Genomic DNA, 57,671 nt, shown 5'->3' with positions numbered 1-57,671 from the left:
GGTCGCCAATCTTGATCTTCTTCACGCGCTCGATGGCACGCTCGATGAACTTGTCCGCGATGGACTCGTGGACGAGCGCGCGCGACGGGCAGGTGCAGACCTCGCCCTGATTGAGGGCGAACATCACGAAGCCTTCGACGCACTTCTCGAGGTAGGTGTCATCCTCGTCCATGATGTCCGGGAAGAAGATGGACGGGGACTTGCCGCCCAGCTCAAGGGTGACCGGAATGAGCTTGTCGGCAGCAGCCTTGTTGATGATCTTGCCCACCGGGGTCGAGCCTGTGAAGGCGATCTTTGTGATGCGGTCCGAGGTGGACAGCGCCACACCGGCTTCCTCGCCGATGCCGTTGACGATGTTGACGACGCCCGCAGGGAGCAGGTCGCCGATGAGCTCCATGACGAAGAGGACGGAGGCCGGGGTCTGCTCGGCCGGCTTCAGGACGACCGTGTTGCCTGCGGCGAGCGCCGGCGCCAGCTTCCATGCCGCCATGAGGAGCGGGAAGTTCCACGGGATGATCTGGCCCACGACGCCGAGCGGCTCGTAGAAGTGGTAAGCGACGGTGTCCTTGTCGATCTGCGACAGGCGGCCTTCCTGGGAGCGCAGGGCGCTCGCAAAGTAACGGAAGTGGTCGACCATGAGCGGGATATCTGCGGCGAGCGTCTCGCGCACGGCTTTGCCGTTGTCCCATGTCTCCGCGACGGCAATCTTCTCGAGGTTCTCCTCGATCCGATCCGCGATCTTGAGCAGGATGTTGGCGCGCTCGGCGGGCGAGGTGTGGCCCCAGGTCTCAAAGGCCTTCTCTGCCGCATCGATGGCGAGGTTGATGTCTGCTTCCTTGCCACGCGCAACCTGGCAGAAGACCTCACCGGTGATCGGCGTGATGTTGTCCATGTACTCACCGTCGGCCGGGGCAACCCACTCGCCACCGATGTAGTTGTCGTAGCGGTCGCGGTAGGTGACGATGGAGCCTTCAGTGCCGGGATCTGCGTAGCGGGTCATGGTGGTGTCCTTTCGAAGCGGAGGCGTCGCCACAATTCTTTTCTGTAGTGAGCTACGCCATATCGGATTGAGTTACCCAACAGTAACTGAAATGACTTAACTACCGCCACAACTCCGGCACTACTACTTTGCGAAACTTTGCAAGGATCCCCCACCCATGAATATTCACGCTGTTCACACGACATCCAACCCCAACTCAACGGGGGTATTCCAATCGGCTGGCAGGAATCAAAAACACCCGAGCGCCCCTCCTGTTGGCTCAACAGAAAGGGCGCTCGAGTGTGCTGACGTGGCGTACTGCGCTAGTGGCTGCGCTTGCGGCGCGGGGTCCACATGACCACAGAGGTCGACCGCGGAACGTGGACGAGTTCGCGACCCGTCGAAGTGCCCACTCCCCTTGAGCACCTGCGAATCCGGACGAGCCACCTGGAAGATCGTTGTGGCAGCCTTGACACGATTCCTGCCCCTAGAGACCGGCATGAGACTGCCTAGATTGAGGGCAACCATTCAGCTCGACTTAACCCCTGTTAAAAGTGGGCCGGGACTCTCATGTGGAGACACCAGCTTCGACACGTAAGGTTGACCAAGCAGCCACGTTGACGTACCGTAAGAAGCGATAGATCCTCGGTCAGGCCTCTAATCCCGCAAGGGACAATGCACAAATGACCGGGGCCTTTCACATTCTAGGAAGCTCATGGTCAAACACTGGCTCAGTTACGACGAACAAATCACACTGCTTCAAGAACGCGGTTTGAACGTCGCTGACACCGCATCAGCAGCCAAATTCCTATCTCGTGTAAACTACTACCGTCTTTCGGGATATTTCCGTTATTGGCAAGTTGACCCAATGACAGGCAACAATCGCTTCCTCGACGGTTCCTCCTTTGAAGATATTCAGAGGCTCTACGAAGCCGAGCAAGACTTGGTTGCAGTATGCGACGAAGTTCTCCACCCGATCGAGGTTCTTCTGAGAATCCGGTTCGCCTACTATTACGCACAGCGTGTCGGAGCGATCGGAACGTTCGCCCGTGGCGACGGGTTCACGCAATCGCCCGGTCCTAATGACGAACGTGTCGAAGAACATGCGCTGGCGAATCTAGATCGCAGCAAAGAGACCTTTGTGTCTCACTACCGTGATGAGCTCAAAACGGGCAACGCTTACAGCATCGATGCCTATGCGCGCATGCCCATCTGGGTAGCGGTTGAGGCCTTCTCGTTTGGCAGTCTATCCAGGCTTATTGAAGCTTCAAGCAAGTCGGGAGTGCTGCACGACATGGCAGCGTCGATGAACGTTTCTCCAACTACGCTGCCAAGCCAAGTCCGGTCATTCGTCTACTTGCGCAACCGCAACGCCCACTGTGCGAAGCTGTGGAACCATGCTGTCCTCGACCGTCCAGGACTCCTGCCTAACATCGTACGACGAGTCAAACGAAACCACCGTCAGTTCAGTGATCACTCGATCTACAAGATCTTCGTAGCGCTTGACCAGGTCGCCACCAAGACCGGTCTCCAGCATGATTGGCTCGCCAACCGCGTCGAGCCAATCCTTGCCACGCATCCCCTTCTTGCCGCAGGCATCGCAACCCCAGCCCGCTACGGAGAAATGTCGACGCAACTACTCACCACAGACCACTAGCACCACACCGTCCCGCCTACGACATCCCACTCAAAATAGACGATGAAACCACAAGCACCCGAGTGCCCTCCTGTTGAGCCAACAGGGAGGACCCTCGGGTGCAGCGAGCTGGCGTGCGACACTAGCGGCCGCGCTTGCGGCGCGGGGTCCACATGACCACGGAGGTCGACCGCGGAACGTGGACGAGCTCGCGGCCCGTCGACGCAGACGAGGAGCGGGCACGCAGCTCGCGGACTTCCTCAAGAAGCGCGTCGCGCTCGGCGAGAAGCTGGTCGCGTTCCTCGGTGAGCTCGATAATCGACTTAATGCCGGCGAGGTTGACGCCTTGCTCCTGGGACAGCTCCTGGATGTGGCGCAGCAGCTCGATGTCTCGGTCAGAGTAGCGGCGTCCGCCGCCGCGCGTGCGGGCCGGGGACACCAGACCCATCCGGTCGTACGTGCGCAGGGTCTGCGCATGCATTCCGGAAAGCTCCGCAGCGACGGAGATAACGTACATCTTCTTCGGTGCCTCGCGCGGACCGTCGGTGGAATTAGCCATCACTGCTCACCTGCCTTACTTGTTGCCCGCCCAGTCGGCGCGCGGGTTAAAGCCGGAGTCGCGCTCAGCCTGTGCGTAGGTGCGCAGAGCCGAGGTGGCTGCGGCATCGAGCGTCGAAGGGACCTTGACCTGGACCGTCACCATGAGGTCACCCGGTGTACCGGAACGGCGCGTGATGCCACGGCCACGCACGCGCAGCGTGCGGCCATCCGGAGTACCGGCGGCAATCTTCACGCGCACCGGCTGGTCGAGCGTGGGCACCGTGATGGTGTCACCGAGGGCCAGCTCCGCAAAGGACACGGGGACCGTGATGTGCAGGTCGTCGCCGTCACGAGTGAAGACCTTGTCCGGCTTCACGGACACGCTCACAAAGAGGTCGCCCGCGGGAGTGCCGTTGGGGCCTGCCTCGCCTTGGCCGGCCAGGCGCACCTTTTGACCGTCGATGACGCCGGCGGGGATGCGCACGGTGATCGAGCGGGTGCGGCGCACCGTTCCGCTGCCGTTGCAGTCCGGGCAAGGATCCGTGATCTTCTGGCCGGTGCCGCCGCAGTCGGTGCACGGCTGGGAAAACCCGAAGGTGCCGCGCTGCTCCGAGGTAAACCCGGTGCCGTCACAGCGTGAGCACTTCTGCTTCTTGCCGGAGCGGGAGCCAGAGCCATGGCACGTGGTACACGGCGCGTCGCCCGTTAGTTGGAGCGGAAGCGTCGTCCCTTTCGCCGCTTCTCGGAATTCAAGGGTGACGTGCGTTTCGACGTCCGCCCCCCGCGACGGGCGAGCTGTTCGGCCAGCACCACCGCCGCGGTTGAAAACGCCACCGAAGATATCCCCAAGACCACCGCCGCGAGGCGCTCCTCCAGCGTGTCCGAAGATGTCCGAGAGGTCGAAGTCCGCTTCGAAGCCTTGCCCCGGCGCCGTGCGAAACCCGCCGGGAAAGCCGGCGCCTCCCGTCCCAAAGCCGCCGCCGCGTGCGACCATAGCTTTGAAGTCGTCGTATTCCTTGCGGGTCGCGGCATCAGCGAGGACCTCGTGGGCCTCGGCGACGGCCTTGAAGCGTTCGAGCGCCTCCGGATTATCGGGATTAGCGTCCGGGTGGTTCTCGCGGGCCAGCTTGCGGTAGGCGCGCTTGATCTCCTCCGGGGTTGCGGATGAGGAGACCCCCAGATCCGCGTAATAATCTTTTTCTGCCCATTCAGGTTTCACGCTCACTGGGCATCTCCTCCTTTCGTGTTGGTCGCCGGCCCACACCGGCGTGGTGTCATTGTCAACGTGTGTTCTAAAGCTCTAACTAAAAATCTAAAAGGTGCGGATACACCGCGGGCGCCGGATAACCATTGGTGTGGCCCCGGCGCCCCAGCGTTCTACTCCGCGTCAGTCGCTGACTCAGCCGACTCGGCCGGGTCCGCGATAATCACCATGGCGGTGCGGATGAGCTTCTCGCCCACCCGGTAGCCCTGGCGCAGGACGGTCCCGATGACCTGCTCGGAACCGGAGGAGAGATCCTGGACTGCCTCGTGAATCTCCGGGTCGAATGCGTCGCCCTCCACGCCGAAGGCTTCCACCTTCTGAGCGGTGAGCACGCCCACGAGCTTGTCTGAGATGGACTTGAGCGGGCCATCCTCCAAGTCGCCGTGCTGGCGAGCCAGCGCAAGGTCATCGAGGATGGGCAGGAACTGCCCCAGCACCTGCGCCTTAGCGGTCTCAATGACCTGGGAGCGCTCGCGCTCCGTGCGGCGGCGGTAGTTGGTGTACTCCGCGTTGAGACGCTGCAGGTCCTCGGTGCGCTCGGCGAGCTGCTCCTCGACCGTCGGCTCAGCAGAAGCCTCGGCGCCGGAGGCGGCATCGGCAGCCGCGGCCTCAGCCTCTGCGCCGTCCTCGGTGGCGTCGAGGTCAGCCTCGACGTCGGCGAGGGCCTCTTCGAGGTCGGACTCGAGCGTGGGGTCAAGCTCCTCAGCGGAACCGCTAGCCTGGGCGGCGCGAGCCTCCTCGGCAGCGGACTCGGCGCGGTCGGCCGAGGTAGCCTCGGGGTCGGTGTGCTCCGGGTCGCCGGGGTTGTCCGGCATTCCGTTGTGGTCAGCCATTACTTGTTGTCCTTACCTTCGGTGTCCTCGTCGACAACCTCAGCGTCGACGACGTTGGGGTCTTCGTCAGCTCCTGCCGACGCGCCAGCGTCGGCAGCGGCGGCCTCGGCAGCCTGAGCCTCGTAGATCTGCTTACCCATCTCCTGGGACTCGGTGTTGAGCTTCTCCACGGCGGACTTGATGGCCTCGATGTCCTCGCCCTTGAGGGCCTCGTCGACGGCGTCGGCAGCCTCGGTGACCTTGGTCTTGACGTCCTCAGAAACCTTGTCTGCGTTCTCGTCAAGGAACTTGCGAGTCTGGTAGGAAGCACCCTCAGCCTGGTTGCGGACCTCCTGCTCCTCGCGGCGCTTCTTGTCCTCCTCAGCGTGCTGCTCGGCATCCTTGATCATGCGGTCGATCTCCTCCTGGGAGAGGCCGGAACCATCCTGGATCTTGATGGTGTTTTCCTTGCCAGTGCCCTTGTCCTTCGCGGACACGGAGACGATGCCGTTGGCGTCGATGTCGAAGGTGACCTCAATCTGCGGCACACCGCGCGGGGCCGGAGCGATGCCGCCCAGCTCGAAGGAGCCCAGCAGCTTGTTGGCCGAAGCCATCTCGCGCTCGCCCTGGAAGACCTGGATCTGGACCGACGGCTGGTTGTCCTCAGCCGTGGTGAAGGTCTCGGACTTCTTGGTCGGGATGGTGGTGTTGCGCTCGATGAGCTTGGTCATCACGCCACCCTTGGTCTCGATACCGAGGGACAGCGGGGTGACGTCGAGGAGCAGCACGTCCTTGACCTCGCCGCGCAGAACGCCAGCCTGCAGGGCAGCGCCGACGGCAACGACCTCGTCCGGGTTCACGCCCTTGTTCGGCTCGCGGCCAGTCATCTCCTTGACCAGCTCAGAGACGGCCGGCATACGGGTGGAACCACCCACGAGGACGACGTGGTTGATGTCCGACAGGGACAGGCCAGCGTCCTTGATGACCTGGTTGAACGGCGCCTTAGTGCGGTCGAGCAGGTCCTGGGTGATCTTCTGGAACTCGGTGCGGGACAGGGTCTCGTCGAGGAAGAGCGGGTTCTTGTCCGAGTCGACCGTGATGTACGGCAGGTTGATGGTGGCGGACTGGGAGGAAGACAGCTCAATCTTGGCCTTCTCCGCGGCCTCGCGCAGACGCTGCAGGGCCATCTTGTCCTTGGTCAGGTCAATGCCGTTGGCGTTCTTGAATTTCTCCACCAGCCAGTCGACGATGCGCTGATCCCAGTCGTCACCACCGAGCTGGTTGTCACCGGCGGTAGCCATAACCTCAACAACGCCGTCACCAATCTCCAGCAGGGAGACGTCGAAGGTACCGCCACCAAGGTCGAAGACCAGAATGGTCTGCTCCTGCTCGCCCTTCTCCAGGCCGTAGGCCAGAGCAGCGGCGGTCGGCTCGTTGACGATACGCAGGACGTTGAGGCCCGCAATCTGGCCGGCTTCCTTGGTGGCCTGGCGCTGGGAGTCCTCGAAGTACGCCGGGACGGTAATGACGGCGTCCGTGACGTCCTCACCGAGGTACGCCTCCGCGTCGCGCTTCAACTTCATGAGCGTACGAGCGGAAATCTCCTGCGGGGTGTACTTCTTGCCGTCGATATCCACAGTCCAGTCGGTGCCGATGTGGCGCTTGACGGAGCGGATGGTGCGGTCAACGTTGGTCACAGCCTGGTTCTTGGCAGACTGGCCAACGAGGATTTCGCCGCCGTTCTTCGCGAATGCGACGACGGACGGGGTGGTGCGAGCACCTTCAGAGTTAGCGATAACAGTCGGCTCGCCGCCTTCCAGAACGGAAACGACCGAGTTCGTGGTGCCGAGGTCAATACCTACTGCGCGTCCCATAATGATGTTCTCCTTCTACAGGTTTGTTGTGTATTCATCGTTTCGGGCTGCCCCTTAAGCCTTAAGGGTTGACCCGGCGTGACTCAACTTCGCTGGAGTCCTTGCGCCACTCTAACAGAAGTCCGCGACTCGAAGGTAGAACCTTGAGCGCCCGTCACTCAACCTACACAACGGTACGACTTCCGAAGTTGTTCCCATATGACTCAACTTTCTTTCAAATTTCCCCAAACCCGCAGGTAAAAAGCAAAAAATATTTTTCCACTTGCGCCAAAGAACCCGGTTACCCCCGCCCGCGTGAATGGGTTGACGACGCCCAACGCGAGCGCTATTTTTTCTCATCAAGCGAGATAGATCACGGAACGCACCCAGGTTAGAGGAGCGTCACATGACAGCTCGCGCGGTGCCCGGCATAAAGCCCACGTTGAAACCCCAGGCATAAGGACCCGGTTAAAGCCCGGCTTCAGGCCCCGGCACCTCGTACCTACAAGGGCGCACGCACCCGTGAGGCCCCCTCAAGTGCACCACCACATATTTTCTTCTTCGGACCCGACTCGCCCCGGGCCACGGCACACCAGCCGCGAGCCAGAGGCAGGGACGTGTCTGAGCACCGTGTGTCGTGCTTTCGAGGGTTCGGCCACGGTGAGCATGACTGAGAGGTACTGTCACTATGACCAGCCAGAATTCTTCTGCCCCTGCCTACACCCGCCTGCCGGAATCCGATGATGTCGACGCCGTCGTCGAGGCCGCCGTCACCCGCGCCCACGAATTCCTCAACGCCAGCGCGGACGAGCAAGACAAGGGAACCGAGCAGCTCGCCAGCCTGCTGCGGGATTCCGATGGCGTGAACTTCACCATGGACTTCGTCGACCGCGTCATGCGCCCGGAGGACAACGCCGTGGCCGCCGACGCCCTCAAGGACGTCACTAGCCGCTATGACGCGCGCTTCCTGGGTCTTATCAACGGCACGCTCGTGGGCCTGGGTGGCTTCTTCGGTCCGATCCTCCCGAGCCTCGTCATGCCGCTCGCGCGCCTGCGCATGCGTCAGATGGTGGGCCACCTGGTCCTCGACGCGGAGTCGGACGCCCTGGACAAGATGCTCGACAAGGCCGCGGCGTCCGGCGAGCACTTGAACCTCAACCTGCTCGGCGAAGCCGTCCTCGGCGAGGACGAGGCTCGTTCCCGCGCGGCACGTACCCTGGCGCTCATCCAGAACCCCAAGGTCACGTACGTCTCCGTCAAGGCATCGTCCATGGTGGCGCAGCTCAATCCTTGGGATATCGATGGCTCGGTCGAGCGCTTGAAGGAGCGCCTGCGTCCGCTCTACGAGGCCGCGGTGGCACGCAGCCCGCACGTCTTTATCAACCTGGACATGGAGGAATACCACGACCTCCACCTCACCATTCGCCTCTTCAAGGAACTGCTCAGCGAGCCGGAGTTCCACAACCTCGAGGCCGGCATCGTGCTCCAGGCCTACCTGCCGGATACGTTTGAGGCTCTGGAGGAGCTCGCGGAGTTCGGCGTCGAGCGCGTCGCCAAGGGTGGCGCACCCATCAAGATTCGCATCGTCAAGGGCGCGAACCTCTCCATGGAGCACGTCCAGGGCGAGATCCACGGGTGGAAGGTCGCCACCTACGAGGACAAGGCCCAGGTCGACGCGAACTACTACCGCCTGCTTGACTACATCGTGCGCCCGCAGTTCGCGGACGCCGTGCGCATCGGCATCGCCACGCACAACCTGTTCACCGCGGGCATGGCCTACGAGCTCGCCACCAAGCGCGGCGTGCTGCGCATGCTCGACTCGGAGATGCTCCAAGGCATGTCCCCGGCACAGCAAGAAGCGGTCCGCACCCGCTTCGAGGGCCGCCAGATTCTCTACACCCCGGTCGTCCACGCCGAGGACTTCGACGTCGCCGTGTCCTACCTCGTGCGCCGCCTCGAGGAAAACTCCGCGTCCCAGAACTTCCTCTACGCGCTCTTCGCGCCGGACCAGAAGCAGGCCCTCGCCGATCAGGAGCAGCATTTCCGGACCGCCGTCGCCGAGCGCTGGGAGACTTTTGCTGGCCCGAAGCGCACCCAAGATCGTGTCGATGAATCGACGAACAAACAAGGACGCCAGGCCCCACGCACCGGCCGTTTTACCAACGAGCCGGACACGGATCCGGCCCTGCATGCCAACCGCCAGTGGGCACAGGAAGCGCTCACCACCAACCCAGGCGAGCACGGCATCGAAGAGGTCACCGATCCCCAGCAGGCTGTCGCCGCCATCGCGACGGCCAAGGCGCTGGCGCCCGAGTGGGGTGCGAAGACCGGCCACGAGCGCGCGGAGGTCCTCGACACCATCGCGGACAAACTGGCGGACCACCGCGGGGACTTCATCTCCGTCGCCGCGTGGGAGGCTAACAAGACGGTGACGCAGACGGACCCGGAGGTCTCCGAGGCCATCGACTTCGCCACCTACTACGCGCAGTCCGCACGCTTGCTTGACGATGCCCGCTCGATCTTTACCCCGAACCAGGTCACCGTCGTCACCCCGCCGTGGAACTTCCCGGTGGCCATTCCGGTGGGCGGCATACTCTCCGCGCTCGCGGCGGGCTCGGCCGTCATCATCAAGCCGGCGCCGCAGGTCGTCCACTGCGCCAAGGTCGCGGTCAGCGCCATCCACGAAGGCCTGCGCGAGCACGGCCTCGATACCAGCCTGGTCCAGCTTGTCCTCACCGACGAAGGCGAGGCCGGCAAGGCACTCATCTCCCACGAGGACGTCGACGCCGTCATCCTCACCGGCGCCTCGGACACCGGCGCGCTTTTCCGCTCCTGGCGCCCGGAGATGAACCTCATGGCGGAGACCTCCGGCAAGAATGCGCTCATCATCACCCCGGCCGCGGACCCGGACCTGGCCATCGCGGATCTCTACAACTCGGCGTTCGGCCACTCCGGTCAGAAGTGCTCCGCCGCCTCCCTCGTCATCTTCGTCGGCGCCGCAGGCACCTCGCAGCGCCTGCGCACGCAGCTTATCGATGCCGCCAAGACCCTTAAGGTCGGCCCCGGCCACGACATCACCACGACGATGAACGGTCTCGCCGAAGCTCCCGGTGAGAAGCTCCTGCGCGGCCTCACCCAGCTGGAGCCGGGCGAGACGTGGCTGCTCAAGCCAGAAAAGCTCAACGAGGAGGGCACCCTGTGGTCCCCGGGCATTCGCGATAACGTGCAGCCAGGTTCCTGGTACCACCTGAACGAGTGCTTCGGTCCAGTGCTCGGCATCATGCATGCAGACACCCTCGAGCAGGCCATCGCGTGGCAGAACGCCACTGGTTACGGGCTCACCGGCGGCATCCACTCGCTCGACGACAAGGAGATCGAGTACTGGATGGACCACGTCGAGGTGGGCAACGCCTACGTCAACCGCGGGATTACCGGCGCCATCGTCCAGCGCCAGTCCTTCGGCGGTTGGAAGAAGTCCGTCATGGGTCCGGGTGCCAAGGCCGGCGGCCCCAACTACGTCCCGCAGATGGGCACGTGGTCCGACGGCGAGCTCCGCGTCCACGACGTCGACATTCAGGCCCCGGTCAAGGCCCTGCTCGCCCAGCTTCCCGATGCCCTCAGTGAGGAGGACATCGCCTGGCTGTGGCGTGCCGCCGAACTCGACCAGCTCGCGTGGCAGGAGGAATTCGGCCGCGAACACGACCGCGCAGGTCTCGTCTCCGAAGCCAATATCTTCCGCTACCGCCCAGTGCTCGAGCCGCTGCGCATCCGCATCGGCTCCGGCTACGCGTTGCGTGACGTCGTCCGCCATGCCCTCGCCGGCGCCCTCCTCCGAGCCGAGTTCGACGGAGTCCACTTCGGCAACGTGGAGCCGCGTTTCTCCGCGACGCCGGAGATTGCAGCCGAGCTGGCGGAGCGGGGCATCGGCAAGCTGGGCGTCACGGTCGCTGCACAATCGGACGAGGACTTCGCCCGCGAGCTGGCCCACACGCCGTCTGCACGCGTGCGTGCCCTCGGCGCCGTCGCGGACGATGCCCGCACGGCCGCGGTGGAGTCCAATTCGGTCATCCTCGACCAGCCGGTGCTTGCCGATGGCCGCCGGGAGCTCCTGCCCTACCTCCTGGAGCAGGCAGTTTCGGTGACCATGCACCGCTTCGGTATCATCCGCTCGGTCGCTGGCATCGCGCGTTAAGCGCGCCTGCGGCGTGCCATAGACGCACGCTGTCCTGCCCCAACTTTCTGCCCTTTCTGCAGGAGGTTGGGGCATTTGTGGCAATATAGGGCGGGTGAGTTCAGACAATTCCCAAGAAAATACCTCCACACAGGCACACGGCACCGCCGTGCCGCAGGCAGCCACGGGTAGCCAGGCAAAGATTGCGCAGCCACTCGTCGCTTCCGACGCCGAAGGCATTGGCGCCGATGTGCCCGATGCCCTTGCGCACGACCGCAAGACCGCCGTCATCCACCACGACTTCAAGTCGATGGCGTCGTTCTCGTGGCGATTCATTGTCATCGTCGCGGCCATCGCGCTCATCGGCTACGTGCTCAAGTTCGTGTGGGCAGGCCTGCTTCCCGTTATCCTCGCAATTCTGGTCTCCACGGTGCTCTACCCCGTCACCGCCTTTATGCGTACGAAGTGGCGCTTCCCGGGTGCGCTCGCCGCGGCGACAACGCTGGTGGGCTTCTTCGTCATCGTCGGTGGCATCTTCGTCGCCATGGCACCGACCGTCAAGGAACAGAGCGGCCAGCTCTTCTCGCAGGCCGAAGAAGGCATTAACAAACTCGTCGGCATGACGGACCAGCTGCCCTTCAACGTCGACCAGGCACAGATCCAGTCCGTGGTCGATGACGTCACGAACCTCATTAAGAACCAGGCCTCCAACATCGCTGGCGGCGTGCTCTCTGGCGTGTCCACGGTGAGCTCCATCGTGGTCAACCTCGTCATCATGCTCTTCCTCACCTTCTTCTTCATCAAGGAAGGCGAGAAGTTCCTGCCCTGGCTGCGCAAGTACGTGGGCCACTCCACTGGCTGGCACATCACGGAGCTGTCCAACCGCATCTGGAAGACGCTCTCCGGCTTCATCCAGGCCCAGGCCACCGTCGCCTTCGTCGACGCCGTCCTCATTGGCGCCGGCCTGTGGATCATGGGCGTGCCGCTGGCCTTCGTCATCGGCGTCGTCACGTTCTTCGCCAGCTTCATCCCTGTTATCGGTGCCGTGACCGCCGGCGTCCTCGCCGTCGCCATCGCGCTCGTTTCGCAGGGCTTCACCAGCGCGATTATCGCGCTCATCATCGTCGTCGCCGTCCAGCAGATTGAGGGCAACGTCCTCCAGCCGCTGCTGCAGTCCAAGGCCATGGGCCTGCATGCGGCCATCATCCTGCTCTCCGTGACGGTGGGCTCCGCCCTCGCTGGCATCATCGGCGCGTTCCTTGCTGTGCCCGTCGCCGCGACCATCGGCGTCATCTTCCGCTACAACGCGCTCGTGACCTCCATCCGCTCCGGCGAGGTCGATCCCGCTTCAGCTGAGATCGTCACCGGCGCGCCCAAGCCCGATAAGAAATCGAAGAAGAAGGACGCCACCAAGGCCGAAGATTCCGTCGCTTCCGAACAGGCTGCCGACGACAACGCCACTGACTCCAGCCCCGACATGGACATCGCCCGCGACATCGAGCGCCTCGCTCCCGACTCCCCGCGCGCCAAGGTGCGCGAGCTCTACCTCGCGATGGCGCCGAGCGCCTAGCACTCGGAGCGCATCTACATACACAAGCGCCCACACCTCGCCTACGGGCGAGGTGATTTTCTTTTTCGTTCCTGCTTCTCCCCACGTACAAGCCCACATCAGGCGGGCCAGCTTGCCGATGCCCCCTCCTACAGACTTCCCTGTCCCACCGGGCGTGGTGCAACCGTTGCGAACAACGACCTAAGCCTGCGAAAGGAATCCCGATGTCACGCACGCCTCGTGCAGCTCGTGCGCCGCGCGCGGTAGAGCGTCATCCCACTTGCCCACGCTCGACTCATTAGCTGGATCCGAGACCTGCTTGAGCAGCGTCACCGGCACGCCGAAGCGCTGACAGACCGCCGCGATGGCGTAACCCTCCATGTCGCATAGACCCGAGTCCTGCGCCAGACGCTCACGGGTGTGCGTATCTGAAACGAACATGTCACCCGTCGCCAACCCCTGGACCGGATGGTTGCCGGAAACGGGAATCTCGATGACCTTGGGCAGCAGGTAGCGGTCAATATCGGTGAGGATTTCCAGCTTGAAGTCGTGCTTGGTCACGCGGTCAATCTCGTAGACGCCATCCAGCCCGTCGCGCAGCGCGCCGACCGTGCCAATATTGACCACCCGGCGCGGCAGCGTGCCCTCCTCGCGCGTCACCGTGAGATACTCCGTCAGCGCCATCGCCGCCGGAAGCGTGCCAATACCCGTCACCAACAGCGGAGTGCCCTCCGGCAAGGCCGCGGCTTCTTTGTCTACAGCGGCGACGAACAGAATAGTTGCGGAGTGATTATCTAATTCTTCAATGGCGCTCATGCTCTGAGAGCTTACCGCGGTTCGTATTCCGAAACCGTCGTCACCACGTAGCACAGTCATACTGGTAACTGGATTAGCTTGTATTAGTGCTTACTCCTGCTACCTTCGAAACGCCCGCCGCGTGACGCGCGTACTGAGGTTTCTCCACCCTCAGGGCCAAGATAGTCATTACCCCATGAGTCTTCTGCAAAAATTGGATACTCTTCACGCCAGCTCTTGCGCCTTCGCGGGGCGTAAGCCCGTTCGTAGCTCTTCGAACGGTTCTGACGCTTCTTACGCTTCGATGTCGTCGACGAACCGTGATGTATCGAGCCAGAGTTATCTGTTTTGCCTGCATCTGAGACATCCAACAAATATGGCAGCGCAGCCGCAGGTACGCGTCCTGATGCAATGTCCTGTTTAGATACCCGCGGGTGGTTTTTACGACGCTTGTTCGATCGGGAAGTTGCTTTTCCTCCCTTTGGATTCGATTGACCGACTACGCGCCCTGCTTTATCAATCGTTTTCATTGTTTGAGGTCGTGCAAGGAGCACCACCTTCCTGCGACTGGAACACAGTGTTTTACTGTCGTTCAACTGAAAATGCGTCTGCAAAGACTTTGAATTCGGGAAGTACTGTACTGAACGCCCACATACCGGGCACCGATAAAGGCCATTCTCAAACTTGGCCGTAACGATGAGAGGACTCGACATTCCAAAATCATACGAATTTCGCTCCCCTGTCCGCAGAACTTTCCGCGTACTACTCCCAAATTTAACGCCTCTTCACTACAACCTTCCCACCCCTTCGAACGGGGGAGGCACGAGCCGAATGGACACCACAGCAAAATGGCCTCTGCCGGCGCCGATGCAACTGCCCTAAAACCTTGAGTCATCTACGCAGGCCACGCGCGCATTTAAGGACAAAAGGTCCGGTACATTGTGGAGAAGTAGTCCTGTGTGAACGCCTGGAGGAACAACGTGAAGAAGCGCATCGAAGTCACCGCCGCCGTCTTGGTCCGAGACGGCAAGGTTCTTGGAGCCCGGCGCGGCGAGCAGATGTCTTTGGCGGGTTTCTGGGAGTTCCCCGGTGGAAAGATCGAGCCGGGCGAGACACCGGAGCAGGCACTGCACCGCGAGCTCAAAGAGGAACTCCTCATCGACGCCCAGGTTGGCGATCACCTCGTCACCACGGAGCACGAATACGACTTCGGCATCGTCGTTCTTGCATCGTTCCTGTGCCGACTGCAAGAGGGCGAACCGAAGCTCACCGAGCACGCTGAGATCCGCTGGTTCGCGCCGGAAGATCTGTTGTCCGTCGAGTGGGCGCCAGCTGACGTCGAGGCCGTCGAGCTCGTTCTGGCCCGCATGCAGCAGCCTTAAGCCGAACGGCCCTGGAAACACCTACAGACCAGCACGCCATGGATAGCCGCACTCTCCTCGACGACGTCCGCTTCGGATTTGTCGATCGCCACACACCCGCCGAGAAGATCCTCAACCCGCGGCTCATCAGCAATGAAAAACCGGACACCATGCACCGCGCGATCCGCGATGAGCTGCGCCGCGCTGAATCGTTTACCTTCTCCGTTGCGTTTATCTCGGCGAGCGCGCTGGCGCTCCTCAAAGAGGACCTTCTCGAGTTCGTGGCGCGCGGCGGTCGCGGCGAGATCATCACGTCGAACTACCTCGACTTCAACGAGCCGACCATGTTCCGCGAGCTGCTGGGGCTCGAGGGCATCACCGCCTACGTCCACGACGATGAGCACGGCGGCTTCCATCCCAAGGGTTACGTCTTCCACGACCCCGGCGAGGTCACCGCTATCGTGGGCAGCGCCAACCTCACTCCTCATGCGCTCATTCACAATCGCGAGTGGAACCTGAAGTTCTCGACGAGCTATGACGGCGATATCGCGCTTCAGCTTGAGGATGCCGTTCGTCTTCAGCGCACGCGGGGGACGCTGCTCACCGAAGAGTGGATTGCACGCTACGAGCAGACGCGGCGCAACCGCGTGCTCATCGTGCCCGATGCGGCGCCGAACGCTGGCCACATCGTCGCCAACGCCATGCAACGCGAGGCGCTCGACGGCATCGGAAAGCTGCGGCAGGCTGGCGAGAAGAAGGCGCTCATCATCTCCGCGACGGGCACGGGCAAGACCATCCTCGCCGCACTTGCGGTCAAGGAGATGGACCCGCGCCGCGTGCTTTTCATTGCTCACCGAGGCGAGATTCTCTCCAAGTCCCGCTCCGAATTCCAGCGCGTGCTGGGCGGTGCCGACAACGACTACGGCCTGCTCGTCGGCGGCCATAACGACGCCGACGCGCGCTATGTGTTCGCCTCCGTGCAGTCCCTCAACAGCCGGGATGCCTATCGCCAGTTCGCTCCCGATGCCTTCGACGTCATCGTTGTCGACGAAGTCCACCGCGGCGCCGCGGCCAGCTACCGCACACTCATCGACTACTTCCGGCCGGGTTTCCTCCTCGGACTCACCGCGACGCCCGAGCGCACCGACGGCGGCAACATCTTTGAGCTCTTCGACTACAACGTGCCGTACGAGATTCGCCTCCAAGCCGCACTCGATAACGACATGTTGGCGCCGTTCCACTATTACGGCGTCACCGATTATGAGACCGAGGACGGCGAACTCATCGAGAATACGACGCAACTGTCCCGCCTCGTCTCCCACGAACGGCTCGCCCACATTCTACGCACGCTCGAGACCTACGGGCATGCCGAAAATGTCCGTGGCCTCATCTTTTGCTCCCGCATCGAAGAAGCGGTGGAGCTCAGCAATGGGCTCAACCAATCAAAAATCAACGGCCGTCCACTCACAACCGTCGCTCTTTCCGGCAACGACAGTCCCGAGGTTCGCGACGCCGCGCTCCGTCGGCTCAACGCGGGCGAGCTCGACTACATCCTGACCGTCGATATCTTTAACGAGGGCGTGGATATCCCCTCGGTCAACCAAGTCGTCATGATGCGCAACACGCAGTCGTCCATCATCTTCACCCAGCAGCTCGGCCGCGGCCTGCGCAAGGCTGCCGGCAAAGACCACCTGCGCGTCATCGACTTCATCGGTAATTACACGAATAACTACCTCATTCCCGTCGCCCTCTTTGGCGACAACAGCCGCAACAAGGACTCCATCCGCAAGAAGATCATCGACGCCGGCGAGGACAACACCATCTCCGGCGTCTCCAGCGTCAACTTCACGAAGGTCGCCCGCCAGCGCATCTTCGCCTCGCTCGCCGTAGCGCGCATTGACGGCGTCGCCGAGTTCAAGAAAGACATCGCCGCCCTCCAGTCGCGTCTCGGCCGCGTGCCGCGGCTCATCGACTTCGCCCGCTTCGACACCGCGGACCCCTACGTCCTCGCCACGCGCCGCACGGATCATTATTGGGATTTGCTCGTCAAGGCCAAGCTTGCCGATGCCCCCTCGCCCCGCGCGTCAGAATTCCTCAAGTTCCTCTCCCGCGAGCTGCTCCATGGCAAAGCCCCGCAAGAGCTCCTGCTCCTCCAACGCTTGCTCGCACACGGCCCCTGCTCCGTCGCCGAGTTCACACACATCCTCGAAGCCCACCACGCCGCGCACTCCCCCGCTGATCTCAGCGTGGTCGAGCGCGTTCTTTCCCTCGAGTTCTTCACGGAGGGGGCCTACAAGTTGGAGGGCGTCGTCGCTCTTGCCGACGGTATCTATCGTCTCGAACCCACTTTTGCCGAGACCTACCGCGGCAATCTCGAGTTCCGCACTCACGTCGACGACGTCATCGAGACCGGGCTCTTCCTCTCCCGGGAGCGCGGCTTTACCGGCGGCGAGCTCAAGGTGGGCAACAAGTACTCGCGCAAGGACGTCTCGCGACTACTGCGTCTCGAGTCCAACCAGGAGGGCACGCTCAACGGCTACAAGGTCGACAAGTACTCCGCGACTATTCCCATTTTCGTCAACTATCACAAGGCCGAAGACGTCGACGCTTCCATCGCCTACGAGGATAAGTTTCTCGACACCGGCACCATGAAGTGGTTTACGCGCTCCAACCGCACGCTCCGCAGCGGCGAGGTCCGCGACATCCTCGCTGACGAACTGCCCATTCACCTCTTCGTGCGCCGCGACGACACCGAGGGACGTGACTTCTACTATCTCGGTCTCGTTCACCCCAGTCAGCCCGAGCAGACCACCATGCCCCAAACCGGCCAGCCCGTGGTGACCATGCACCTCACTCTCGAGCAGCCCCTCACCGAGGAATTCCTGGGCTACCTCCAGTCGAAGTCCTAAATTTCGCGCCATCACAGGCAAGTGGAACGCCGAACCGTTCGGATCCTGGGTGTTAAATCGTTCAATCACAGGGTGTTAAAACGTTCAATTAAAGAGTGTTGAAACGTTCAAAGTCAGGGTGTTAGAACGTTCAATCTTCCTGCGCGAGAGCTTCTGGCGCACCAAAATAATGGGGATTGCCGATTTTCTGAGCTGCGGGAACGATCATGACCTCGACTGCGGCGGAGGGACGGGGAGCAAAGGTGAGCGAGAGGGCATCGGCAAGCTCGGCGTACGTCGCGGTCATGCCCGCCTCGGTGGAATACGGCGCGCGGTGGGCGAGACAGCCCAGACTTCCCGGCCGGAAGTGCCCCGGCGCGAAGTCCAGGTGCACGGCGGCGAAAAGACCGAAATTTTTAACCTCAAGGCTCGACAAAGACTGAGGACGCAGGAAACTACTTCCACGTCTTTCTCCGTTTGGATTGACCGCGGGTCCCCCAAAAGCCTGCATGCCACGTATATGTGCATGATTTATGTCACCTGGTGAAACACTATGAAATTCACAAACAATTATTAAATTAAGAAAGGAAATCCTGTTCCTTTCGCCCGCTCTATCACTCAATCTCGAGGTTGCTTCATGTCTCTCGCCTCTCGCCTCGCCTCTGCTGCTGTCGCTCTGGCTGCCACCACCTCCCTCATGGCGGCGCCGGCGTCGGCTATTGAAAATGCGCCGATTGCTTCCGATGCCCTCTCGAACACCGCCGCGCGCGTAACCGCCGACGTCGCAGGTGGCACGTTTGTATGCACCGGCGCAGCCATTTCGCCGACCGTCATCCTGACCGCTCGCCACTGCACAACCCAGGCCGATCCGACCTCGGTGACGGCGCCGGATGGCACCGTCATCCCCGTTACTGGCTTCACTGCAAGTAACAAGTCCGACCTCGCCGTGCTCAAGCTGGGCCGAACCTAGACTGGGGATATCGCTCGCACTTCCGTGGTTCCTGCCCGCGCGAAGTCCACGTTCGCTGCCTATGGAATGGGTGGCAACGAGAACAACACGCTACGCGTCTCGCGCGGCGTTGTCACGATTCCCGTGTCCTCGAATACCTCCATGAGTTTCGATGGTCAGTTGCTCTCCCCGCTCATGGGTGAGACCAGCGATGGTTCCTCCTGGGAGCACGGCGATTCAGGCGGACCGGTAGTCAACAACAACGGCGAGATCATCGGTGTCATTTCGGGCGTCTCGGCGACGGGATTCTTCTCCGACAAACCGATGAACGTCATCGGACCACTGTCCGTCGATGCCGCGTTGCTGACCAACGCAGGAGTGACGCCGGTCGTGCCGTCCCAGTCGGATCCCACGCCGTCTGTTCCGGGCACCATCATTCCGAATCCGTCGGACCTTGTTCCTGGCTCGAACAGCCCTGATGCGGGTTCGTCGCTGGATGCCGGCTCGATCATCGGCATCATCACTGCCGTCATCAGCCTGCTGGGCGCGCTGGGTGGCCTCGCCTCGCAGTTCGGTCTCATCTAACGAGTAGGCATGCACAGAAGCCGACGCAGTGGATGCGTCGGCTTTGGCATTCTTGGGGTGCGGCTGAGCCGTGGGGCTCCCCCGCCTTAATTAGGCGAGGGCGGGGGCGGCGTGGAAGTCCTCGTTGGACTCCATGCCGATGAGGTCCTCGATGTCCGCGTGTGCCAGGGCCTCGGTGAACTCGTCGCGGATGCGGTCCCAGACGGCAGTGTTGCGGCCGCCGTGAAGGCGCCACTCGCGGTCGCGACGCGCGTAGACCGCAGCGCGGTCCGCGAACTCGTTGAGCAGGTGGCCGTGGTGGCCGCGCACCCAGTGGACGTTGACCACGACGCCGGCGTCGCGCCATTCCTGGACAATCTGCGCACACTTCTTCATGCCAACGTGATGCAGAAGGCCCGGGTACTCCTCCGGCTGGTTGAAGAGGCGATAGCACGTCATGCTGTCCGTGAGCACGTCGATGACGCGGAATCCACGGTGGCCGTAGCCCTGCACCGCCGAGGCTATGGCAGTGGCTTCAGCGGGCGCGATGGATTGAGCGCGCAGGCTACCAATAAAAAGGTCGCCGGTCGAGGACGCGGCTGCCCAGCCAGCGGTAGAGCCGTACGTGTTGCGGGAGGCGTCCGTGCCAACGACAACGTGAGCAAGAGCCGCGTATTCGGCAGCAGCCTTGGCTTCCTCTTCGCGGGCACGCTTGGCTTCGTACTCGTCCTGCAGAGAGGTCACGGCAGCGGAGTGCCAGGTGCGGCAGGCCTGCCACGTGGACTGCATCGCAGCGCCGGAGACAACGGTGCGCACGACCATGCCAGGGTATTCCTCCGGGTAGGCGGTGAGCACCTGGCAGACCTCCGGCGAGGAGACGTACACGGCCGTGGTGCCGTCCTCTGCAGGAGCGGCATGCTGCGACCACAGGCGGTGGAAGGCCTCGGCCATGACGCCGGCGAGGTCCATGGCCTCGGCACGAGCGACCTGCATGCGGCAGTCCTCGGGGTAGTCGCCGAAGCCGCGCTCCTTGGCCGGCGTCAGGACGCGGACGAAGAGGTCCTTGGCGCGGCCATTGCAACCGGTCGACACGACCGCGTAGCGGACCGAGTCCACGGTAACGAGGGCACCATAGACGACGAGCGATGCAGCAACCGGGCGCGCGGAGGCAGCGATGGCAGCCGGATTAGGGGTCAGCGTGCCGGGTTTGTGGGAATAGGGGGCGGACATGAGGTTGGTTCCTTTTCTTGTACGAGGGTCGACATCGGTCATAGCGCTCGGGATTGCGCGCTATGGTGTCCACCTTATGAAGCACCCCTGACATGAACTCGGGCGCCGTGGACTTGAGCCTAGAACGAGCATGCGAACGCCCTCGTAGCCGCCCAGAGGTTACAAAAAATGTCACCCCGAAAACCACAGAAATTCGGCTGGACACCACAGGATTTCTGCGATGCCCGGCCGAATTCAGGGCTAATGCACAAGGCGCTATCTAGCGCAGGCGCTGCCCCACGAAGCCAGCGGCCAGGGTGTTGCCGCTGGACTGGTCGATAAGCAGGAAGTTGCCCACGGCGCCACGAGCGGCGTAGTCCTCCACGGGCAGTTCCTGGGCGGTCTGCAGCGTGATGTGCGCGATGTCGTTGAGGGTGGCCTTCTCCGGGTTGTCAGTGTCGGCGACGCCATCGAGGTCGAGGATGCGGTCGACGCTCGTGATACGGGCCTTGACCTGGGCCGCGCCGTAGCGCAGCTTGAGCATCTGGCCCGGGGTGAGGTCTTTCTCGGTGAGCACGACGGCGGTGGCCACAAACTCGCGGACGGGCTCGGGGCGGGGGCCGGCGGCGAGGAGATCGCCGCGGGCGAGGTCGATCTCATCGGCAAGCCGGAGGACGATGGAGTCGCCGGCGCGGGCGGCATCGGCAGGCCCATCGGTGATGTCGATGTTGGTCACGGTCGTGGTGCGGCCGTGCGGGGCGGTGACCTCATCGCCCACGGCGATGGAGCCGGCCTTCACACGGCCCGCGTAGCCGCGGTAGTCCGAGGCGTGCTCGCGGATGACGTGCTGGATGGGGAAACGGAAGTCGAGTTCCTCCGCGCGGCCACCGGTGACGGGGACGGACTCAAGGACCTCCAGCACCGTGGGGCCGGTGTACCAGTCCATGTTGGTGGACGGCTCGACAACGTTATCGCCCTTGAGCGCGGAGATGGGCACGACAGTGGAGTCGGTGATGCCCAGGCGATTGGCGATGGAGTGGAAGTCCTCCTCGATGGCGCGGAAGGTCGCCTCGTCATAGTCGACCAAGTCGATCTTGTTCACTGCGAGGATGACGTGGCGCACGCCCAGGAGTGCGGCGACGTTGAGGTGGCGGCGGGTCTGCTCGACGACGCCATAGCGGGCATCGATAAGCAGGACGACGACCTGGGAGGTAGACATGCCGGTCACGGTGTTGCGGGTGTACTGCACGTGGCCCGGGGTGTCCGCGAGGATGAACGTGCGCTTATCCGTTGCGAAGTAGCGATAGGCGACATCGATGGTAATGCCCTGCTCACGCTCGGCGCGCAAGCCATCGACGAGGAGGGAAAGATCCATGCCGTCGAAGCCGCGGTCCGCAGAGGAGCGTTCCATGGACTCGACCTGGTCGGCGAGTACGGACTTCGTGTCGTAGAGCAGGCGGCCCACGAAGGTGGACTTGCCGTCGTCCACGGAACCGGCGGTGCACAGGCGCAGGGTCTCACGCTCTTTGAGGGCGGCTACCTGCGGCGTTGCGGTATCAATAGCGGTAGTCATCAGAAGTAGCCTTCCTTCTTGCGGTCCTCCATGGCAGACTCGGAGAGTTTGTCATCGGCGCGGGTGGCGCCGCGCTCGGACAGGGTGGAGATGGAAATCTCAGCGAGGATCTCGTCCGGGGTGGACGCGGTGGACTCGACGGCACCGGTGCAGGACATGTCGCCCACGGTGCGGTAGCGCACGGTCTTGGTCACGAGCTCCTCACCCTCCTTGGGGCCGCCCCACTCACCGGGGCACAGCCACATGCCGCCCCGGTTAAACAGCTCGCGCTGGTGGGAGTAGTAAATGGACGGCAGCTGCAGGTTGCGGGCGCCGATGTACTCCCAGATATCGGACTCCGTCCAGTTGGAGATGGGGAAGACGCGGACGTTCTCACCGGCCATCTTGCCGCCGTTGTAGAGGTCCCAGAGCTCGGGGCGCTGGCGGCGCGGATCCCAGCCGCCGAAGGAGTCGCGGATGGAGAAGATACGCTCCTTGGCGCGGGCGCGCTCCTCGTCGCGGCGGGCGCCGCCCAGGACGGCGTCGTACTGGCGCTCGGCGATGGTTTCGACAAGCGGTACGGACTGGAGCGGGTTACGCGTGCCATCGGGGCGCTCCTGCAGGTCACCGCGGTCGATCCAGTCCTGGACCTTTGCGACGTGGAGGCGGGCACCAGTTTCGGCGACGAGGCGGTCACGGAACTCGATGACCTCCGGGAAGTTGTGGCCGGTGTCGACGTGGAGGAGCTCGAAGGGCACGGTGGCCGGAGCGAAGGCGCGGCGGGCAAGCTCGAAGACGACCACGGAGTCCTTGCCGCCGGAAAACAGCAGGCCCACCTTGTCGAACTGGCCGGCGACCTCACGCAGGATGTGGAGGGATTCGTTCTCCAGGTCCTTGAGGTGCGGCGACAGCGCGCCTGCCGGCGCTTTAGAAATAGTCGTAGTCATGGGGGTCAGCTCCTTACTCGTGCAATCCGCACTCGGTCTTGCCATCCGCAAAAACGCGGCCCGAGCGCGCGTCCTCGCCTTCTGCGACGGGGAAGGTCAGCGGGGCGCAGCCAATGGACCGGTAACCCTGCAGCGTAAGCGGATGGATGATGAGGTCGTGGTCCTTGATGTACGCGTCCGTATCCTCGAGGTCCCACGTAATAATCGGCGAGATCTTCAGGCGGCCGTGTTGGTCGAGGCTCAGCGCCGGCGCGGTGGCGCGGTGCTCAGAGTCGGCGCGGCGCAGGCCGGTGACCCAACCGACGTAGGGGTCCATCGCCATGTTGAGCGGCTCGACCTTACGCATGCGGTTATACGCGGCGACGTCGCGGGCATAGAGGCGGGGGCCGTAGACCTCGTCCTGCTCCTCGGGACTCAACAGCGGGAGGACGCGCACGAGCGGGAGGTCCGGGTAGCGCTCCGCGACGCGGTCGGCGGTCTCGAGAGTCTCCGGGAAGTGGAACCCCGTATCAATAAAGAGAAGGTCCGCGTCGAGGTGCGCGCGGTGCGCGAGCTCGGCCAGAACAGTGTTCTCCATGGACATCGTCACGGCGAGGCGGCCCGGCGCGTGCTCGGCGGCCCACTCGATGATCTCTTCTGCCGTCGCGTCATGGAGCTTGTCGGCCCAGTCCTCGACGAGCGCACGGTTAGTGGCGGCCACCTCGGGGTCGAGCGGCGCGGTATCGCGCGTGCCCTCGGGGCTCATGGCCGGGTCGCGGAACGTCTTTCCCGCGTCCAGGAGATTAATCGGTTCTGTCATGCCGAACACTCTAAAGAACCACGCAGTCTGCTGCAGCCCGAACCGGACATTACGGGGCGTGAGCTTGCCTGATGTCATGAATGTTAATTGCGCAAGGTGTACGGCTCGGTCTATATTTATAGACAAGCCAGTCTAGGGATACAGAAAGGACGACACGCATGCACGACCACCAGCGCGTCATCATCGTCGGCGAGGGCCCATCCTCGCTGTCCGCAGCAGAACACCTCATCGCTGCGGGCATGTGTGTCGACCTCATCTCTTCCTCTCCTGCACCGCTCGGTCTACTCCAGCGCTATGCTTCCGATGCCCTCAATCCCTGCGGCCCCGCAGCCACCCCGCGCCTGCGGCTCATCGGCAACGTGAAAGTCGGCGCCCGCCCAGGAGAGGGGGATATCACCCACGCCGAGCTCCATCGCCTCGCGGCGACCGGCCAGCGCGAGCTCATCATCCTAGAGCTCAAGGCCCGCGGCATTCCCGTCACCACGTGGGAGGGACTGTGCGTCCCCCTCGACGGCGCAGAGCCCACGGACTGGGAAGCCATCCAGTCCAGCGCTCGCCATGCCGGCGTGCGCGCCACCGAGCTCGCCATGGCGTAGTTCGCGCACATAAGCGACGCTGCAAGCGAACCCCCCAGCTCGAACTTAAAGCTTTAACACCGAAGATTGCTAAAGTTGGTTCCTTGTGGAACTGATCAAACTCATCGGTCGCTACGCGAAGCCGTACACCTGGCAAATCCTGGCGGTACTCGCGCTGCAGGCCATCTCAACCGCAGCGACGCTCTACCTGCCGTCGCTCAACGCGGACATCATCGACCAGGGCGTCGCCCAGGGCGACGTCCCCTATATCTGGACCACGGGCCGCGTCATGCTCGCCGTCGCGTTCGTCCAGGTCATCGCCGCCGTCATCGCCGTGTGGTTCGGCGCGCGTTCCGCCATGGGCCTCGGCCGCGATATCCGCGCGATGGTCTTCCGCCGCGTCGCGCGCTACTCCGCCGAGGACATGGGTCACTTCGGCACGCCGACGCTCATCACGCGCGGCACGAACGACGTCCAGCAAGTCCAGATGACGTTCATGATGACCCTGAACTTCATGGTGTCCGCGCCGATTATGGCCATCGGCGGCATCATCATGGCCATGCGTGAAGACGCTGGCCTCTCCTGGCTCGTGTGGGTCTCCGTCGCAGTGCTCCTCGGCGTCATTTCCGCGCTCATCGCCAAGCTCATGCCGCTCTTCCGCGTCATGCAGGACAAGCTTGACGCCATCAACGGCACGCTGCGCGAGCAGATCACCGGCATCCGCGTCGTCCGCGCCTTCGTCCGCGAGGCCCACGAGACCGAGCGCTTTACCGAGGCCAACGAGGACATCACGCAGCTTTCGCTCAAGATCGGCAACCTGTTCGTCACGATGTTCCCCATCATCACGGTGATCCTCAACGTCGCGACCGGCGCCGTGCTCTGGTTCGGCGGCCACCGCGTCGACGACGGACTCGTCGCGGTCGGCTCGCTCACGGCTTTCCTCCAGTACCTCATGCAGATCCTCGCCGCCGTCATGATGGGCACGTTTATGGCCATGATGCTCCCCCGCGCCATCATCTGCGCCAAGCGCATCACCGAGGTCCTCAACCGCGCCCCGTCCATCGTCGAGCCCGAGCACCCCATCGAGCCCGCACACGAGACCGGCGAGGTCGAATTCGATAACGTGACGTTCTCCTACGCCGGCGCCGATGCCCCCGTCCTCGAGAACGTCTCCTTTACCGCCCACCCCGGCCAGACCACCGCCATTATCGGCGCGACCGGCTCAGGCAAGACCACGCTGCTCTCCCTCATTCCGCGTCTCTACCTGCCCACGCAGGGCCAGGTCCGGATCGACGGTGTGGCAACGAGCGACCTGGCGCGAGAGGGCATCGTCAAGCGCGTGGCCCTCGTCCCGCAAAAACCCTACCTGTTTAGCGGCACCGTGGCCTCCAACCTACGCACCGGCGCACCCGACGCGACGGACGAGGAGCTGTGGGACGCCCTTAAAGTCGCGCAGGCGAACTTCGTGACGGACCTCGACATGCCCATCGCGCAGGGCGGCACGAACGTCTCCGGTGGCCAGCGCCAGCGCCTGTCCATCGCGCGCATGCTCGTCGCAAAACCGAAGGTCTATCTCTTCGATGACTCTTTCTCCGCGCTCGACGTCATCACGGACGCGAAAGTCCGCGAGGCCATGCGCTCCTATACCGCCGACGCCACGACCATCATCGTCGCGCAGCGCGTGAGCTCCATCGAGAACGCGGACCAGATTCTTGTCATGGAGGCCGGCCGCGTGGTGGCCAAGGGCACCCATGCGCAGCTGCTCGAGACATCCCCGACGTACCGCGAGATCGTCGAATCCCAAGCGACGGTGGAGGCATAAACCATGGCTAAAAAGACTCAAGAACTCTCCGAGCAGGAGCTCCACGAGCTCGAAGCCGCCACCGCTGGCGACGATTGGTCCGGCTCCGCCCCGCGCACCGCGAAGAACTTCTGGCCCTCGGCCAAGCGCCTCATTGGCCTGCTCGGCGGGCACAAGGCGGCGCTCGCGGTCATCGGCCTCTTCAACGTGGTCTGCGTTGTCCTCGCCGTCGTCGCCCCGAAGATCATGGGTAAGGCCACGGACGTCATTTTCTCCGGCGTCGTCTCGCGCATGCTGCCCGCCGGCACCACCAAGGAAGAAGCCGTCGCGGGCCTGCGCGCTGCTGGCCAGGACCAGTTCGCGGACATGGCGTCGGGCATGGAGCTCCACCCTGGCAGCGGAATCGACTTCACGCGCCTGGGCCAGATCATCATCCTCGTCATCCTCATGTACGTGGTGTCCTCGCTCTTCCAGCTCTGGCAGGGCTTATGGCTCAACAAGCTGGTCATGGGCGTCGTCTACGATCTGCGCCAGCAGGTCGAGGCCAAGGTCAACCGCCTGCCGCTGAACTACTTCGACACCAACCAGCGCGGCGACCTCCTCTCGCGCACTACCAACGACGTGGATAACGTGCAGCAGGCCCTCCAACAGGCGATCAGCCAGATGTTCTACAACGTCCTGCTCGTGGTGGGCATTACCGTCATGATGTTCAACGTCTCCTGGCGCCTCGCACTCATCGCGCTGCTCTCGCTGCCGCTCACCGGCATCGTCATCGGCGTCATCGGCACCCGCTCCCAGAAGCAATTCAAGACGCAATGGAAGTCCACGGGCCTGCTCAATGGCCAGGTCGAGGAGGCCTTCTCCGGCCACGAGCTTGCCCAGGTCTTCGGTCGCACCAAGGCCATGACCGCCGAGTTCGACGAGCGCAACGAGGAGCTCTTCCGCTCCGCGTCCCTCGCCCAGTTCCTCTCCGGCATCATGATGCCGATCATGCAGTTCATCTCGTACCTGTCCTACGTCGCCATCGCCGTCCTCGGCGGCCTGCGCGTGGCCCACGGCCAGATGACATTGGGCGATGCCCAGGCGTTTATCCAGTACTCCCGCGAGTTCAACCAGCCGCTCGGCCAGCTGGGCGGCATGGCCCAGCAGGTCCAGTCCGGCGTCGCCTCCGCCGAGCGCGTCTTCGAGTTCCTCGACGCCGAGGAACAGCTTCCCGATGCCCCCTCCTCCCACCCCGGCCGCGCCCGCGGCCTCGTTGAGTTCGATCATGTGGCATTCTCCTACGATCCGGAGAAACCCTTGATTAAGGACCTGTCCCTGCGCGTCGAGCCCGGCCAGACCGCCGCCATCGTCGGCCCCACCGGTGCCGGTAAGACCACGCTGGTCAACCTGCTCATGCGTTTCTACGAGATCGACTCGGGTGAAATTCGCCTCGACGGTGTCTCCACGGCTTCGCTCTCGCGCGCTGAGCTGCGCTCCCAGGTGGGCATGGTGCTCCAGGATGCCGTGCTCTTTAAGGGCACCATCATGGATAACATCCGCTACGGCCGCCTCGACGCCACGGACGAGGAGGTCATCGCCGCCGCGAAGGCCACGTACGTCGACCGCTTTGTGCACTCCCTCCCCGACGGCTACGACACGGTCATCGACCAGGACGGCGGATCCGTCTCCGCTGGCGAGCGCCAGCTCATCACCATCGCGCGCGCTTTCCTCGCCCAACCGGCGCTGCTCATCCTCGACGAAGCCACCTCCTCCGTCGACACCCGCACCGAGGTCCTCGTCCAGGACGCCATGAACGCCCTGCGCGCCGACCGCACGTCCTTCGTCATCGCCCACCGCCTGTCCACCATCCGTGACGCGGACCTCATCCTCGTCATGGAAGACGGCGACATCGTGGAGCAAGGCACCCACGCTTCACTGCTGGAGGCCCACGGCGCGTACTGGCGTCTCAACCAGGCCCAGTTCGCGGAGGACTAACCTCCTCCCCGAGACTCGTGCTGCCGCCCCTGATCTCCTGGTTCTTAGCAGTAAATCAGGGGTTTTTAATGTTTCAACCCCCGAATGCGCCATCCCGAAAATTTGTTCCTCTTTCATTGCTCCCACGTCCGCCACTCTTAACTCAAGGAGTCTTTGCCCGTGCGCAAGATTGGAACTCTTCTCTCGGCCCTCGCGCTCTCCGGCGCGCTCGTGGTCGTCCCCCAGGCCGCAACCGCTGCGCCCCTCACTTTCGCCGAAGCCTACGACCCGCAACCTTTCAACCCCTTCCCGGCTGAGGTTGGCTCCGCAGAATCGGGAGTCATCCTTCTGGATGGTCTCCCAAGCAACGACTACATTTCACGTGTAAATGTTGAATTCGGAGAAAGTCCGTACCCAATCAACCTCGCAGGAAATAGCTTCCTTCCAAGTTTTGCAAAAGCCTCAATCAACCCAGAGCCCATTTACCCTGCTGAATTCAGCGTGCCTTTCACCGCAACAATCATCTACACCGACGGAACTCGAGACACCGTTTCGGGAATTAGGACTCTCGCTCCCATTCCCACTCTTGTCAAGGACGGCGAGCCGATCCCCGCAGACCCGACGCCGGAGCTTCCGACTGTTACCGCTACGACGACCGTCACCGTGAAACCCGCACCGGTCACCACCACGGTCATCAGCCGCGAGCCTGCTACAGCCACCGAGACTACAACCGCAACCACCACGAAGACCGTCGCTGTCCCGACGACTGTGGCCACTCCGACGACGGTCACTGAAACCGCGACTGTCACGAAGGTCGCAGCACCGGTCACGGTCACGAAGACTGTGGCGACGCCGGGTGCTGCTACGGATAAGGGTTCGAGCAAGGACGGCGGGCTCATCGGCGGCATCATTGCTGCGATTGTCGCTGTCCTGGCCGCTCTGGGCGGCGGCGCGTACTGGTTCCTCAACATGCGCTAAGTCCAGCTAGTTCAGTTCCTTGCGAAAATCGCTTCTCAGATCGAAAAATTTGAGCGATTTTCACAAGGAACTTTTTTGTTGCTGCCCAAAAGCGCTCCGCGCCTCGAGCTGAAACGAGATTTTCGACAGGAACGCTGCAGCGTCCACGCGTCCCGTGGGCGGCATGAGTAATCGAGTTCACGGCAAAGTAGTTTTCATCACTGGTGCGGCCCCGGGCATGGGCGCCTCGCATGCGCACGTTCTCGCGGACGAGATTGGCGCGAACATCGCGGGAAATTTGTCACTAACGCACCCGATAATGCAGTGCTCGGCGGTGCGTCCTAGGCGCACGCGGGCAAAGAGAACGCCTCGAGCCCCGACCGAAAGGCCGGGGCTCGAGGCAACTCTATCTCTCTTAGGAGGTGTCCCATTGGCGGTGTCTCACGTCGCCACCCCGGGACCCGGGGCTATCTCTCTATCTCTCTCAGGTATGCGCCTCTCAAACGCATGAACTCATTATGGGGCGCGCACCTTGCACAGGCCGTACGAGCGCCTGCGCGCTTTCTGGCAGTTCCTGATAATTCTCTGGCAGCAGGTGAGATGGCACACTCGTGGCGGGGTGTGGGGAATCGATAACGGTTGGGCCACGGAGCAGCGCCGAGAGTAGGCACACGGCGCGGGAGGAAAGTACTCTAATCGCATGACTCACACTCTCGCCGCAGATGTTGTTGTCCTCGCGGCTGGCTCTACCGACTACACACCGTCCCTGGTCTCCTTCGCGTGGATCATGGCGGTAGCCTTGCTTGCCCCGATTGTGGCCGCCATGCTGCGCAACCGGCTGCCGTCGGTGGCACTGCTCATCATTTTCGGCATGATCATCGGCCCGTCGATCCTGGATCTGGCGCACGAGGATCCGGGCATCGGCATGCTCAAGGAAATTGGCGTGGGCGCGCTGTTCCTCCTCGCCGGCTTCGAGATTGACCTCGGCACGCTGAAATCCAAGCAAGCGAAGACCGCGTTTACGACGTGGCTGATGTGTATTATCGCGTGTATCGCGGGCGCGTACTTCCTGGTGGATACGATTCCACTCGCCATCGTCATGGGCATCGCCGTGACCTCGACGGCGCTGGGCACGATTACGCCGATGCTCAAGCAGGACAAGCTCATCGGCACGCGCGTGGGCGACTCCGTGATGATCCACGGCGCCGTTGGTGAGCTCGCACCGATTACCGCGATGGCGCTATTGCTGGGTACCCGCGCCACGTGGCTCACGGCGCTCATCCTCCTGGCCTTCTTGGGCATTGCGGTCTTTGTGGCGGTCGCGCCCCAGGCCATCGGAAAGCTCGCGCCCTGGGTGAAGCGGGCGTTTATCGCCGGTGCGGGCGCGACGAACCAAACCATCCTGCGCCTTATCGTGCTTATCCTGGCCATCCTCATGGCGGTCACGGCGGTCTTTGAGCTCGACATCGTTCTGGGCGCGTTCGCGGCTGGCATTATCCTGAACCGCGTGGTGCCGGACGAGTTCCACAAGGGTCTGGAAAACCGTCTCAACGTGCTGTGCTACTCCATGCTCATCCCGGTCTTCTTCGTGGTCTCCGGCATGTCCATCGACTGGAAGGTCATCGCAGACAAACCGCTCCAGGTCATCGGCATCCCGCTGCTCATCCTGTTCACGCGCGGCCTGCCAGTCTTCCTGCGCGAGAATGTTCACCACACTGGCTCCGAAATCGAAACCACGCGTGAGCGCCTGCAAGTCGCACTTTATGCCGCGACGGGTCTGCCGATCATCGTCGCCGTGACCACGGTGGCGGTGGCCTCCGGCATCATGGATGACGAACACGCGTCCATCTTCATCGCCGGCGGCGCGCTCACCGTCGTGATCTTCCCGCTGCTGAGTTCTCTGGTGCGCAGCAATGACCCGAACGCGGAGGAGAAGCAAAAAGAAGACGAGGACTCCACGGCCGAGTCCAGGGAAGAAGCGGAGCACGCTGAGAGAGAACAAGCAGTCAAGGACGAGCTCCGTAAGGATTCAAACACCTAATATAGACAGCGTGACTAGCTTTGGAGCCTCCCCGTTTGATAATTCGCTGCGGCTTTCTGATGCCGAGCGCACCGACGCCATGAATCAACTCGCCCGCGCCGTGGGCGAGGGACGCATCACCATGGACGAGTTCGAACAGCGCTCGGATGACATCATGCGCGCGGCCACGCGCCGCGATCTCGTGCCGCTCTTTGCCGATATCCCGGCGCGTGGCACGCAGGAGCTCAAGGTCTACTCGCAGGGCGATCTGGAGCGTGCACGAGCTGCGGCGCGCAAGCCGCGTCTGGCCACGGCGCTCATCGGCACGATCGGCCTCAACGTGGCCGCCATCTCCGTCGGCGTTGCGGGCACGGGTGCGGGGGCGGCCGTTGGGGTGGTCACCCTCTTAGCACTGGTACCGGTGCTGTGGATCCTCCTCTACGTCGCGAAAGTGGGTCCGGAAAACTGGAGCACGCCCAGCGCCCGGCAAATGGAGCGCCAACGCATGCGGGAAATCCAGCAGGCCACGGCGGCACAGCGCGCAGAGCAGAAAGCCATCGAATCCCAGATGTGGGCGCAGCGCCGCCAGCAGGCAAGCGAGCTCACGGGCGAGGCCATGAATTTCGCAAAGAAGAAATTCAATCAGTGGAACGAAAAGTAGCCTAGTCGGGGTATAGACTTAGGCGGCATGACTCGCATTTTCGATCAGGCAGACAAGCTCAAGGGCGTCGCATACGACATCCGCGGCCCGGTGACCGCCGAGGCCGAGCGCATGGAGCTCGACGGCCATTCCATTCTGAAGCTCAACACCGGTAACCCAGCCATCTTTGGCTTCGACGCGCCGGACGTCATCATGCGAGACATGATTGCGGCGCTGCCCACGTCCCAGGGTTATTCCACGTCCAAGGGCATTATCCCGGCGCGCCGTGCGATTGTGACGCGCTATGAGCTGGAGAATTTCCCGCCCTTCGACATCAATGATGTCTACGTGGGCAACGGCGTCTCCGAGCTCATTTCCATGACGACGCAGGCGCTGCTCAACAATGGCGACGAGGTCCTCATCCCCATGCCGGACTATCCACTGTGGACGGCGGCGACCTCGCTCGCGGGCGGCACCCCGGTGCACTACCTCTGCGACGAAGAAGACGACTGGAACCCCTCGCTCGAGGATATCCGCTCCAAGGTGACGGAGAAGACCAAGGCCATCGTCGTCATCAATCCGAATAACCCGACGGGCGCGGTGTACTCCCGCGAAATCCTCCAGGGCATCGTCGACATCGCGCGCGAGCACGACCTGCTCATCCTTGCCGACGAGATCTACGACCGCATCCTCTACGACGGTGCGAAACACATCTCGATCGCCTCGCTCGCCCCGGATCTGCTCACCATCACGTACAACGGCCTGTCCAAGGCCTACCGCGTCGCCGGTTACCGCGCTGGCTGGATGGTCGTCACGGGTCCGAAGAAGTACGCTCACGGCTTTATCGAGGGCCTCGATCTTCTCGCAGGCACTCGCCTGTGTGCCAACGTTCCGGGCCAGCACGCCATCCAGGTCGCGCTCGGTGGGCGCCAGTCCATCTACGAGCTCACCGGCCAGGGCGGCCGCCTGCTCGAGCAGCGCAACGTCACGTACGAGGGTCTCAACAAGATTCCGGGTGTCAGCTGTGTGAAGCCGATGGGCGCGCTCTACGCGTTCCCGCGCTTGGATCCCAACGTCTACGACATTCACGATGACACGAAACTCATGCTCGACATCCTGCGCGCGGAAAAGATTCTCATGGTTCAAGGTACGGGCTTCAACTGGCCGAACCCGGATCATTTCCGCATCGTCATGCTGCCGTGGGCCTCGCAGATCGAGAATGCCATCGAGCGCCTCGGCAACTTCCTCGTGAGCTACAAACAGTAACGATTTCCGCTATTGCTGGAGATAGTTCACAATAGTGAACATGTCTCGACATTCCGCACCGGTCACCGGCCGCAACCCATGGCGCGTCGGCCTGGCCGGTGCGCTGCTTTTCGCTTTCCTCCTCACCGCGATCGGGCTCGCGTGGCAGTGGCCTTCGGGCACCCCGATGTTCAGCCCCGAGTTCACTCGAACCTACGCGCTCAATCAGCCACAGATTACGGCGCGCGTCACGACGGTCGACCATCACCTGTGCGCCTCGCCGCTCACGGGCACGGCGTTTGACGAGCCGCCGCTGCGCCCCGCGTTCGAGGAGGACACGTCCTGTACGCGCGCGCTGCTCGATCTCACGAGTGGCACCAACGAAGGCAAGCAGACGCAGCTCGTCTTCCACGGCGTGGCCGGCGACCCAACGCTTGAGGTCGACCAAGAAGTCCTGCTTGCCGAGGCCACCAATCCCGACGGCTCGCTTACCTATTCCTTCGCCGACTATAAACGCGGCGGCGAGCTGTGGATCTGGGCGGCTATCGTCGCGATCATCATCGTGGGCTTCGGCGCGTGGCAGGGCCTGCGCGCGCTCCTCGGGCTCGCCTATTCGCTCGCGGTCGTCTTCCTCTTCCTGCTCCCCGCGCTCCTCCAAGGTCACAATCCGATCGTGGTCACGCTGCTTGCCTGCTCCATCATCGTGCTCATCGCCGTGCCCATGGTCCACGGCGTGAACTGGAAGGCCGCGGCCGCGATGGGCGGCTCACTCCTCGCCCTAGGCGTCACCGCGCTCCTCGCTTGGGCGATGATCGACACGACGCACCTGCAAGGACTGAGCTCCGAAGATAACCTCAAGCTCGTCCTCTACCTGCCCGGCGTCTCCGTCATCGGCGTGCTCATGGCCGGGTTCATCATCGGCGCACTGGGCAGCCTCAACGACGCGGCCATCGCCCAAGCGTCGACCGTCACGGAGCTCGCCGCCGCCGAGCCCGAAGCCCGCGCTGGTTCCCTCTTCGTCTCCGCGATGAAAGTCGGCCGCGACCACATCGCCTCGATGGTCTACACCCTCGTGCTCACCTATACGGGCGCCGCACTCCCCCTGCTCATCCTCATCACTGCGGCGAAGCGTCCCGCCGGCCAGATCCTCGTCTCCGATCTCGTGTCCACCGAGCTCCTGCGCTCCGGCATCGGCGCCGCGGCGCTCACTATCGCCGTGCCGCTCGCCACGATCATCGCAGCACTCACGGTCCCCGAACGTCGCGCTCTCCAGGTCGTTTCCGAATCCGCACCGCGCTAGCTTTGGATTTATGGCGCCTCACACGAGATTTTCGACGCCGAGGCGCCATAAACCCAAAGCTGGGAGCCCTAAAGCGAGCGGCCGAGCGCGTCGAGCGTCCAGCCAGCAGTCTGCCATGCCTCGACGTCGAGGACGTTGCGGCCGTCGATAATGTGGCGGCGGCTCACCAGCTCGCCCGCAGCCGCCGGGTCGAGCTCCTTGAATTCCTTCCACTCCGTGGCGAGGATGACCAGCTCCGCGTCGCGCAGCGCGGACTCGCAATCAGGCGCGTAGTTGAGCGTGGGGAAGACCTTCTTCGCATTCGCCATGCCCTCCGGGTCGTAAACCGTCACGGCCGCGCCTGCCAGCGAGAGCGAACCGGCCACGGACAGCGCCGGCGAGTCGCGCACGTCGTCCGAATTTGGCTTAAACGCGCAGCCCAGCACCGTCACGCGGTGGCCGAGCAGCGCGCCGGCGAAAGATGCCTTGGCTAGGTCCACCACGCGGTCGCGGCGGCGCATATTGATGGCGTCGACCTCGCGGAGGAACGTGAGAGCCTGGTCCGCGCCGAGCTCACCCGCACGTGCCATGAACGCACGAATATCCTTGGGCAGGCAACCGCCACCGAAGCCAAGCCCAGCCCCGAGGAACTTGCGGCCAATGCGATCGTCGTACCCGATGGCATCGGCAAGCTGTGTCACGTCCGCACCTGCAATCTCGCAGATTTCAGACACGGCGTTGATGAAGGAAATCTTGGTGGCCAGGAAGGCGTTGGCGGAGACCTTGACCAGCTCGGCGGTCTGCAGGTCCGTGGTGATGAACGGCGTGCCGCCAGCGAGCGGCTGGGCGTAGATCTCGCGAGCGACTTCTTCGGCACGGCCGCCATCCTGGACGCCGAGGACGATGCGATCCGGAGTAATGGTGTCCTTGACCGCGTAACCCTCGCGCAGAAACTCTGGGTTCCAGGCAATCTCTACCGTGGTGCCCGCGGGCGCGAGCTCGTTGGCCATGTCTTGTAATTCCGCGGCGGTGCCGACGGGAACGGTGGACTTGCCAAGGATGAGATTCTCGCCCGTAAGCTTCGGCACGAGGTCCGTGATGACAGCCTTGACGTAGGTCATATCCGCTGCGTACGAACCATGACGCTGGGGCGTGCCCACGCCCAAGAAGTGAACCTTCGCGAACTCGGCGGCCTCTGTGTACTCCGTGGTAAACGACAGTCGACCGGCCTCAATATTGCGCTCGAGGACCTCCGGCAGCCCCGGCTCGAAGAAAGGAACCTTCCCAGCTTGGAGCGCCTCAATCTTGGCCGCGTCCACGTCGACGCCCAGAACCTCGTGGCCCAGCTCCGCCATGCACGCCGCGTGCGTGGCACCCAAATATCCAGTTCCGATCACAGTCATTCGCATAAAGGGCAATCCTACGAGCGGCTGGTAAACAAAGGGCGACGTTCAGCTTAAGACTTAACGGAAGTTGAGGTAAGACTTCGACGGCGTGGGACCGCGCTGCCCCTGGTACTTCGAGCCAAGCTTGCCGGTGCCGTACGGGTTCTCGGCCGGCGAAGACATCTTGAAGATGGCCAGCTGGCCCACCTTCATACCGGGCCACAGGGCGATGGGCAGGTTTGCGGTGTTCGACAGCTCGAGCGTGATATGGCCCGAGAACCCCGGGTCGATAAAGCCCGCCGTGGAGTGCGTGAGCAGCCCCAAGCGGCCCAGCGAGGACTTACCCTCGAGGCGACCCGCGAGGTCCGCCGGCAGCGTGAATTTTTCGTACGTCGCGCCGAGCACGAACTCGCCCGGGTGCAGGATGAAGGACTGGCCGTCCTCGACCTCCACGAGACTCGTGAGGTCCGGCATTTCTTCTTTGGGATCGATGTGCGTGTAGCGCGAGTTATTGAACACTCGGAAGAACTTGTCTAGGCGCACGTCGACGGAGGACGGCTGGACCATCTCCGGGTCGTACGGCTCGATGACGAGGGACTCGGAGTCTAGGGCGGCACGGATGTCACGATCTGAAAGAAGCACGTCCTACATCTTACGCGGTGCCTTTCCCTGTCGCGGCGAGGGCGGTGCTAGACTGTCTGAGTTGCTAACTTCTAGCAGCAGTGCCGACGTAGTTTAATGGTAGAACTGCAGCTTCCCAAGCTGCTAGCGCGGGTTCGATTCCCGTCGTCGGCTCCACATTTCCCCATTTCATGGACTAATTTCATACCTCCAGGATGGATCATGACAGCCCCTATCTTCACGCCCAAAACCACAGCGGAGCTTCGCGCTGAGCGTGAGCATGTACTTCGAGAGCTTGCGCCCCGCACAATCGATGAGCTCCGCGAACAGCGCGCGGTTGATCAAATCTTGGCCATCGACGAGACCACTCTGAATCGGTATGAAGCCCTGTGCTTCGTTATCGGCGACTAGACAGACACGTTTTCTCTCAGAGCTACATCGTCCCTAGTCCGAGATTCAAAACTACCCCCACGTCAATACCAGGGCATGCGGTAACAGACCCCACACAGGCAGGACACAATGGGCAAGCACGAACCAGCGGAAATCAGCGACGCACCCAAGAAGAAAGGCGTCAACCGCAACGCCATCATTGCGTTAATTCTGATCCTCGTCGGCCTCGGTGTCTTGCTCTACCCCGTGGTGGCCACGCAGTGGAATAACTTTAACCAATCGCGTGCCGCAGAGGAATACGCCAAGCTGGAGAAGCAAGCCCCGCCAGAAGTACTGCACACCGCCTGGGAGGAGGCACAGGCCTACAACGCCCAGCTGGGCCACATCAGTGTGGAAGACGCTTGGACCACCACCGATGACGAGAGCTCTCCCGAGTACCAGCGCTACCGCCAATACCTGTCTGTGCTGTCGGAGACCGATGCCATGGGCCGCATTGTTATCCCCTCCATCGATTCCGATCTGCCCATTTATCACGGCACCTCAGAAAAAGCACTCTCCCGCGGCGCTGGCCACCTCTATGGCACGGACCTACCTGTCGGCGGCGTAGGTGATGGCGCGGGTCGGCACGCAGCACTTTCCGCCCACACTGGCCTACAAAATGCCACGCTGTGGGACAACCTCACCAAGGTCAAGAAGGGCGATGCTTTCTACATCGCCGCCGGCGGCGAGAAGCTCAAATACGACGTACACGATATTCGGGTCGTCGAGCCAACAGACACCAGCTCGCTCCACCGTGAGCCAGGCCAGGACCTCGTTACGCTCATTACCTGCACTCCCTACGGCGTAAATACCCACCGCTTGCTCGTCACAGGCCACCGTGTGCCGATGGAACCGGAAGACGAGGCCGCATTCAACAACTCGGGCGCTCACTGGCAGTGGTGGATGTGGGCCATTCTGGCAGCCGCTGCCATCATCGTGCTTCTGCTCATCTACTGGTGGCGCAAATATGTCAGCAACGCCAAGGACGCCGCGCTTGACGACGACCCGCAAGACTCCTAACCGACAATGCGCATGCAATAAGGCCCGCCCTTCCCTGGTTGGAAGAGCGGGCCTTTTCTAAAAGTTGCCGCAAGTGGTGGTTCTACGCCGGGCGACGTCGCAAAGCAAGGTACCCGACCGCGACAATCGCGGCGCCCGCGAGCGCCCACAGGCCTACGCCCTCACCACCGGTCTTGGGCAGTGCACCCTTGGTGATGTCAGCGACCTGAAGGACGCCGATCTTCTTCACACAGTTGGCAGCGGTGTCAGACTCAGCGCACCTATTACTGGTGATCGCGGTCCCTCCGGAGAGCACCTTGATGACTGCATTGCCATTCTGATCCCACTCCGTCGAGAACTTGATCGGCGCGGGCAGCAGATTATAGCCGTTCGGCGCCTTGGTCTCGATGAGGTAATAAACGCCAGGGGCGTCCAAGCCTTCGAGCTTCACACGGCCCGTGGTGGTGGTCGTGGATTGCTTCACCACGGGGTTAACATCAGTGTTAACGCTGCCATCTGCGTTCAGCCTAAGGTTTCCGTCAGCGTCACCGCGGTGGACTGTGAACTGCGCGCCGCCAAGCAACCCGTCTGTTTGGATCTCGTCCGGGTTGTCCGGGTTATAGCTCGCCTTTTCGAGCAGGACGTCCATCGTTTCCGTCTCCAGCGGGATACAGTCAGTATCCTTCCAGCCGCCCATTTCTGCCTCGTTCATGAGACCAAACTTTGGCTCATGTAGGCCATCCTTGGTGTAGCAGCGGGTGTTTCCTGAAGGTTGACTCGGGTAACCGGCTGGGACGGAGGTGCTGTCCAGTTTCGAACGATCCAGCTTGAAGCGCACCGTTACCTCGTAGACGTGCTGCCCAGTGCTTCCGTCAACACCCTTGGGTTTAATGATCTTCGGAGTGCCATTCTTGTTGAGCTCAAAGGGGCCGGCACCTTGGTACGCACGCGGCTGGCTGGTCTTGTTGAACTCGTCCTTGAATACGACGGAGGCGCCAATAACTGTAGCAGCACCAACGAACTTCGGGGTGTCCGTGAGCTTGCCGTAGATCACTTCGTTGGTGTCGAACCCAGGCGCGTCGGGTGTCTCAACTACGACGTTGTACTTCGCAGTGTATTCATTCGCTGCACCAGGAACAGGTTGCGGTGTGCTGTCGACGGCAACCTTGCTGAAGCAGGCTTCTGTAGCGACGTTGTCATCTTCAGCCGGGCTCGACTCCCCGTCTGTAGCCTGAAAAGCAACCTTGTTCGGACTACACACCGTCTTAAGGTTCCCGTATTCGTCTGTTCGCACCGGCGCAGAGACGACATACTCTACCTTCGCGCGCCCTGGAAGAGTACCAACATAGCCCATCATGTATCGAGACTCACCGTCCGCTCCGGACGGGACAATCATGCCTGCATAAATACCAGTTCCCGGCGCAATCTGGTCAGGTCCTGGCCCACGACCGTTGACCTGGGTAGATCCTGCTCCAAATCCCTCGAATTTCGCAGTGGGACCGGAAGCGTTCACACCATAGTGAGTATCCGTTGGTAGGTACTCCCAGAATGTGCCACCCGAACTGGTGTTATCCGTGGTGTTTTCCACGGAGATGGTCCAGAAAGTACGCACCTCGCCGTTTACCACCTTGGTCTCCGAGCGTTGCTTCTTCACCGCAATATTTGATTGCAGCTCTGGCGGTGGCGGCACTAGGTCGGAGGCGGCGTCCGTGTTGAAAGAAGCCGGCAGGTTATCCATAATGTTAACCAGCTCAAATGTCGGCTTATCGGAATCGGGGTTGGTGATCTTTAGCTCGAAGCCCAGCTGGTTTGCATCTTTGCTGCCTGAGCCAAAGCCGAGGTTACCGTTGGAATAGGTCCACGCCTTGCCCCAAGAGGCCGATGGATTAGAGATCGTACGGCCATCCAGGGTTTTGATCCCTGTGAGATCCCAAGTCTTGATTGCGCCGGTCTGTGTATCGATGCGCTCAAGAATAAGCCTATCGCCCGCTTTTGCCTTACTCTGGAAACCCCACATGTATTTCTGGGCTTGGGGGAGCACGGCCCAGTCTTCGGCGTAGGACGTCGCGTTGCCCAATGTGCGGTCAGCAGTTAGCTTGTCAGGATCAATCTTGTAGAGATGGCGCGTACCAGACGTCGAAGCGTTACCCACGAAGAACCCCTCGCTGGTATACACGCCTGCGTTAAGGAAGTCTCGGTCGCCTTCGCTCTCAAATGGCGTGCCACTGCTTCCTGGCGCGAGAATCGGACCAAGATTATGCACCTCACCCGTGGCGGGATTGATCTGAAGAAGGTTTCCGGCAGGGTAGCACGGATCACCGTTCCGGCCACGTTTCTGGCTCACGGCATAGAGCCAATTATCATTTGTATTGAATGCCAGCGCATTGTAAACCCAAGGCGTCTTTTCCCCCACTGACCGGAAGTCTCGGCCTTGATTTACTTGCCGGCTCAGGATAGACGTATCTCGGCGAAGATCCTTTGGTTCACTGGTTACGACATAGACTGGGCTACCGTCGGTATACTCCTCGGCAGTCAGCTCACGCTTTGGTTGTCTACGTTCGACTGTTGTGTCGTCTTTACACTGTTTCGGATCTGGCACGGTAAAAGAGGCCGTAAACACCGTATTAGCCGGTCCACGATGAACACCCTTGAACTGAATCTGGGCGTTACCGCCAATAGCGATCTGTGGGAGGGTGACGTGGTATTCCTTAGCACTGATCTTCTTATAGGTTGCCTTGGCCTCGTACCAGCCGCCATTAGCACCGGTGTAATAGACAGTAAGATCGTTAGGGTCTGTCGAAAGGTAGCTATTGACGTTGGACTTTAAAGTAACCACCGTGCCATCCGGGATGGTCATTCTGCCTGTCGGAAGCTCTGTAGCTGGGATTTTGAAGTTCGGAATATAGCGGTTTCCCTTGAGCACATATCCATCGTTCTGGATTGTGATGGTGTGGTCACCGGCAGCGTACGGAGTAATGTTCGGTGCTGCCATCAGGCGTGCTGGGGCCGCGTCGACGTCAGAAACCTCCAACGACTCGCCGTCCTCCGCGGGCGCTTCCGAAGCTTCGCTATCTTCATTTACAGAAGTACTAGCGTTTTCCTCGACTAAACCAGACGCATCGACGGATATCCCGCTCAGCTCGGATTCCTCTGCGACCGCCGGGGTGTTCAATGAAAAAGCTGCTCCTGCGGGTACATCGGCATTGAGTCCGGTGACGTGGAAAGTCACTGCATTGCTCGTCGTATCTACAACGAGATTGTCGCCTTCGCGAACGGGGATCTCCTCACCGGCGATTGTCAGCGTGAATGCCGCGCCTTCGAATTCAAGCTGCGAAACCTTGGTAGTGAACTCCAGCTCTTCCACCGTTCCGCCATCGACAAAATGGCCTTCAAATGTAGCGCTGTCGCCAGCGGGAATGCTCAGCTGGTCTGAGGAATCAAGCTCGGCACGCAACGCTGTGGTTTGTGCCTCGGCGACAGCGCCAACGAAACCTGGAAGAGCAGCCGGTGCAGCGACGCTAAAAACTAGGGCCAGCGCCGCAGCAAACGCCCCTACGACGCGCCAGCGATACGCTACCGGCTCGACCAGATGAGAATCTGTCCAGGACATTAGCGTCCCTCGCTTTCTGAATTCTTCCTACGGCTAAAGGCAATCATCACGAAACCAGTGGCGATCAACGCCAACGCTGCGGCAACGACACCGAGTACCTGTGCACCGGTCATCGCCAATGAGCCACCATTGCCCGACGACACTGCTGGGGTTGAGGTCTTACCGGCACTTGGAGTAGCCGACGGCGTTGTCTCGGGTTGGTGAGGCGGCTTCCCTGGTTTAGTCGGTGGATAGTTCGGAGGTGTTTGCGGGGTATTCGGGCGTGACGGCGGAGCGCTCGGAGTAGATGACGACGTGGTTGGCGTCGGCGTTTCACCCGGTTTGTGGGTCTTAGCCACGATTACTCCTGGTACCGGATTCGGGTTATCCACCACGGTGTGGAACGGAACCGCCACCACAAACGGGTTGATCTCCCGATAGGAATCATCCGGGGCCGAAGATGTCACCACATAGAAGCCATCCGCTAGACCATCGAACGTCACCTCTCCATTGGCATCGGTGACCTGATCCACGTGCACGTCGCTACGCCATTCACGAATCTCGTCCAGATTCGCGTCTTGCACGCGTGCTGCATCGTCAGCGTTGTTTGGATCTAGGCCGGCAAGCCGGGCTAGATGAATCGTGACTCCCTGGACTTGCCCCGAGGGTGCCTGCCCATCGTCGTCGGGATTGCCCTGCGTGAGCCGAACAGTCACCGTATCCGAGTCCACGGTGCGCTCCGCACCAGTAGTCTGCTGCCCGGCAACCTGTACCGCTCCCGCAGCAACCATGCCCGGCCCAGCAAATGCAATTGCACACGCCACTCCGACGGCAGCCATTTGGGCCGACCATGTACTTGTCAACCTCTGCATCGCCTTACTCCCGCACGCTACTTTCTTCATTAATAACTTCTTGTGCTCCGACAGCCGCCTGGTGCCGTCGCAGCCACCACACCAGCCAGCAACCAATGACAATCACTGCAGCCAAAAGCGCGTACATCCACCATTGCCAGCCCGGACCATGGGAGTTTTCAAACACCGACTCCTCCCCAGGCTCCATAGGAACCTGATGGCCACGCACCAGCAAGCGATGAGTGTTGATCCCGTATGGGGTACACGTAATCAGCGTGACGTAATCCTGATCGGCGACTGGCCGTAGGCCATCAACTTCACTCGGCAGAACCACTTGAATGCTGTCGACGACGTACTTCAATTTGTGGCCAGCAACCTGGATATAGAACACATCTCCCTCGGTGGCAGAGTCGAGGTGATCAAACATCGTCGAATTTGCCAGACCCGTATGCCCCGTAATGACGGAATGGGTTCCTGGTCCACCGACCGGCAGGTCAGAACCATACAAATGCCCCAGACCACGCTGCAGTGTCTTATCTGCGGTGCCATGAAATACCGGAAGATCAACGTCTACTGCTGGAAACACGAGGCGAGCCATCGCTTCGTTCTCGCCCAACTGCTTCAAATAAGCCTCATAGTCGGGATTGTCTACCCCGATACGGTTCAGCCACGGATCCAAGATTGGGCCCGACGTATGCTCCTCGTTGTATGCATGTGCAGCATCCCAAACCGAATCCTGCACCTGCACCGGTGTCTCTTTATCCAGTCGCGCATATTCCTGCGCCACTCTTGAGGCGTTCCAATTGTTCCATGCGGTCGAGACCACTGGGTACAGCATCACTAACAACCCAACGACAACGATTACCGCCGGAAGGACTAGGCCTCCACGGCGCCTGTGCCGTCGACCTGCATTTTGGCCTACCACCGTAGTCAACGACCCGCACCACCCAAAACAATGCCCCACGCGCTAGCGCAGCGCGACCGGGATTACAACGAAAGAGAATGAAGGGGACTGAAGTCTATACCTAGCCCAGTCCCCTCACTGGGTCGAGCACCATATTTTGATTACCCGACCCGCAGCGCAGACCATCATGGACAGGCTGCGCCACCGGAACTACGCCCGGCTATTAGTTGCGCGCGGTACGACGAGCGAACCAAGCACCAGCAGCAACAATTGCTGCGCCAATAGCAGCCAGGATGCCCACACCGGCACCACCGGTCATCGGCAGGTTCGGGGTGTCGCGCTTGATATTTTCGATTTCAGAGACGAGGGTGACTTTGTCATCGCCTTTGAGCTCACCAGTCTTCGCGATGTTGTCGCGAGTGAAGTCAATCTCAGTAATGTTTTTCTCCGGCAGCGCATAGCCGGCCGGAGCCTTGGTCTCCTTCAGACAGAACTTCTTCACGTCAGTGACCTGTGCGTTGTCCGCGAAGTCCGTGACATGCAGGCCGTCGATGGTAATAGTGCCGTCTTCACCAGTGGTCCACTTGTCCACACCGTTTACCGTCAGCGGGTTCTCGAGCTTATCCTGCGCGGAGGCACATCGGTAGAGCTCGAACTCCGCACCCTGCAGGACCTTGCCGGCTTCCTTGCCATCCTTCTTCACCACCTTCAGCTTGCCGTGGTAGGTCACGACCTCATTAGTCTTATTCTCGACATCCTTGTCGGTGTTCGGGTTGTTGAAGATGACCGTACCCTGGTTCTTCAATTCAGTGGTGTCGCCGACCTCCTTGCGCTTGACGGCGAAGGTTAGCGACATCTTGGCACCCGAGGCCACCTTAGCCAAGCCCTGATCAGTCAGGGTCACAGTAAGAGTGTTGGTGTTGCCAGCAGCAGGTGCGTCGATGGTGTAGTCGCCCTCTGTCAGAACGACATCGCCGGCCTTAACTTCAGTAACCTTGTCGAACTCCAAGCGAGCATCCAGTTGGTCAGAGAAGACAAACTTCTTCAGAGTCTTATCTGTGCCGAAAGTCGGAGCGTCGGCGTTAATGGTGTAGGTGTATGCGTCCTGGATGTGCTTGTCGGCGTCCTTGACGGTCTTCTCGGTCTTGGTCTCGGTGTTCTTTGGGTAGGCCACGACATCGTAGTTCCACGCATCGGAAGCCTCATTGACCATCGGCACCGACACGATGAACGGAGCGCCAGCAACGATGCCGGCCGGAGCCTTCGTCTCTTCTACCAAGTAGATACCCAAGTCCAAGTTTTCGAAGGCCACCTTGCCGTCGTCACCAGTGATCCCCTCAACAGTCGTGTCGGTCTCGTGGCCCTTGGCATCGGCAGCGGTCTTCGGGAACGTCGCCCAATCACCGTTCTGCAGGTCGTAATTAAGCTTGGTGATCTTGTAGGTCACACCAGACAGTGCCTCACCCGGGACGCCCGCCATTTCCTTACCAGTGGCCCGATTAGCGGTTTCGGCGCCCTTCTTCTTGTAGAGGGTGATCGAGCCCTTCTTAGTGAAATCGATGTTTGCCTTGTTCACGGCCCCCTGCTCAGCGCCAGGGTTCTCCTGGGCCAGTGCACCCGGAGCGGAAACGCCCAAAGCGAGTCCGGCGATAGCAGCGAAGGCAACTGAACGAGCGGTACGAGAGATCTTGTTCACGGAAACTGGTCCTTTACACGAGTTCTGAAATGAGATACCACGTCTCATTAGCTGTGTGCAATCCATTCCCCACGGTTCACGCACCATGACCTGACCCGTTGCTAAGATTCTTTCGCCTGCCGAGAGCAGTTTTCAGGTGGAAACGCCTGCGCAGGCCCTAGCCTTAACTAACGATGGCCTGTGGATTACATAACTAGATCCTACACCCAGCACCTGAGGCAAAGCCCCCGACCAAAGCTCCCCCCCCCCGGAGATTCAGCCAGATCGCTCAAGGCTCCGCTTCATCCACGCTAGCATGAAAACCTTTTTCGCAGGTCAACAACCGTTTTTGAAAAGTCATATAGTTTTGTGTGAAATTGAACTCATTACCCCTTGGAGGGGGTAAACCTATTCGATTTTACACCCGTCACATAGCAAGCGACCATCACACAGAGGAATGGTTTTCCGGAGAGTACCCTCCTGCGGCAGTAAAACAACCATTAATACTGCCAATATCAGCAGATAATCCAGAGCCTTCAGCAGCCCGACAAAAGGAAGTATCACCAAGAAGGCCCAGGGGTATTCCAAAACCATTCAGATACTCAGCTTTCAACAAGCCACATGACTGAAAGTTAATAGCGTTAAGATTCTCTGGAGCAGCCCTCTACGAAGCGTCAGCCGCGGACGCAGCACGAAGCAGCGCCGCGTAGGCACCACCACGAGCGAGCAGCTCGGCGTGGGTGCCGCGCTCGACCACGCGGCCGGCGTCAAGGACAACGACCTGGTCGGCATCGCGGATGGTGGACAGGCGGTGCGCAATGACCAGGCGGGTAGCGTCCGCGCCAATGACTGTTTCCTGGATGGCGCGTTCGGTTTCGTTGTCAAGGGCCGAGGTGGCCTCATCCAGGATGAGCACCCGCGGGCGGCGCAGCAGTGTGCGGGCCAGCGAGAGGCGCTGTTGCTCACCGCCGGAGAAACGGTAGCCGCGCGAGCCCACCACTGTGTCCAAGCCTTCTGGAAGCGCGGCGATGACCTCGTCCACGCGCGCGGCATGCAGCGCCGCCCACATCTCTCCCTCGCTAGCACCCGGCTGCGCAAAGAGGAGGTTCTCCCGCACCGTGCCGTGAATCAGGTAGGTTTCCTGGGAAACCACGCCGATGACCTCAGCGCGCTGCTCCGCCGGTACATCACGCAGGTCGACACCGCCCAAGGTGACGGAGCCTTCAGTCGGATCGGCCAAGCGCGCCAGAAGCGCGGCCACCGTGGACTTGCCGGAACCGGTATGCCCAACCAGGGCGGTGGTGGTGTGGGCGGGGATGGTGAGGGAGACGTCGGAAAGCGCGTCGGTGTCGGTGCCTGGGTAGCGGTAGGAAACGTGCTGGAGGGTGAGGGAGGCGTCGGCAAGCTGCGCGGGCTCGGTGGCTTCCGTGAGTTCGGGCTCCAGGTCCAGGTACTCGAAGATGCGGCTGAACAGCGCCATCGACGCCACCCACTGCGCGCCCACGTTGAGCAGGTCAGTGATGGGGCGGAATATCTGAGTCTGCAGGGTGGAAAAGGCGATGAGCGTGCCAATCGTAATCCCCGGGCGCAGGCCAGCCACCAGGTAAATCAGCGCCGGCATCACGCCGAAGATGATTTGGGTCAGCGCCATGCGCCAGAGCCCGGCCAGCTGCGATTCGAGCTCCAGGCGGATCAGGGAGCGCGAGGTCTTCTCAAACCCGTCATAGACGCGTTCCTGCGCGCCCAGCGTTGCCGCCAGGCGCATGCCGGACACGGATAGGTTTTCCGAAATGGTCTGCTGCAACGTCGCCTGCGCGCGGCTGTTTTTCTCCATGAGGCTGCAACGCAGAACGGCGGCGCGGCGGGTGAGCCACACGGCGGGCGGCAGCACCACCAGGGGACAACAGTGAGAGCGTGGGTGAGAGCGCGACCATCGCCACCAGCGTGGCCACCGTCATGGTGAGATTGCTGGCCACAGAGGTCGCCGTGGTGGTCACCATGCCGCGCATGGCCGCGATGTCGTTAGTCAAGCGGGACTGGATTTCGCCGCCGCGGTTATTGGTAAAGAACTGCAGCGACTGGCGCTGCAGGTTAGCAAAGACCTGCGTGCGCAGCTCGTGCATGATGGTGTGCCCCACCCGCGCGGATAAAAAGGACTGGATAACGCCGATGGCCTGAGAGACCACGGTGATGGCCAGCATGCCGCCCACCAGCCACAGAAGCAGCGTGGTGTCGTGCTCAGGAATGGCCTCGTCCACGGTGCGGCGCACCAAGAAAGGCTGCACCACGGTCAGCCCAGAAGTCGCAATGATGAGCGCTACCACCACAAGCAGCGTGCCGCGGTGGGCTGCGAAGATGCCGGCGACGCGACCAAACTTCACTGGGTGCTGGGCCAGCTGATCGACGTCCGCGGGGTCCTTCACCGCGGTGTGCATCGGCCGGGTCGTGGCTTAACCGCAGGTAACGATAGGCTGCGGGTCATAGACCGTGGTGGTGGTCTCCCGGGAGATTTCCTTGCCGGAGAGGTCCTTGATCACGCGCGTATCCGAGGTGGTAAAGCCCGGCGCGCCGGAGGACGGCGAGCAGTCATCGGTGACGGTCATCCTAGTGGGCTGCGTCGTGGCCCAGCGGCCGTTGTTCACGGACTCGACGTTGACGGTCTTCACGCCCATGAAGCGGACGGTGATCTGGCCGCCACCGAAGGAGGTGTCGATGCGCACCGGGTGGTCCGAGGTGTTCTTGAACTGCAGGTCAATGGCGCCCTCGTAGACGGTGGCCTCGCGGCCGGCCGGGTAACGGGAGATGTAGTAGGAGTGCGCGGTGTGCGCGACGTCTTCCATGCCCGCGAAGTAGGACGCGTTGTAGAGCGTCGTCGCGAACTGCGAGATGCCGCCGCCCACGGCCGTGCCTGAGTGGCCGTTGATGATGATGCCGGACTCGACGTACCCCTGCGCCGTGCCGCGCGGACCGGTGTAGCCGTTGAGCGAGAAGGTCTCGTCCGGGTTGACCACGGCGCCGTTGACGGTCTGCGCGACGAGTCGGATGTTCTCGCCCGAGGGGCCAGAGAAGCCGCCGGTGGAGAACTCGCTCACGACCTGGTCGAAGGTCGAGGCCTCGGCTTCTTCCGTGGTGAACGTGGCCGGCTCCGGCTTGTACGCCGCCTCCCACTCACGTTTGTCGTCGCTGCGCACGCGGGAGTCGAAGTCTTTCATGGTCTCTTCCCAGTTGACGACGTTGCCGTCCTGGGACGGCGTGACGGACTTGCCGCCGCCGGCGAAGCTCACTTTGGCGCTCTCACCGGGGACCTCGGAATCCGCAAGCTGCGCAGCAAGCAGCTCCTGCGCCTTCGCGTCGTCGATATTGAGAACGAGCTTTCCGTCCTTTGAGGAAATCGAGACGAACTGCGCGATGGCGCCACGGTCGAGCGTCGCCGTGACGTCCTTGTCCCCCTTGACCACGAGGTTCTTATCGAGCGCGGTCTTCGCCTCGCCCTTTTGCATGTCCTCGATGACCTGGTCATTGATGGCGGGTTCGACGACCTGCGGTTCCACCTCGACGCCGGCGGGGTCGAGCCAGTCGGCTTGGACGGCATCGGAAAGCTGAGCGGGGTCGACCGTCTGGCCGAGCTTGGGGTCTGTGACCTTGAAGTCTGCGTTCTCGATGGCCAAGGCGCCGTCGACGGGAGCGATGGACAGCTCGCCCTTGACACGCTCGAGCTCCTTGTTCAGCGCGGCGTCATCGACGTCCACGGCGACGGGCTGCTCGCGCGGGTCCATAAAGAAGGACGCGACGCGCGTCAACGGATTGAGCGAGGCGTCAGGAATGCCGTCCACGGCTTTCTGGAAGTTCATAGCGAGGCCGGAGGCAGACGGCAGCAGTTCGCTGTGCTTCTCCCCCGCGCGCACGGTAACGACCTGATTCTCGATGCCGCCGAGCTCCTTCTGGAGCTTGTCCACCGCGGCAGTGCGCTCCATGGACGAGATGTCGACGCCGCCCACGCTCGTCGCGCGCGGAACTTTACCCTGGTTCTGGGCGATATCGAGGGCGTATGCGACCCCGGCGAGCACCAAAAACCCCAGCACCACCGCGAGGGTGATGATGAGCCCTTGAGACTTGCGCTTTCCTACTGCTTTCTTCACAACACTTAAGGTTATCGTTTGAAGCGCGAAAACGTTAGCGCGGGGCGAGTCCAGCCGCAGAATGTGCGACGGCATCCGCGAAGCGCTGCTCGGGAATGATACCGACCTCCACCGCACCGACCACCTGGTCGATGATGAAGTTGATATCCGTGGCCGTCGACCACAGTGCCACATCCGCGCCCGAGGCGAGCGCCGTGACGATGGCCTGCTCTGGGGTATACCGGCTGGTAATCGCCGCCATACCAGTGAGGTCATCGGTGAAAATCCGGCCGCCAAAGTGCTCGCGGGTGCGCAGCAGTTCATACGCCGCGGGGTTGAGACTCGACGGCGTGACGCCATTGCCCAGCCCCGGCACGACCATGTGTCCGACCATCGCATCCGCGCGCGGTTCGCCGGGCAGCGCGCCGTCCCACGGCACGATGTCAAAGGCCTCCATCTCCGGCAGCGGCGGCGTCACCGCAGCTCCCAGGTGCGTGTCTCCGGAGGCGCGGCCGTGGCCCGGAAAATGCTTAAACACGGCATCGACGCCTGCGTTTTCTAGGCCGCGCGCGAACGCGGCGCCGTACTCGCCGGCGCGCACGGGGTGCGTGGAATACGCACGGTCACCTACCACGTCGAGATCCGCGCCGCCCACGTCGAGCACGGGAGCGAAGTCCAGCGTGATGCCGTACGCAGCGAGCGTCTGGCCAATCTGGAACGCGGTGCCCTCGACCTGTTCGGGTGTGCCTTGCGCCATCTGCTGCGCCGACGGGTAGGACCCGAGAACCTCCGAGAAGCGCTGAACGCGGCCGCCCTCGAAGTCGATGGAGATCTCAAAGTCACGGCCCACAGCCTCCCGCAGCGCGTGCAGGTCACGGCCTGGCTGCGTGAGCAGCCCCGGGTCAGCCCAGCTCACGATAAAGATGCCGCCCACACCGGCCTGCAGCTTAGCCAGCGCGTCGTCGTAGTTGACCACGGCAGGCATGAGCAGTGAGGCCGCCGCCGCGCGGCGCTGCTCCGGTGGGACGAGCGGGTTCGCAGCGGGAACGTCCGGAGCCGCTGGCGCCGGGTCGGACGGGGCGGCAGAAGAAGGCGCGGACGTCGGCGCCGGTGACGGGCTCGCCAGAACTCCCGCACTCACGGACTCGAGGGAGGCGGGCGAGGGCTTTTCGCCTGGCGGGTCGCAGGCTGCGAGCGCCGCCGCGGACGCGACGACGGCGAGCGCGAGAATTTTCTTCATTATTTTCTCAGTATGGCGTATGAGTGAAAATCTCGCATGCATAAGGTCCTTCTTGGCGCGCGTGGGGCGCTAGGCTGGGGGACCATGAACGGTCAAACCATGTTGATTGCGTACGACGGCTCCGAGCGGGCGGACCGCGCCATCGAGTATGCGGCACAGCTGCTGCGCCCGGGCATCGTGGAGATCCTCACCGCGTGGGAGCCCGCCGCGCGCCAGGCAGCCCGCGCCCTGGGCCGCACGGGCTTGCACCAGTCCACGTATGCGCTCGATGACGCGGCGCAGGAAGAAGACCCAGCCTACGAGGAGGCCATGGCCGTGTGCCGCAAGGGCGTCGCCGTCGCGGAGAAGCTCGGCCTGGCGGGCCGCGCGCACCTCGTCGAGGTCGTCACCACCACCGCGGAGGCGCTTGCCGATGCCGCCGAGGAGCTCGACGTCGACGTCATCGTCACCGGCACCCGCGCGCTCACCGGCTTTAAGGCGTGGTGGAACGCGTCGACCGCGGACCAGCTCGTGCGCACCGCGGGCCGTCCCGTCCTCGTTGTCCCGCCGGAGCCGGACGACCCGAACGACGCGAACTACACCGACACCGCCGAATAATCGGCGGACCTGCGTGAGCAGGCTGCTAGGATGTGGCCTTATGGCACTTGAATCCGACTCCATGACAAAGCGCACCCTCGGCCCGGCCGTGGGCTCCGCGGTGGTCGGCATCGCGCTCGGCGTCGTCGCCATCGTGGGCATTGCCCAGTTCAGCGGACAAGACACCGTCCCGTCCTCGGCGGCGGTCTCTGCGGATGATGCTTTGCTCGGCGGCCCGGAATACGGCTCCCGCAACTAGCTTGGCCCAGCTTTTCGCGCGCCCCTGGGCGGCGCATGCGGCCGGGTGGCTTTTCGCCGCCCTCCTCGCCTTCACGCAGCCGTGGGGCCGCGTCGCGGCCGATACGAAGCACGATCTCGCCGTCGATCCCGCCGGCTTCCTCGCCGGCGCCGCGCACGCGTGGACGGACTCCTTCACCCTGGGCCAGCTCCAAAACCAGGCCTACGGCTACCTCTTTCCCCAAGGCGCGTTCTTCGCGCTTTCCGATGCCCTCCCCGACTGGGTCGCGCAGCGCGCCTGGTGGACCCTCGTGCTCGGCGTGGGCTTTTCAGGAACGCTCGCACTCGCCCGGCGCGTAGGCCTCGCCACGGCGCCGGCCTGCCTCGCAGCCGCGGCGTTTGCGCTCTCGCCGCGCACGCTCACCACGCTCACGGCGATTTCCTCGGAGACGTGGCCGGTCATGCTCGCGCCGTGGGTCGTGCTCCCCTTCCTTCCGCGGGCCGACGGGACGCGGTCGAGCGCCTGGCGCACGGCGGCCGCGGCGACGCTGCCGGTTGCCTGCATGGGCGCGGTCAACGCGACGGCGACGCTCGCGGCCTGCGTCCCGGCCGCCCTTGTGGCGCTTGTCTATCACCGCCGGGCGCTGCTGCCGTGGCTCGCCGGCTGCGCGCTGGTGAGCGTGTGGTGGATCGGTCCGCTTCTCATCCTGGGCCGCTACGCGCCGCCGTTTACGGACTACATCGAGTCTTCGTTCGTCACGACGCGCTGGCTCAACCTCGCGGAGATCCTGCGGGGCACCACGAGCTGGTCGCCCTTCGTCGACAATGAACGCCTCGCCGGCACGTTGCTGGCCACCGAGCCTTTCTTCGTTCTCGTCACGGCGCTCGTCGCCGCGGTGGGCCTGGCGGGACTCACCAAGGCCCCGCGTGTGTGGACCGCGATGCTCCTTGTGGGCGTCGCGGTCCTCGGCTGCCACTACGCGGGCTACCTCGATTTCCTCGACGGCTCCGGCGCGGCGCTGCGCAACGTCCACAAATTCGATCCGCTCGTGCGCCTGCCGCTCGCGCTCGGCATCGGCTTTGCCTGGGCGGCGCTAAGCCGCCAGCGCAACTCTGGGCAACGCGCGACGGCGCTGGTGGCCGTGGCGCTGGTGGTGGGGGCATCGGCAAGCCCGGCGTTCACGGGCCGGCTCTTGCCGCGCGGGGCGTACGAGGCGGTGCCGCAGTACTGGCAGGACGCGGCGGACTTCCTCAATGCCCATGCACAGGGCACGCGCACCCTCTTTTTCCCCGAGCGTTCTTTCGCGCGCGAGGACTGGGGTTGGACGCGCGACGAACCGCTCCAGCCGCTGCTCGACGTGCCGTGGGCCGTGCGCGACGCGATTCCGCTCGTGCCGCCCGAGGCCATCCGCGGGCTCGACGGCGTCATGGCCGCGCTCCAGGCGGGCGACGCCTCGGGGCTCACGCGCCTGGGCATCGGCGCGCTCGTCGTCCGCAATGGCGTGGAGAAGCACGGCGCGCTCAAGGACGTCTCGGGCGAGGTCCACTCCTTCGGCGACGTGGACGTCATCCTCCTCAACGAACGGCCGGACATGCTGCTCGGCTCCACCGACCCGGTACGCGTGGCCGGCGGCGGCGAGTCCCTCGCCTTCCTACCTGGCGGGCCGTACTCCTTGGTGGACGCAGACGCGGACGTCGTCACAGATACGCCGTTGCTCGTGGACCGAAACTTCGGCACGCTCGACGGGCCGGTCTCCGCGCCGCTGCCCGCAGACGAGCCGACGCGCTCGCACAACGTGGAGCGCGACTATCCCTCGGCGGGCCCGATTGTGGCGGTAGAGGAACGTGGCGGCCACGTGCGCGCGTCGAGCTCTGCCGCGGACGCGAATGCCCTGGGCGGAGCGCGTCCGGCGCACTCGGTGACCGCGGCGGTAGACGGGGAGGATTCCACCGCCTGGTGGCCCGCACCTGGAGATACGGGCTGGCTGGAACTCGAAGGCGAGTTCCCGGCGCGCTCGACGCTCACGCTCACCGCGACGGCGGAGACGACCGTAACGGTCCGCAACGGCGACGCCTCCGTGAACGTCGATCTCGGCGAAGAACCCACCGAGGTCCGCATTCCCGGCGGGGCCGCGAGCGCGGTGCGGGTCGAGCTCCACGAGCGTGTGGGTCTCGCCAACGCGCAGGTCGAGGGGCATGAGATCACCCGGACCGTCGTTGTGCCGGATAGCTCGCCGAAGGCGCGCGCCTTCCTCTTCCAGCGCGCCATCGTGGACACCGGCGTCCTCATTCGCGAGTTCACCGCCCCGCGGGACATGTCGCTGAAGCTCGGCGCAGACCGCCCCGTGGACATCGACGGCGAGACCTACGAGCCCGGCGCGACCGTCCCCCTGGACGCGGGCACGCACGAGCTGCGCACCCGGGCGAAGGTCGTCCGCCTCGGCGAGGCGGACGCAGGCGCGTACGCCGCGACCGGCCGCGACATCACCGCCGCAGACTCGGACCGCCTGCTCGTCACCACGCGCGCCTTCAATCAGGGCCTGCGCGGCTACCTCGGCGACACGGAACTCGAGCCCCGCGAGGTCGACGCCGCGTCCCAGGCCTTCGTCATCCCGGCAGGCGCGGCGGGCGAGTTCCGGCTGGAGTTCGCCGGGGAGCGCGCTTACCGTCTCACACTGCTGGGCGGCGGCTGCCTCGCACTGCTCACGGTGGCGGGTTGCCTGCTCCTCCTCGCTCGCCCGCGCCGCGGTCACTTCGCACACGCGGCACGGGTTCCCGTTCCGCTCCTGGCGCTCGTGGCGCTGGCAGCGGCGGACCCGGCGGGGCTTGCTGGGGGCATCGGCGGCTTCGCGGCGGCGCGGTGGACAACTCTGCGCCCGAGCTGGCTGTGCGCCGGACTCATGGCCACCGCGGGCCTCATCCTCGCGCGCGGGCCCTGGGGCTCAGGACACTACGCGGGCGATTTCTGGCTGCTCGCGGCCTTCGCGGGCGCGAGCCTCGGCGCGCTGGCCGCCAGCCACGCGGACGCGGGGACCTCGACCCAGTAGTAGCTCGCCGCCGCGATAGGGATGGTGAGCGCGGCCGTCGCGATAAGCACGAGGAAGAAATAGCCCGAAAAGAGTGGCAAGCCGGTGAGCGGAAAGACGACCCACAGCACGGCGACGTGCCACAGGAAGATGGCGTACGACCACAGGCCGAGCCGACGCATGAGAGGGGATTCCAGGACGGGTGAGCGCGTGCCCAGCGCGTAAGGCACGACGATGGCCGCGGCGAAGACGGCGCCCACTGCGACGCGGCGCGCGAACTCGCCGGGCGTGGGGTGCGTCAGTCCCTGCGGCCCGAACCACTCCCGGGAACCGAGCCACACGCACCCCGCGGCGAGTACCCAGAACGGCCACGCGCGGCGCGGGGCGCGAACGCGGCCTTCGAGCTCCGCGGCGGTCATGCCCACGGCGAACCACGCGGCGTACGCGGGCGGCCAAATCTGCGCGTTGACGCCGGTGAAGTCCTCAATGGGGGCTGCAACCCACGCCCAGCCGAGGCTGAGTGCTGCGACGGAGCCGAGGGCGATCAGGCGTGCGCGCAACGACCGGAAAGAAGGCAGCCACGGCAGCACGAGATAGAACGCGAACTCCACGCACAGCGACCACAGCTGAGTCACGCCGGAGGCCAGACCGTCCGGAACGTAAATCTGGGTCGCGGTGAGCGTGGACAGGACCTGCACCACGGAGAAGGACGCGCCGGGCAACGCGAGGAACACCACGGCTACGCAAGCCCAATACGCAGGCATAACGCGGCGAAAGCGCGCGAGGTAATAGCCCGCCGGCGAGTGCGCGTCGCGGCGGCGCCACAGCACGAAGGCAGACAGCGCGAAGAAGACCGCCACGAAGTAGTCGAGCCGCTCGGCCCAGGCCCAGCCCGTGGCGGTCTGGAAGCTCACGTGCGTGACGAGCACGCCCAGCGCCGCGACCGCGCGCAGGCCGTCTAACGCGGGTACGTGCTGCGGTAAGGTATTGGCCATCGTCTGCCCAACTTAGCACCAAAGGATGTCCCTTTATGGCCCGCTCGCCCTTGCCGTGGCTCGTTATCGCCGCGATCCTCGCGCTGCTCGCGGGCGTGCTCGTGCCCTCGCTCGTGGTGGGACGCTCCATCCGGCTCGCCGACGACGTGGAATTCCACGCCGTCACTGAACCAGCCGCGGTCCTCGTGGAAACCGGTGCGACCACGGTGCGCATGGACAACACCTACATCACCTCGCCGAACGAGGAGGATGATGCGCTGGTCCAGCTCGACGCCACCAAGGATTTCTACCGCATGCCCGAGGGCCAGCCGGAAGACCGATCCGCGCATCTGTCCGCCTCGCTCACGCTCAACCGCGAATCCGCCTATCCGGAGGCGGGTCTCGCGAGCCACCAGTCCTTCGCGGTGCGGCAGCTCAACCTCGGCGCGTCCATCAACAACGGCGACATGGAGGGGCTCACCGCGTTCTTCCCCGCCGACACGGAGCAGCGTTCCTACCCGTACTTCGACTTCATCGCGCAAGAGGCCGTACCCATCGACTACACGGGGAAGTCCAAGCGCGGCGGAATCGACGTCTACGAGTTCCACCAGCACATCGACGCCCTACCGGCCCAAGACATCCTCGCGCGCACGGCCGAGTACGCGACCGAAAATGATCCCACGTTCACCCCGGACGATCTGCGTCGCCGCGGCCGCGCCGAGGACTTCTACACGGACGAGGAACTCGCCCACTTCGGTCTGAAGAAGGACACCGCCGTGGTCCTCGACTCGTTCTATTCGGTCGATCGCACCGTCACCGTCGACCCGGCCACGGGCACCATCCTCGACGTAGACGAAAATTTTTCCTTCGTCTGGGCCACGGACGCCAAGCAGGCGCGCGATACCTCGATCCCGCCCGAGCGCCGCGCCGTCTTCGTGGGCGATCTGCACTGGGACCAGGCCACGCAGGACTCCGCGCTTGAGCTCGCGCGCCCCACGGTTCGCCTCCACAAGGCCATGGGCTTGGTGAGCTGGGTGGGCAAGGGGCTCGCTGTCGTGCTCCTCGCCGCCGCGGGGCTCACGTACCTGCGCCGCCGCGACCATGTTTAGGCGCGCCTGGCCCGTCCTCTGGGGCACCGCGCTCGTGCTCGCGGTGACCTGGCCGTTCCTCCTGCCCGGCTCCGAGTTCCTCTGGCGCGACATGGCCGTGCCCGAGACCTTCGGGCTCACCCCAGCCAACTTCGGCGCTGGCGACCTCGCCGCGCGCGCCGCTCCCCAGGACGGCGTCTTCGCCCTCTTCTCCACGCTCCTGCCTGCACCATTCCTGCTGCGCGCGCTCGTCATCTCCGCCGCCGCGGCCGCCGCCTGGGGCGCATGGCTGCTAGCGCGGAGTTCACCGGCACCCGCGATGTTCCTCGCCGTCATCAATCCCTTCACTGTCGAGCGCCTCCTCCAGGGCCAATGGTCGTTGGCCGTCGCCGCGTGGCTGCTCGTACTCCTCACCGCCGCAGGACTGCGCGGCCGCCCCTATCTCGCGTGGGCCGCGCTCTTCGGCGCCTCTCTCACGCCCACCGGCGCGCTCCTCGGTCTCGCCACGGGCGTCGCCACGGTCAAGGGCCGCCGCCTGGCCACCGCGGGCCTGGGCCTCGCGGTCTGCATCCCGTGGCTCGTGCCCGGGCTCATCGACTCCCTCCACCCCGCCCCGCTTTCCGATGCCCCCTCCTCCGTCGCCGCCTTCGCCCCCCGCGCCGAGGCTGGCACCGGGACGTTGGGCTCCCTGCTGCAGCTCGGCGGTCTATGGAACGCGGACGCGCTCCCGGCTTCGCGCCAGGCGGGCTTCGCAGTCTTCGGGTTTGGAGTGCTTGCCTGCGTCCTCGTGGGCCTGCGCCGCGTATCGTGGCCGCTGCTCGCGCTCGGCGCGGCGGGCCTGGGCGGGGCGATTGCGTGTTGGCTGCTGCCGGACGTACTCGCGAGCGTCATCGACGCCTTCCCCGGCGCCGGCATCCTCCGCGACTCCGGCAAGCTCGTGGCCCTCGCGCTTCCGGCCTACGTCGCGGCGCTGGGCGCGCTCGACCGGCGCGGCATCGTCGCGGCGCTCGTGTGTCTCGTGCTCCAGATGCCCGACGCCGCGACCTCGGTGAGCGTCCTCGCCCCGCGTGAGTCCTCCATCGACGCCCGCCTCGTGGGCGAGCTCTCCGGCCGCGCGACCTTCTTCGCGGATCGTCCCAGCCTCGTCGAGGTCACCGCCCAGGACGGCACGCGTGCACCTGCCGTGGACCCGTATTCCAAGGCGGTCGCGCAGGTCGCCTCCGGCGAGCTCGTCGTCGACGGACAGGTCGTCGATGCGCCCTCGCCTCGTTGGGTCGCCGCTCGCGCCGCGTGGGAGGCCCGCGATACGGCCGAGCTCGAGCGGCTCGGCATCGGCGCCATCGTCGAGGACGGCCGCGTCGTCGCCGCCACGAACGCCCCCGCCCCACGCGCGCCGTGGGTTCTCACCGTCGCGTGGCTGCTCCTGCCGCTCGCGGTGCTCCTCGTCGCCGCCTTCCGGCGCGCCTCTGCCGAGTAATCCACAGGCTAGGCGCTCATGGTTGCCCACTGGGTTGTGCAAAAGCCGAGTTATCCACAGATTTGCACGCTCATCGTTGCAGGCCTTGACAGGTTTTTATAGCTTCAAAGCCATGACCACTTTCGTCTCTCGGCTCAAGGA

The 57,671-nt window shown here is 63.2% G+C and carries 39 protein-coding genes, 1 tRNA gene and 2 pseudogenes (1 of these 42 running past the window's edge); 21 read left to right on the top strand and 21 right to left on the bottom strand.

The annotated features are described in order from the left end of the window. Positions 1-1,000: the 5' portion of an acetaldehyde dehydrogenase ExaC gene (locus tag HMPREF0307_RS05410; RefSeq protein WP_066488873.1), read on the bottom strand. The gene continues 521 nt to the left of window position 1, outside the view; the window shows 1,000 of its 1,521 coding nt (coding positions 1-1,000); the start codon lies at positions 998-1,000; its stop codon lies beyond the left edge, outside the window. 694 nt (positions 1,001-1,694) lie between these two features. Here HMPREF0307_RS05410 and HMPREF0307_RS05405 point away from each other — a divergent pair. After that, positions 1,695-2,636 carry an Abi family protein gene (locus tag HMPREF0307_RS05405; RefSeq protein WP_066488870.1) on the top strand — a complete coding sequence of 314 codons (942 nt, stop codon included), beginning with the start codon at positions 1,695-1,697 and terminating at the stop codon, positions 2,634-2,636. A gap of 121 nt (positions 2,637-2,757) precedes the next feature. Here HMPREF0307_RS05405 and HMPREF0307_RS05400 read toward each other — a convergent pair whose 3' ends face one another. The 4 genes from HMPREF0307_RS05400 to dnaK all read right to left on the bottom strand — a co-directional run bounded on the left by HMPREF0307_RS05400 (position 2,758) and on the right by dnaK (position 7,105). Further along, a complete protein-coding gene (locus HMPREF0307_RS05400; RefSeq protein WP_066488858.1) occupies positions 2,758-3,174 on the bottom strand; it encodes a heat shock protein transcriptional repressor HspR in 417 nt (138 codons plus the stop codon). Between the two features lie 15 nt (positions 3,175-3,189). After that, positions 3,190-4,380: a molecular chaperone DnaJ gene (gene dnaJ / locus HMPREF0307_RS05395; protein WP_066488847.1), complete on the bottom strand. Its 1,191-nt coding sequence runs from the start codon at positions 4,378-4,380 to the stop codon at positions 3,190-3,192. A 152-nt stretch (positions 4,381-4,532) separates the two neighbouring features. Further along, positions 4,533-5,252 (bottom strand): nucleotide exchange factor GrpE, encoded by a 720-nt coding sequence (gene grpE, locus HMPREF0307_RS05390; protein WP_066488842.1) that lies wholly within the window; start codon positions 5,250-5,252, stop codon positions 4,533-4,535. Beyond that, positions 5,252-7,105: a molecular chaperone DnaK gene (dnaK, locus tag HMPREF0307_RS05385; RefSeq protein WP_066488835.1), complete on the bottom strand. Its 1,854-nt coding sequence runs from the start codon at positions 7,103-7,105 to the stop codon at positions 5,252-5,254. The genes grpE and dnaK overlap by 1 nt, the downstream gene beginning before the upstream one ends. 667 nt (positions 7,106-7,772) lie before the next feature. Between dnaK and HMPREF0307_RS05380 the strand changes: the two genes are divergently transcribed. Both HMPREF0307_RS05380 and HMPREF0307_RS05375 read left to right on the top strand, forming a co-directional pair. Then, positions 7,773-11,276 (top strand): bifunctional proline dehydrogenase/L-glutamate gamma-semialdehyde dehydrogenase, encoded by a 3,504-nt coding sequence (locus tag HMPREF0307_RS05380; RefSeq protein ID WP_066488829.1) that lies wholly within the window; start codon positions 7,773-7,775, stop codon positions 11,274-11,276. Between the two features lie 94 nt (positions 11,277-11,370). After that, positions 11,371-12,825, top strand: a complete 1,455-nt coding sequence (locus HMPREF0307_RS05375; RefSeq protein WP_231725064.1) for an AI-2E family transporter — start codon at positions 11,371-11,373, stop codon at positions 12,823-12,825. Between the two features lie 180 nt (positions 12,826-13,005). Here HMPREF0307_RS05375 and HMPREF0307_RS05370 read toward each other — a convergent pair whose 3' ends face one another. After that, positions 13,006-13,620, bottom strand: coding sequence for a nucleosidase (locus HMPREF0307_RS05370; protein ID WP_066488821.1), 615 nt, complete (start codon positions 13,618-13,620; stop codon positions 13,006-13,008). A 959-nt stretch (positions 13,621-14,579) separates the two neighbouring features. Between HMPREF0307_RS05370 and HMPREF0307_RS05365 the strand changes: the two genes are divergently transcribed. Next, entirely contained in the window at positions 14,580-14,981 is a 402-nt protein-coding gene (locus tag HMPREF0307_RS05365; protein ID WP_066488812.1) for a (deoxy)nucleoside triphosphate pyrophosphohydrolase, read from the top strand. 38 nt (positions 14,982-15,019) lie between these two features. Next, a complete protein-coding gene (locus tag HMPREF0307_RS05360) occupies positions 15,020-17,869 on the top strand; it encodes a DEAD/DEAH box helicase (protein ID WP_066488810.1) in 2,850 nt (949 codons plus the stop codon). A 130-nt stretch (positions 17,870-17,999) separates the two neighbouring features. Here the strand turns inward: HMPREF0307_RS05360 and HMPREF0307_RS05355 are convergent, their stop codons facing one another. After that, a complete protein-coding gene (locus HMPREF0307_RS05355) occupies positions 18,000-18,242 on the bottom strand; it encodes a hypothetical protein (RefSeq protein ID WP_141759223.1) in 243 nt (80 codons plus the stop codon). A gap of 243 nt (positions 18,243-18,485) precedes the next feature. On the opposite strand from HMPREF0307_RS05355, the pseudogene HMPREF0307_RS13285 reads away from it, so the two are divergent. After that, positions 18,486-19,382, top strand: a pseudogene (locus HMPREF0307_RS13285) (trypsin-like serine protease). A 90-nt stretch (positions 19,383-19,472) separates the two neighbouring features. Here HMPREF0307_RS13285 and HMPREF0307_RS05340 read toward each other — a convergent pair. From HMPREF0307_RS05340 to HMPREF0307_RS05325, 4 genes are all read right to left on the bottom strand, one after another. Then, the gene (locus tag HMPREF0307_RS05340; protein ID WP_066488785.1) at positions 19,473-20,591 is read right to left on the bottom strand and encodes an RNase H family protein; all 1,119 of its coding nucleotides are present in this window, start codon (positions 20,589-20,591) and stop codon (positions 19,473-19,475) included. A gap of 259 nt (positions 20,592-20,850) precedes the next feature. Further along, complete coding sequence (locus tag HMPREF0307_RS05335; protein ID WP_066488780.1) at positions 20,851-22,143, bottom strand: sulfate adenylyltransferase subunit 1; 1,293 nt, start codon at positions 22,141-22,143, stop codon at positions 20,851-20,853. Continuing rightward, positions 22,143-23,069, bottom strand: a complete 927-nt coding sequence (cysD, locus tag HMPREF0307_RS05330; RefSeq protein ID WP_066488770.1) for a sulfate adenylyltransferase subunit CysD — start codon at positions 23,067-23,069, stop codon at positions 22,143-22,145. The genes HMPREF0307_RS05335 and cysD overlap by 1 nt, the downstream gene beginning before the upstream one ends. Before the next feature lie 13 nt (positions 23,070-23,082). Beyond that, a complete protein-coding gene (locus tag HMPREF0307_RS05325) occupies positions 23,083-23,868 on the bottom strand; it encodes a phosphoadenylyl-sulfate reductase (protein WP_066488766.1) in 786 nt (261 codons plus the stop codon). A 158-nt stretch (positions 23,869-24,026) separates the two neighbouring features. Here HMPREF0307_RS05325 and HMPREF0307_RS05320 point away from each other — a divergent pair, with 158 nt between their 5' ends. From HMPREF0307_RS05320 to HMPREF0307_RS05285, 8 genes are all read left to right on the top strand, one after another. Then, positions 24,027-24,464, top strand: a complete 438-nt coding sequence (locus tag HMPREF0307_RS05320; protein ID WP_066488762.1) for a methylenetetrahydrofolate--tRNA-(uracil-5-)-methyltransferase — start codon at positions 24,027-24,029, stop codon at positions 24,462-24,464. Positions 24,465-24,549: 85 nt separating this feature from the next. Then, positions 24,550-26,265 (top strand): ABC transporter ATP-binding protein, encoded by a 1,716-nt coding sequence (locus HMPREF0307_RS05315; protein WP_066488761.1) that lies wholly within the window; start codon positions 24,550-24,552, stop codon positions 26,263-26,265. A 3-nt stretch (positions 26,266-26,268) separates the two neighbouring features. Beyond that, positions 26,269-28,221, top strand: coding sequence for an ABC transporter ATP-binding protein (locus tag HMPREF0307_RS05310; protein WP_066488756.1), 1,953 nt, complete (start codon positions 26,269-26,271; stop codon positions 28,219-28,221). Positions 28,222-28,380: 159 nt separating this feature from the next. Continuing rightward, positions 28,381-29,178, top strand: coding sequence for a hypothetical protein (locus HMPREF0307_RS05305; protein ID WP_066488753.1), 798 nt, complete (start codon positions 28,381-28,383; stop codon positions 29,176-29,178). Between the two features lie 679 nt (positions 29,179-29,857). Then, positions 29,858-31,198, top strand: coding sequence for a cation:proton antiporter (locus tag HMPREF0307_RS05300; RefSeq protein ID WP_066488748.1), 1,341 nt, complete (start codon positions 29,858-29,860; stop codon positions 31,196-31,198). Positions 31,199-31,208: 10 nt separating this feature from the next. Beyond that, positions 31,209-31,838: a DUF1707 SHOCT-like domain-containing protein gene (locus tag HMPREF0307_RS05295; RefSeq protein ID WP_255356861.1), complete on the top strand. Its 630-nt coding sequence runs from the start codon at positions 31,209-31,211 to the stop codon at positions 31,836-31,838. A gap of 27 nt (positions 31,839-31,865) precedes the next feature. Beyond that, positions 31,866-33,083: a pyridoxal phosphate-dependent aminotransferase gene (locus HMPREF0307_RS05290; RefSeq protein WP_066488740.1), complete on the top strand. Its 1,218-nt coding sequence runs from the start codon at positions 31,866-31,868 to the stop codon at positions 33,081-33,083. 40 nt (positions 33,084-33,123) lie between these two features. Beyond that, complete coding sequence (locus HMPREF0307_RS05285) at positions 33,124-34,362, top strand: YibE/F family protein (RefSeq protein ID WP_066488953.1); 1,239 nt, start codon at positions 33,124-33,126, stop codon at positions 34,360-34,362. A 68-nt stretch (positions 34,363-34,430) separates the two neighbouring features. Here HMPREF0307_RS05285 and HMPREF0307_RS05280 read toward each other — a convergent pair whose 3' ends face one another. Both HMPREF0307_RS05280 and dcd read right to left on the bottom strand, forming a co-directional pair. Next, positions 34,431-35,750, bottom strand: coding sequence for a UDP-glucose dehydrogenase family protein (locus HMPREF0307_RS05280; protein WP_066488734.1), 1,320 nt, complete (start codon positions 35,748-35,750; stop codon positions 34,431-34,433). Positions 35,751-35,804: 54 nt separating this feature from the next. Then, positions 35,805-36,368 carry a dCTP deaminase gene (gene dcd, locus HMPREF0307_RS05275; RefSeq protein WP_066488725.1) on the bottom strand — a complete coding sequence of 188 codons (564 nt, stop codon included), beginning with the start codon at positions 36,366-36,368 and terminating at the stop codon, positions 35,805-35,807. Between the two features lie 82 nt (positions 36,369-36,450). Here dcd and HMPREF0307_RS05270 point away from each other — a divergent pair. After that, positions 36,451-36,524 (top strand) — tRNA-Gly (locus HMPREF0307_RS05270). A 342-nt stretch (positions 36,525-36,866) separates the two neighbouring features. After that, on the top strand, positions 36,867-37,796 hold the full coding sequence (locus HMPREF0307_RS05260; RefSeq protein WP_066488719.1) for a class C sortase: 930 nt from the start codon (positions 36,867-36,869) through the stop codon (positions 37,794-37,796). Positions 37,797-37,878: 82 nt separating this feature from the next. On the opposite strand, the gene HMPREF0307_RS05255 is transcribed toward HMPREF0307_RS05260, so the two are convergent. The 7 genes and pseudogenes from HMPREF0307_RS05255 to HMPREF0307_RS05230 form a co-directional block, all read right to left on the bottom strand. Then, complete coding sequence (locus HMPREF0307_RS05255; protein WP_066488717.1) at positions 37,879-41,385, bottom strand: DUF6923 family protein; 3,507 nt, start codon at positions 41,383-41,385, stop codon at positions 37,879-37,881. After that, on the bottom strand, positions 41,385-42,203 hold the full coding sequence (locus HMPREF0307_RS12525) for an isopeptide-forming domain-containing protein (RefSeq protein ID WP_230383976.1): 819 nt from the start codon (positions 42,201-42,203) through the stop codon (positions 41,385-41,387). Before HMPREF0307_RS12525 ends, HMPREF0307_RS05255 begins: the two co-directional genes overlap by 1 nt. Before the next feature lie 37 nt (positions 42,204-42,240). Then, entirely contained in the window at positions 42,241-43,149 is a 909-nt protein-coding gene (locus tag HMPREF0307_RS05250) for a class C sortase (protein WP_231725062.1), read from the bottom strand. Between the two features lie 193 nt (positions 43,150-43,342). Next, positions 43,343-44,815: a SpaH/EbpB family LPXTG-anchored major pilin gene (locus HMPREF0307_RS05245; RefSeq protein WP_066488713.1), complete on the bottom strand. Its 1,473-nt coding sequence runs from the start codon at positions 44,813-44,815 to the stop codon at positions 43,343-43,345. A gap of 643 nt (positions 44,816-45,458) precedes the next feature. After that, positions 45,459-47,229: pseudogene (locus HMPREF0307_RS05240) on the bottom strand (ABC transporter ATP-binding protein). A gap of 15 nt (positions 47,230-47,244) precedes the next feature. Then, positions 47,245-48,933 (bottom strand): VanW family protein, encoded by a 1,689-nt coding sequence (locus HMPREF0307_RS05235; protein ID WP_197418388.1) that lies wholly within the window; start codon positions 48,931-48,933, stop codon positions 47,245-47,247. A 34-nt stretch (positions 48,934-48,967) separates the two neighbouring features. Then, positions 48,968-50,152, bottom strand: coding sequence for a glycoside hydrolase family 3 N-terminal domain-containing protein (locus HMPREF0307_RS05230; protein ID WP_066488703.1), 1,185 nt, complete (start codon positions 50,150-50,152; stop codon positions 48,968-48,970). Positions 50,153-50,236: 84 nt separating this feature from the next. On the opposite strand from HMPREF0307_RS05230, the gene HMPREF0307_RS05225 reads away from it, so the two are divergent. Genes HMPREF0307_RS05225 through HMPREF0307_RS05215 form a run of 3 tightly spaced genes read left to right on the top strand, consistent with a single transcriptional unit; the run spans position 50,237 to position 54,012 of the window. Next, entirely contained in the window at positions 50,237-50,749 is a 513-nt protein-coding gene (locus HMPREF0307_RS05225; RefSeq protein WP_066488696.1) for a universal stress protein, read from the top strand. A 40-nt stretch (positions 50,750-50,789) separates the two neighbouring features. Next, the gene (locus HMPREF0307_RS05220; RefSeq protein ID WP_066488687.1) at positions 50,790-50,987 is read left to right on the top strand and encodes a DUF2613 domain-containing protein; all 198 of its coding nucleotides are present in this window, start codon (positions 50,790-50,792) and stop codon (positions 50,985-50,987) included. Between the two features lies 1 nt (position 50,988). Then, positions 50,989-54,012 carry an alpha-(1->3)-arabinofuranosyltransferase domain-containing protein gene (locus HMPREF0307_RS05215; protein ID WP_066488684.1) on the top strand — a complete coding sequence of 1,008 codons (3,024 nt, stop codon included), beginning with the start codon at positions 50,989-50,991 and terminating at the stop codon, positions 54,010-54,012. Here HMPREF0307_RS05215 and HMPREF0307_RS05210 read toward each other — a convergent pair. Continuing rightward, entirely contained in the window at positions 53,916-54,986 is a 1,071-nt protein-coding gene (locus HMPREF0307_RS05210; protein WP_066488679.1) for an acyltransferase family protein, read from the bottom strand. The genes HMPREF0307_RS05215 and HMPREF0307_RS05210 overlap by 97 nt on opposite strands. 35 nt (positions 54,987-55,021) lie before the next feature. Between HMPREF0307_RS05210 and HMPREF0307_RS05205 the strand changes: the two genes are divergently transcribed. Together HMPREF0307_RS05205 and HMPREF0307_RS05200 are read left to right on the top strand one after the other, a co-directional pair. After that, positions 55,022-56,074 carry a porin PorA family protein gene (locus tag HMPREF0307_RS05205; RefSeq protein WP_066488677.1) on the top strand — a complete coding sequence of 351 codons (1,053 nt, stop codon included), beginning with the start codon at positions 55,022-55,024 and terminating at the stop codon, positions 56,072-56,074. Continuing rightward, the gene (locus HMPREF0307_RS05200) at positions 56,067-57,530 is read left to right on the top strand and encodes an MmpA family trehalose lipid delivery protein (protein WP_066488675.1); all 1,464 of its coding nucleotides are present in this window, start codon (positions 56,067-56,069) and stop codon (positions 57,528-57,530) included. Before HMPREF0307_RS05205 ends, HMPREF0307_RS05200 begins: the two co-directional genes overlap by 8 nt. Positions 57,531-57,671 lie beyond the last annotated feature (141 nt).

This window comes from Corynebacterium sp. DNF00584, assembly GCF_001552965.1.
Taxonomy (GTDB): Bacteria; Actinomycetota; Actinomycetes; order Mycobacteriales; family Mycobacteriaceae; genus Corynebacterium; species Corynebacterium phoceense.
The sequence above is the reverse complement of the archived record's forward strand: the minus strand, read 5'-3'. Positions and strand labels throughout refer to the sequence as shown.

Excerpts from the sequence above, each read along its gene's own strand:
- HMPREF0307_RS05225 (WP_066488696.1), top strand. The coding sequence starts at position 50,237 with ATGAACGGTCAAACCATGTTGATTGCGTACGACGGCTCCGAGCGGGCG.
- HMPREF0307_RS05320 (WP_066488762.1), top strand. The coding sequence starts at position 24,027 with ATGCACGACCACCAGCGCGTCATCATCGTCGGCGAGGGCCCATCCTCG.
- HMPREF0307_RS05360 (WP_066488810.1), top strand. The coding sequence starts at position 15,020 with ATGGATAGCCGCACTCTCCTCGACGACGTCCGCTTCGGATTTGTCGAT.
- dnaK (WP_066488835.1), bottom strand. The coding sequence starts at position 7,105 with ATGGGACGCGCAGTAGGTATTGACCTCGGCACCACGAACTCGGTCGTT.
- HMPREF0307_RS05370 (WP_066488821.1), bottom strand. The coding sequence starts at position 13,620 with ATGAGCGCCATTGAAGAATTAGATAATCACTCCGCAACTATTCTGTTC.
- HMPREF0307_RS05400 (WP_066488858.1), bottom strand. The coding sequence starts at position 3,174 with ATGGCTAATTCCACCGACGGTCCGCGCGAGGCACCGAAGAAGATGTAC.
- HMPREF0307_RS12525 (WP_230383976.1), bottom strand. The coding sequence starts at position 42,203 with ATGGCTGCCGTCGGAGTGGCGTGTGCAATTGCATTTGCTGGGCCGGGC.
- HMPREF0307_RS05325 (WP_066488766.1), bottom strand. The coding sequence starts at position 23,868 with ATGACAGAACCGATTAATCTCCTGGACGCGGGAAAGACGTTCCGCGAC.
- HMPREF0307_RS05340 (WP_066488785.1), bottom strand. The coding sequence starts at position 20,591 with ATGTCCGCCCCCTATTCCCACAAACCCGGCACGCTGACCCCTAATCCG.
- HMPREF0307_RS05205 (WP_066488677.1), top strand. The coding sequence starts at position 55,022 with ATGGCCCGCTCGCCCTTGCCGTGGCTCGTTATCGCCGCGATCCTCGCG.
- HMPREF0307_RS05200 (WP_066488675.1), top strand. The coding sequence starts at position 56,067 with ATGTTTAGGCGCGCCTGGCCCGTCCTCTGGGGCACCGCGCTCGTGCTC.
- HMPREF0307_RS05335 (WP_066488780.1), bottom strand. The coding sequence starts at position 22,143 with ATGACTACCGCTATTGATACCGCAACGCCGCAGGTAGCCGCCCTCAAA.
- HMPREF0307_RS05210 (WP_066488679.1), bottom strand. The coding sequence starts at position 54,986 with ATGGCCAATACCTTACCGCAGCACGTACCCGCGTTAGACGGCCTGCGC.
- HMPREF0307_RS05230 (WP_066488703.1), bottom strand. The coding sequence starts at position 50,152 with ATGAAGAAAATTCTCGCGCTCGCCGTCGTCGCGTCCGCGGCGGCGCTC.
- HMPREF0307_RS05285 (WP_066488953.1), top strand. The coding sequence starts at position 33,124 with ATGTCTCGACATTCCGCACCGGTCACCGGCCGCAACCCATGGCGCGTC.
- cysD (WP_066488770.1), bottom strand. The coding sequence starts at position 23,069 with ATGACTACGACTATTTCTAAAGCGCCGGCAGGCGCGCTGTCGCCGCAC.
- HMPREF0307_RS05260 (WP_066488719.1), top strand. The coding sequence starts at position 36,867 with ATGGGCAAGCACGAACCAGCGGAAATCAGCGACGCACCCAAGAAGAAA.
- HMPREF0307_RS05290 (WP_066488740.1), top strand. The coding sequence starts at position 31,866 with ATGACTCGCATTTTCGATCAGGCAGACAAGCTCAAGGGCGTCGCATAC.
- HMPREF0307_RS05405 (WP_066488870.1), top strand. The coding sequence starts at position 1,695 with ATGGTCAAACACTGGCTCAGTTACGACGAACAAATCACACTGCTTCAA.
- HMPREF0307_RS05300 (WP_066488748.1), top strand. The coding sequence starts at position 29,858 with ATGACTCACACTCTCGCCGCAGATGTTGTTGTCCTCGCGGCTGGCTCT.
- grpE (WP_066488842.1), bottom strand. The coding sequence starts at position 5,252 with ATGGCTGACCACAACGGAATGCCGGACAACCCCGGCGACCCGGAGCAC.
- HMPREF0307_RS05310 (WP_066488756.1), top strand. The coding sequence starts at position 26,269 with ATGGCTAAAAAGACTCAAGAACTCTCCGAGCAGGAGCTCCACGAGCTC.
- HMPREF0307_RS05220 (WP_066488687.1), top strand. The coding sequence starts at position 50,790 with ATGGCACTTGAATCCGACTCCATGACAAAGCGCACCCTCGGCCCGGCC.
- HMPREF0307_RS05255 (WP_066488717.1), bottom strand. The coding sequence starts at position 41,385 with ATGTCCTGGACAGATTCTCATCTGGTCGAGCCGGTAGCGTATCGCTGG.
- HMPREF0307_RS05280 (WP_066488734.1), bottom strand. The coding sequence starts at position 35,750 with ATGCGAATGACTGTGATCGGAACTGGATATTTGGGTGCCACGCACGCG.
- HMPREF0307_RS05380 (WP_066488829.1), top strand. The coding sequence starts at position 7,773 with ATGACCAGCCAGAATTCTTCTGCCCCTGCCTACACCCGCCTGCCGGAA.